Origin of the sequence: Rapidithrix thailandica (assembly GCF_039710355.1) — a bacterium.
Classification (GTDB): domain Bacteria; phylum Bacteroidota; class Bacteroidia; order Cytophagales; family Flammeovirgaceae; genus Rapidithrix; species Rapidithrix thailandica.
Map to the genome: position 1 here is coordinate 57,672 of NZ_JBDKWZ010000021.1, position 57,671 is coordinate 115,342.

Here is a 57,671-nt window from a genome sequence, read left to right on the forward strand (position 1 = left end):
TGGAAATGGCCATTGCCTTTGAAGGAGTGGAATATTTAGAAACTTTAAAACAAGAGCTTTCCAAACAAGAGACTTATGATTTTGAAAAAAAATATGGGATTGATCAAAATGCATTGGCTTTGATTAAAAAGATTGTAGAGAGCTATGAACTCTAAATGGAAAGCAAGCTCCTTTGATCTAAGATCCTACTCCCCATTTCATTATAAAGAAAAACTCAAGTTACCATCCGGCTCATGTTCATTTCCCTTAAAAAGGGTAAAAACTATCTTCCGAACAGTTTTTACCCCCTAATAAAGCTTTTTATACGCCTCCGCTTCCATGGTATTTCCTCACCTTTGAACCGAGTAACTTCCGGTGGGTGATTGAGTGAAACGGTGAATAAGTGAGTATAAACCCAACCTCAATCATTAAAAATATTTCTAACCTCTGATTGACCGGCAACTATTAATGGCCCGTATTTTCAGTAAAAAACGATTGGTCACCTATTCACTATTTCACTCATTTCTCAAATAGCCAAAACGGCACACTGCAACTCACACCTTGATTCCTCCCCTTGCATGCCCTTGCTTAGCGGTTTTCCATACTGGAAATCCACCTGTTTTCCACCCCCCAGTCCGGATTGGGGCTGGCGGATGTGGTGATCAGCAACTCCCCTCCTTCTGCTATTTCTTCATGACTTAGCCAATTGCGATTTAAAGGCTTTCCCTTCCAGATAGCTTTCCGAATATAGGCATGTGCCGGGTCATAGTTTTCCACCCGGATGGTAAATATATTGCCCTTTGGCCAGCGAATACTCACGTGCTCCAGTAAGGGGGCATGCAGGTAATACACCGCTTCTCCTACACATGCAGGGAACAAGCCTGTAGAAGCCCATACATACCAACTGGACATGGTTCCGGCATCATCGTCCATCGTCCGGATATACGCCTCCGGCTGGTTTTTATAGATCTTCCCGATATACGATTCCGTTCCCCGGCTATTGTTATTGAAGTAATGTTGAACCATGGTGTCCACCGCAATCCGGTGAATAATCTCCTGGGACTTCCAGGGTTGGGAAGTTCCCTGATACATGCCCGGTACTTGCAGGTCCGGCTGATTGGCGTGATTGTAATAGTCCCCGTCAAAAAATTCATCCAGCTGAGAGAGAAAAACATCTTCCCCCCCGGCCAGTTCAATCAATCCTTTTTGGTCGAATGGAACAAACCATCGATACTGCCAAACGGTGCCTTGGTACATGCCTCTGGCTCCCATCCGGTCTACATCCTCCCGGCGGACATCTTGGAACTCACTTCGCCAGGTCTCTTGATAAGCCATTGCTTTTTGGCTGTATTCTTTTGCCAAAGCGTGCTTGCCCGTTGCCGTCAGAATTTCAGCCAAGGCCCAGGCATCATAAGCCGATTCCAAGGCTTTATCGGGATGAGCAAGCTCCAAAGCGTCTACTTCATGAATCAAGGAATCTATGATGGGATCAAAATTTATTTTATATCCTTTTCGATAAGCATCCAACAAAACGACTATGGCATGTTCTGTCCTGACAGTGGGAGCAGGAGACTTTTCCGAAGCAAAATCTTTTTTCCCGTAAGGATATAAATTAGCAATAGAAGTCGCCATATCTTGAAAGTAATCAGGGTACATCAAAGACAATAAGGGAAGTTGAGTCCGGTAATTATCCCAAATCGCCCAACCATGGTAAAGAGTCTGTGATGACTGTTGTATACTCCCGTCAATGGCCTTGTAATAGCCATCCTCTTCCGAAATCCGGTAAGGTGACTGAAGAGCCCTGTACAATAAAGAATAGAATAACTTGACTCTTTCTTCCTCTCCTTCTACCTCCACCTGACCTAACAGTGTATTCCACACTTTTGCACTTTCGGTTTTTGATTCTTCAAAGGAGGTTTTGCGAAGGGCTGCTTTGGCATACTCCACATTTACCGAAGAAAAAGCGATATGCACTCCCACTTCTTGCTCCTGGGAATTAACCGTAGCAACCAAACGATGCGAAGACACTTCCTTCCATTGTACGGAAGTATCAAATTCCAAATAGTAATACAAGCGGTATTGCCCTGCTCCACAAGTTGTACGGGCCTCTATCCAGCCGCTCAAGGATTTTTCTCCGAGGTGGTGCTCTTCCTTCCGGAAACGATTGACAATGGAGTGACTCAAGTCGATATAAAACCCCTTTTCCCCTTGTGGGAATGCATACCGGTGTGCTCCATACCTGTCAACCACGGCAAATTCCGCGGAGATTTGATTGGTAAAACGCACACTATAATATCCGGGATAAGCCTTCTCTTCCTTTTTTATCAGCCGGGTAGATTCCCAATCACTCCCTAAAAACGGTTTGACTAAAAGATTTCCACCACTTCCTTGACACCCAACCCCTTCCAAACGGTTATGTGTAAATCCTAAAAACTCCTTGGCCTTGTATTCATAACCGGTATGGGTAGAAGGATAGGTATGTGGTCCTATACTCAACATGCTAAACGGGTACGAAGCGGCCGGAGATAACTGACCGTTGTCTCCGGATGAGCCAAGAAATACATTCACATATTCGGAAGGTGTGTGTATGTTTTTATGGCCTTTATGATCGTGCAATGGCCTTTGACACGATAAGGCAATGATGAGGATCAAATACAAATAACGAATACGCATAATGTTCGGATTAAGGGTCTAAAGGTTCGTAGGGATTCTGATGAAAACTTTCTACTATCGGCAGAAACTCAATGGTGGTAGGAGAAATCCTTTCCAATAATTTTCCGGGAAGGTAGCCCAGCTCTTCGATACAACGATCCTGAAATTTCTGAGACCCCACATAATCGCTGTGCCGGTAATTGGTCGTCACCAAGCTGGGTTTTTCCTCCGGTACTCCATAAGCATACAACAGTCTCGAAGCGTTCCGAAGGTTCGTAGTGGTATGCCGGGCGTGCGGTTCGATCAAAATATGTTTTTCCTGAATTCCGTACTTCTCCATCAACTCCTTTTTCATTTCAATGGCTTCACATACCGGTGTACGATAGGGATGTACATGCCCTCCGGAAACTATCAGTAATGGAGCCAAACCTTCCTGAAACTGCCGGGCGGCAATCCGCAAGTTCAACTTTCCGTTAGGAGTAAGCCTGACACCATACATTTCCGAACCAGCTCCCAGTACTACAATAGACGCATAAGGATAATCTTTCCAGTGAATAGACGGAATAAAATCCACGGCAGCTTTGTTTTCCAAAATCTCCATCGGCTCATAACGGGCAGCCTCATCCCGATGGTTGAGGTATAAGAGCGAAACAGCAAAATCCAAAGGACCGTCAAAAAACAACTCACTTTTTTCGGCTTGGGCAAGCACTTCTCTCGCCCACATATGAAGCGTATTTTTATAGGTGTTGTTCTCCACATTATAAGTCACCGAATCAATGGCGGGGTATAAGGGTTTTGCCCCGTTTCCATATACTTGGATACTGTGATTGATCCCCTTCGCACACAATTCCCAAGCTTTATTCAAGATTTCTCCTTCCGGCAAAGAGGCCCATACTTGGTAAGTTCCGGAAGGTTGAAGGTGCTGTTGAAACAATTTTTTCAAAGTGCTTTCCTTTTTTGATAAACCCTTCAAGTGTTCACCGATTTGACGGATTTCCTCATCCGACCATAAAAAAGCATTGACCACACCCGCCCGGTCTTGTGCACCGCTTTCTATAGCCTTTTTAATCGTTTCCAGTTTTTCCTTTCGAAACTCAAGCAATACCTTGTCTTCGGTCAACAAGGTTTTGACTTCCGGGATTTTTTGAAAAAGCGTCAACAAGTAAAAATTCTTGTCTTGCACCAAAGAAGAGGATTGCCGTTTTTTATATCCGGGATCGTACTGTTTTGACATACTTTGCCCCCACGCATTGGAAGTAAAAAGGCACAAAACAGCAAGCCCAACCATTAGTTTATTCATTGTGCTTGAATTATAGAATTGAAAAGATTAAACCCTTTGAGGAGAAATAATAAACTCAAGTGATTGAATGGTATGTTTTTCTGTATTTTAATGAAAACAATTCACCATTTCACTCATTCTCTAAAATTCTCAAGGAACACAACTGGTGTTCATCAATGAGTATTTTCTCAGATTCCGTAAGGTTATTTGAAAAAACTGCCAGGCAAAGCTGCCTGACAGTAAACAAGTAGATAAACAGATGAAATTTTCAATGGTCAATCCACCGGTCTCATCCGGTCTCCGGACTAATACCCTTCTCTTTGCGTCACCTTGTCTCTCCCCACCACATCGATATACTTCTGAGGAACAGGAAAATACTCATTGACCCCTTCTTGAAAATATGCATTAGTGAGATGAGACCGTTTTGTTTTTTCCGCTTCAATGTATTTGTTCATCACTTCAGCCGCATTTCCCCAGCGAACCAAATCAAAGAAGCGGTGTCCTTCCATGGCCAACTCCAGTCTACGCTCCATATGAACCGCCTTACGAGCCTGCGCAAGATCTGCCCATGGGTTTGTATAAAGTTCAATATTGTAATTCGCAGCAGGAGCCGAATTGTCCAAACTCATTACATACTGGCTGTCATGGGCCCGTTGGCGCACTTGGTTTACCAACTCTCTGGCTTCCTCCAACTGATTCAGCTCCACCAACGCCTCCGCTTTCCACAACAGCAAATCCGCATACCGGATGATATAGTAGTTCAAGGCACTGATATAAGGCCAGGTTTGAATTTGCAAAGAAGATTTCGCCGATACAATTCTCTTTTTCGGACCAAAGGGGCCATAGGTAGACAAATCGCGCGCCCAAGAAGCTTCGTATTCTACATCCAAGTCGAGATAGGGAATGCCCGGACGCCCTACCGTATGATCCAAACGGGGATCTATAAAATCGCTATCCTCCACATCCACATTATCATAAACCGGCAAGCCGTTGGCACTGGTTTTATAGGCATTGATCAGGTTTTGAGAAGGGCGGTGAAAACCGTATTGAGAATAATAAGGCCCTCCGGGTGCTGCCAGCCGGTCACCGATTCCCCCGTTGTAATTGTTAGGCGCTCCGTCATTTACGGTGTGTTGTACGGCAAAAATGACTTCTTTACTATTGTCATTTTCCGGAAGGAAAACATCTCTGAAGTCCGGCAACAATTCGTATTTCTGACTGGAAATCACTTCATTGGCAGCAGCCAACGCCTCAGTCCATTTTTCCTGAAATATATAACACTTGGTCAAATAGGCTTTGGCGGTGATCTTATTTGGTCTTCCTACGTCTGTTTGGTCCATAGGTAAATTTTCATAAGCCGTTTGGAAATTCTGCTCGATTTTTTCCCATAACTGTTCCGAACTGTATTCCGTATTGGAGACGTAATAGTCTTCAATCAAAGTCGCTGACTCATCGATATACGGTACCTGGAAGTAGATTTTTTTCAATTCGAAATAATAATGCCCTCTCAAAAAATTCAACTCTCCCCTACGCACCTTTTTCAATTCCGCATCGAACTCTTCCGAAGCATTCAGCAATTGAATGGCTACGTTTACCCGTTTCACTCCTTCGTAAAGAGCGGCCCACTTGCGTTCCACATCGATGATGGTAGGGTTGATGTTAAAGATTTCCATCAGGTGGATCTGGTTTTGGTCTCCGGTACCCCCTCCACCTTTGTAAGCATCGTCAGACATTACATCGCCAAAACTCCAGTTAGAGGCAGGAGAATTATAGGCATTGCTGGCTCCGTCAATCTGTCCGTTTAACACGCTGTAGGCGGCAATGATGGCCCCTTCCACATTCTCAGGATCGGTCATATTTTCCGGTGCGATTTCACCATATGGTGTTTCGTCCAAGAAGCTGTCGGAGCAAGCCGAGGTTAACAACACCAATGCAAGAAATATATATTTTAATCTGTTTTTCATTTTTATTGACTCATTAGAAATTCCTATCAAACATTTGATCATTTGACTCCTTAAGAGCAACTTAAAAATTCAGGTTAAGCCCCAAAGTAAAAGTCCGGGACGGAGGATAAATTCCCCGGTCTACACCGATATCCAGATTCCGGTTTCTGGAAGAGTAATTTTGCAAACCGATTTCCGGAGTCATTCCTCCGTAATTGGTAATGGTAAAGACGTTGTTAACTTGCCCGAATACTCTAAGGTCCATGCCTTTCATTTTATCACTAGGGAAAGTATAACCCAACTGTACATTGTACAACTTGAAATACGATCCCTTTTCAACATAATAAGAGGATACTCTGATATTATTGTTAGGGTCGTCCAGTGTGAGGCGGGGAATTTCCGCATTCGGATTGTCCGGAGTCCAGGCATTCATTACATCTTCACTTTTGTTATAAGCCGCCTGGTTAAAAAACTCGGTTTTGTACTTTGTCAGGTTATAAATATCATTTCCGAAGGAAGCGTTGAACAACATGGCCAGATCAAAACCTTTATAATAGAAGTTCATATTAAAACCCAAGATCAAATCGGGGTGCGGAGAGCCAATATAGGTGCGGTCTGCGTCATCCAGATCGCCATCGCCATCCACATCTTTGAAACGCAAATCACCCGGCTGGGCATTCGGCTGTATACCATGTGCATCCACTTCTTCCTGGGATTTAAAAATTCCCATGGCCTCATAGCCGTAAAACGAACCGATCGGTTGTCCGACGGCCGTCCGGGAAATTTCCTGGTCAAAGTTAACACTGTGCAACGATGAACTCGGAATCCCCAGGTAAGATACGCTGTGTAATTCGGTCAATTCGTTTTTATAGGCCGTCAGGTTTACGCCTAGGTTATAATTGAGGGCACTGACATTTCCCTTGTATTTTAAGGCAAGTTCCAACCCGCTGTTTTTCATTTTTCCACCATTGATCCAGGTTCCGTCATTGGTACCTCCATAGGTCAGCGGAATAGGCGAATAGATCAGAATATCGTCTGTAATTTTATTGAAGTACTCGGCTGTCATTTGCAACTTATCGTCAAAAAAACCAAAGTCTAGTCCGATGCTGGTCTGGCTGGTCACCTCCCATTTCAAGTTGGGATTGGCGACCCGGGTTTGCACCAAGCCATTTCCTATAGCCTCTTGCGCCCCGTCAATGGCATAGTTTGAATAGGTGGCGTTATTTTGATAACTGAATAAGGTAGAATACGCAGGCACCTGTTGGTTGCCGGTTTGCCCCCAACTCATGCGCAACTTCAAGGAATTGAAAGCACGTCCAAAGTCAAAGAAAGGTTCTTCGCTGATTCTCCAACCTACAGAGAAGGCAGGGAATGTCCCCCATTTGTTATTGTTCAAGCGAGTGGTTCCGTCTCTACGGAGGGTCGCCGAAAATAAATATTTATCGTTAAAGCTGTAATTCAGTTTTCCAAAGTAGGATAACAAAGACCATTCGTTGGCACTGCCCGAGTTCAACTGATTATCCGTACCATAGGACAAGTAACGGAAGTTGGGATCTTCGTAAAGGAAAGATTGTCTGGAGGCCGAAAAGCCTTCGTAATAATACTGTATGGCTTCCTGGCCTAACAACACATCAAAACTATGCTTCCCGAAATCCCGCTGATAGTTCAAGGTATTCGACCAAGTTAATTGATAGTTGAATGAGTTGTTGGTACCCAAGCTGTTGACGTTCCGGGAAACCAAAATTTCATCAAATTTCGGTGAAAAGCCCCGGTAATTGTAGTTTTGGAAATCTATTCCAATATTCGTTTTGAACGAAAAGTACTTGAGGTCAAGTTCGGCAAAGGCATTTCCCAGGATACGGATATTCTTCTTCACATTGTCCTTTCCACGGTGCAAACTTCCCAAAGGATTCGCCAAATCGTTCAGAGGATTTCCCCCAAAATTTCCTTCTGAGTCTCTCACCGGAACGATGGACGGGAATTGAAAGGCATCGTATACAATACTACCCAAAGAAGTGTTTATCCCTACATCGGTTGTCCGCGAAAAAGTAGCGGAAAAGTTCTCCCCAACATTGATCAGGTTCTTGATTTTGTAACTGGAATTAAAACGGGCAGTATACCTTTCAAACCCCGTATATTTAATAATTCCTTCCTGATTGTAATACCCTAAAGTTAAGGCATGCCTTCCTTTTTCATTGCCTTTGGATACGGATAAGTTGTACGATTGCACAGCCGCCGGTTCAAAGATTTCCTGTACCCAATCCACATCGGCACTTGGGAGGGTTTGTTCCTCATTCAACCATTGAGGAACAACGGCTTGGTTCGGGTCATCACCATACACATCGCTGGAAGGAGTTCCCCCATCGTTTTTTACAGCTTGCCACAACATGTCACCATATTGCCGGGCCGAAAGCATTTTAGGCAAGTTAAAAGCCTTTTGAATTCCTCCGTAAGCGTTGAATGAAATAGTACTTTCTTCTCCCGAACCTTGTTTGGTGGTGATCACGACCACTCCGTTTGCCGCTCTCGATCCGTAAATAGAAGCCGCTGCGGCATCTTTCAATACTTGGATGGATTCGATATCGGCGGGATTGACCGTATTTAAACCTCCCGACACAGGGACCCCGTCTATGACATAAAGCGGATCATTGTTATTGATGGTGCCATAGCCTCTGATCCTCACCGTCACGTTTCCTCCCGGAGCATTATCGGTCAGCACCTGTACACCGGCCATCCGGCCGTCCAGCATTTTGTCGATACTGGCCGTTGGCAACGATTTTACTTCCTCCGGATTGATGGTTGCCACAGAACCGGTAATGTCTTTTTTCTCTTGTATATCGTATCCCATCACTACCAGTTCTTCCAATTGTGTAGCATCCGGCTGTAAAGCTACTTCCACCCGGGATTTGCCGGAAATATTTATTTCGGAGGTCACATAGCCCATATACGAAATGGCCAGCATTTGGTAAGTATCCGGAAAAGAGAGCTTAAATTCTCCGTTGAAATCGGTAATGGTACCCATGGTTGTCCCCACCACTACCACAGAGGCCCCCGGAAGCGGTTCTCCGGATTCTTCATCGGTTACTTTTCCGGAAACGGTGATATCTTTTACCAGCTCCTCACTCACTTCTACACGTTGTTGTGGCTCTTCCAAGCGGTCAATTACATAAATGTTTTGATTGATCCTTTTGAAATTGAAAGCGGTCTGTTGAGCGATGTTTTCCAAAACGGTTTTCAAGCTCCCATTTTGAATATGCAGGTCTACCAAACCGGCACTTTGATTGACTTTGGCATTATAGGCAAACTGAAAATCGGTTTTCAGTTCTATTTCGGAAAGGACTTCGGTCAATCGCACCTGACGGAGGTTGATCGAAATCCTCACTTCTTCAAGACTCTGACTTGAGGAGGGGCTTGCTACCAGGAGTTGAATAGCGGCCACCTGAATGAAAAATACATATAATAATTGCCTTGACACAACCAGAAATAGGTTTTGTAAGTGATGTTTCATACTTTTATAAAATTATAGTTTATGATCGCTTTGGCCCAAGCCTGATCTCTTGGGCGAAGTAATAAGTCCGGAACTGCTGCAACAGCTCTGGACTTTTTTTATTCCTTACCCGGTAAGGAATAAATATGCAGGTTCGGATTTACCGTTTTTTCATAGGCAAAAAGTTTTGAGTAAACAGTTTTCGAAGAGCATCATCTATGAGCTAGTTCTCTAGTTTTTACATCCTTTTCCCGTAATGACCACCTTCCTGTCATTGACAAATTTGTAATTAAAATCGACCAATAATTTTAAGCCATTCAACACATTCTTCAAGTTTTCATCTTTATAATTGGCCCGTACCAGGCACTTGCTCGCCAAAGTGTTGTTCATGGAAATCTCTACATTGTACCACCGTTCCAAAGTTTTCATCACTTCTGACAAGGGTACCATTTCAAAATACAAGGCATTGTTTTTCCAAGCCAAGTAAGGCGTCAGATCTACTTCTGTTACCGCAATCGAATGGTCGGTAAGTAGAAACTTCCCTTGTTGGTTGGGAACCAACACTACGTCTTCCACTTCCGAAGCCTCTTCTTGCTCCAAAACCTTCTTTTTTGCGGCCACTTTTACTTTCCCGGTAGCCACTGTCACCTCTACCCTGTCAGACGGAAATGCCTGGATATTAAAGGAAGTCCCCAACACGGTAGTCATCAAGCCGTTTGATTCCACTACAAAGGGTTTTTGAGGGTTGCGTGCCACATCAAAAAAGGCTTCTCCTTTTAATAAGATCTCCCTGGCCGTATCTGCAAATACTGCCGGGTAAGTAATGGAACTTTCCGCATTGAGCATCACCACCGAACCATCGGCCAAAGTAATGCTTAAGCGTTGGCCTTTGTCGGTTGACTTGGTGAGGTACTTTACCTCTGATTTTTCAGGTTCCTTTTGCGCAGGTTGAACGGTAAGCCAAACCAATGCCCCTAACAAAAACAATGAAGCGGCAATACGGGTAAACTGCCGGAACCCCGGCTTCAAGCGTTTTACAGGAGCAGATGTTTTTTTTCTGATTTGTGTCAGAAGAAATTGAGTACTCTCCTCGTCCAACTGGGCCCCTTGTTTTTTTTCCCATTCTTTTCTCATCAAACCCTCCAACTCTTCATCGCTCCCGTACTTCTCCATCAAATAATAAAGCTCTTGCAGCTCTTCCCGGGTACAGCCTTGCTTCTGTAGCTTTGACGTTAAATATTTTTTTCTTGTAAATGTCATATCAAATAAGACAAGTCAGGCCAAGCAGTAACCTTCAGCATTTATCTTGTTTTTATTCTAATACTTTTAAGTGCAGGGATGGGGTGAAGTCAATAATCAAAAAAACCGGAAATTAACGGTTCATTAATATTGCGATAACAATAAGGAGAAAGTCCGTCATGGGAGCGATATGGGTTCGAAGCGTTTTCAGCGCCAGGCGTAAGTGCGTTTTGACGGAATTGACAGAAATGCCCATTTTATCTGCGATTTCCTGATGGGAAAGCTGTTTGTACCGGCTTAATTTATACACATTTCTCTGTTGGGGGGAGAGTTCATCCACTACTTTCTCTTCTATTTTCTTGATTTCCAGAAAGGTCAGATTTTCCTCTATCGTATTCTCACTGAACTCAGCGGCCTGAAACGGATGGTTCATTTCAAACTCTCGGCTATAACGGGCCTGGTGATCTTTGATCTGGTTTTTAGCGATGGTATACAGGTAGGCACTTAGAGATTTATCCGCATCAATCCGTTCCCGTTTTTCCCACAGCCGGACAAAAGTTTCCTGAACAATTTCTTTACTTAACTCTTCGGAAGCCAAGAGTTTCAAGCAATATCCATAGAGTTTATCTTTAAACAGATAGTAGACCTGTTCAAAAGCTTTCGTATCTCCCTTACTGAGCTTTTTAGCAAGTTTTTGTTGCGATATGTAAAGAGGACTTTTGATAAGTGTATTGTTTTTTCACCATCAAAGAAAAAGAATTACACAGGTTTAAGCAATCCTGAATCATCAATTAATTGTTAAGCTTGGAGATCCATAGACGTAAAACACCAACAAGCTTCAGTTACTATTTAGCCACCTTACTTATTGAGCCGTTTGTATTACCTATAGCCATACAAAGGCTTGATGACGGTTCTAATTCCCTTGCCGGAATTTGAAATTGATTGGCAAAATATTGATTTAAATGAAATTTTCCTAAATTTTCAATAGAAGTTCTAATCAGTCACCTGGTTTTTCAAACCGATATACCTGCCCTTTGTGAGGGCTTGACCTTGCAAATAAAATTCACCCTTTTAAATATCTTCTGTGCACCACATTTCTTATCAGCGGTTTTTATTACTTTTGGAGAATGCTACTTCGAATGCCAATAAACACAAAATAATTTTCACAACAACCGTGAAAAATCCGTCTTTTTACTCACCTATTCAATAAGGACTTCCTTCAATCAAGAATTGAATTTGAATCCTTTTTCCTATTTGCCAGAAAAAAGAGCTGAAATTCAACTATCAAAATGTTATAAAAAAATGTAAATGTATAAGTAATTATGAGAATCCTTTTTTTGTTATTCCTTTCACTATTTTTATTCCGATGTTCTCCGCAAGGACAACAAAACACTACAGCGATGTTCGGAGCAGAAGACCTACGACTTCATTGGGAATTGAAAACCAACCTGGCTGACGGAGGAAAACACGAGGCTGTTTTATCCATTCAGAACAATAGCAAACAGACTCTGGGTAAAGATTGGGAATTGTACTGGAGTATGATGCCCCGTGAGATTTTACCGGAATCCATTCAAGGCCCGGTAAAAATTGAGTGGATCAATGGAGATTACTATAAGATGACTCCTACCGAGCAATTTTCTTTACCGGCAGGTGAAGAAGTAAAAATCTCTTACCAAGGGAGAGGGCCAGTCATCAAAAACTCGGATGCCCCTAATGGTTTTTATTTTGTTTTCTTCGATGAAAACGGTGAGGCTTCTCAACCGGTGATTGTCAATAACTACGACTTCACTCCTTTTACCAAACCGGAGCAAATCCACCGCTCAGCCAATGATCAAATTGCCATCCCTACCGCTCAATTGCGGTATGAGGAAAACGAATACCTAAGCCTACTTCCTCAAGACCAACTACAGCCTATCATTCCTACCCCGGCTTCATTCAAACAAACGGGTGGTGAAATTTCGTTAACAAATGCCTTTATCATCCAGCATGCCGATGGGTTGGCCTCCGAAGCACAGTTGCTAGCCAAAGAACTGGGGCAATTAGTAGGCAGCCCTATCAAGGTAGAACAAGGGGAAAAACCCGCAGCGGATAGAATTACCTTGCAGGTAAAACCTGCCAAAAATGCCGAAGCGTATCAATTGACCGTATCGAAAGCGCAGGGGGTGGTTATTAACGGAAGCTCTGCCACAGGGGTGTTTTACGGAACACGAAGTTTGCTATCGTTGTTACCAACGGATGCTTACGAAAAACCGAAAAATGAACTTCCGGTCAAAGAAGTGGTTATTCACGATCAGCCGGCTTTCGGATACAGAGGTGTTCACTTGGATGTTGCCCGGAATTTCACACCCAAAGCAACCGTAAAGAAAATGATCGATGCAATGGCTTTCTACAAACTGAACAAGCTATTGTTTCACCTGACAGAAGACGAAGGATGGCGTTTGGAAATTGAAGAGCTTCCTGAGCTGACGGAATTCGGTTCACTCAGAGGACACTCACCCAATGACCAACAATTTTTGCAACCTGCATACGGATCGGGCCCTGACCCTCATGCCCCCAATACCGTAGGAAGTGGTTACTATACCCGGGAAGACTACAAAGAGATCTTACAATATGCTCAGGAACGCCATGTAGAGGTCATTCCGGAAATCAACGTACCCGGGCATTCCAGAGCCGCCATAAAATCCATGGAATACCGTTACCGGAAACTGATGGAACAGGGTAAAGAGGCAGAAGCAGAAGAATACCGACTTGCCGATCCGAATGACTCTTCGGAATACCGTTCTGCCCAATGGTTTACCGACAATATTATTTGTGTATGTAAGCCTTCCGCATTAAAGTTTTACGAAACGGTAATCAATGACCTTGTGGAAATGCATGAAGAGGCCGGAGTTCCTTTGAAAATGTTGCATACCGGAGGGGATGAAGTTGCCAGAGGCGCTTGGGCAGGTTCTCCGATTTGTCAGGAGTTTTTGAAATCGCACCCGGAAATTGACAACCCTCAAAACTTACAACGGTATTTCTTCCGTCAAATCACCGAGATGGTACAAGCCAAAGGCATAGAAGTGGGAGGATGGGAAGAAATAGCCATGAACTTTCACGAAGACGGCACATGGACTCCTAACAATGAATTTGCCAAAGCCAATGTGGTTCCCTATATCTGGAATAGTATCTGGCCGTTCCAGGACTTAAGTTATCGCCTGGCTAATGCCGGTTACCCTGTAGTGTTATGTAATGTCACCAATTTTTATTTTGACTTAGCCTACGATAAAGACCCGGAAGAAAGCGGGCTCTATTGGGGCGGCATGGTCAATACCCGTAGCGGCTATGAATTTGCTCCGTACGATCTCTTCAAAACCACTTTGATGAACGGCAACGGAAAGAAATACAACCCCGAAGAAGATTTCAAAGATATGGAAAGGTTGAAGCCGGAAGCCCGTCAAAACATCCTGGGTATTCAGGCACAACTTTGGGCGGAAACCATTAAAGGGGAAAAAATGCTGGAATATTATTATTTGCCGAAGCTTTTTGGTTTATCTGAAAGAGCATGGGCCGGACAAGCCGAATGGGCGAACATTGAAAATACCACCGAACGAAGAAAAGCCGTAGACAAAGAGTGGAACCGGTTTGCCAACAGCATTTCACAGAAGGAATTTGTTCGTTTAAGCCATATGAATGACGGGTACAATTACCGCATTGCCTTGCCCGGAGCGGTGATAAAAGACGGAAAGCTCCATGCTAATATTGCTTACCCCGGTTTGGAAATCCGCTACACAACGGACGGTTCGGAACCCACCGCAACCTCACCTTTGTATGAAGGGCCTATAGAGGTTAACAAACAAGTCATTAAGCTCAAGGCTTTTAATTCCACAGGCCGCTCCAGCCGTACTTCCGTACTGAAAAGAGACGATAAGGAATTTGAAGCTTTATCCAAAATGAAAAAGTAAAACGCTAGTACATAAGTGAATACTACTTACAGGTTACGCCCTTGCATTAGCAGGATGGTGTGACCTGTTTTTTTTGCCCTTCTTTTTATACCTCTATTTGATAAGTATTTTTTTGGAAGATCAAATGATAGACGTATATAAAGCCTGTGATTTATTAGTTTTGCAGATACTCAAAAGCACAACAGCATGAACCGTATTGACCGACTCACCGCGCTAATGGTGTATCTGCAAAGCACCCGTTGGCGAACGATCGAAGAAGTTTCCGAGCGTTTTGACATTAGCAAACGGACGGCCTTCCGCGACCTAAAAGCACTGCAAGAAGGGGGAATCCCCATCCTATCCGAACCCGGAAAAGGCTATACCATTATGCAGGGGTATCACCTTCCTCCGGTAATGCTCTCCAAAGAAGAAGCGGCTTCTTTACTGACAGGAGAAAAACTGGTAAAGAAGTGGGGAGACTCTTCCTTACAACAACACTATCAAACGGCCATGGAAAAAATCAGGTCAGTATTGCGAAGCCGGGAAAAAGACTTTGTAGAAACACTGGATCACCAAATGGACTTTTCACATTACCTTCCCGCTATGAATGTATTGAACCAAAAGTCGTATTTTACTACCTTACAAGAGGCTATTTTTAACCGGGAAGTGATTCGGATTGACTACTATTCTCCTTTGACAGAACAAAGTACCACACGGAGTGTTGAACCTCTGGGATTATTGCATATAGGCAATTACTGGCAATTGGCCGCCTGGTGTAGACTGAGAGAGGGGTACCGGGCTTTTCGGTTAGACCGGATGAAAGCCATCTACCTTACGGGAAAACAATTTCCCGAAGAGTCCGGACACTCCTTACAAGCCTTTCAACAGAAAAAGTCTGATGCCCACCAGCCGACCCATTCCGTGGTACGGTTTACCAAAACGGCCAGCCGGTATATCACCGAGAACAAGCATTTTATGCGCTGGGTAAAAGAAGAGGAACAGGATGAGTTTGTGGATATGACTTTTGAAACCGTTTTCCCGGGTGATTATTTTGCCCGTTGGTTATTGAGCTTTAGCAACCAGGTGGAAGTCATTTCCCCTGATAGTTTGCGACAGCGTGTTAGGGAATTGGCACAAGAAGTATATGAGCAACATTGTACAGAATAATTACAGAACCTCTCACTCCCAAACCTTCCAGGTTTCGAAAACCTGGAAGGTTTCAACAGCTCTCCTCCCCCCTCCTTAATGAAAAGCTTCACGCTTGGGCAAAGTATCCAAAAAGAAATTGAACCAGAATTTCAGGTTCTCATTTTCCGACACGTCCAAATACCGGAAAATCTCATAGGCAAACTGGATCATAGCCGTACCGCTTGCCGTGATCAGGTTGTCCGCTTGCACCGCAGGTTTTTCCAAATAAAAAGTATCTCCTTTGTACTCCGGAGCAACTGACTTCATATACCCCAAATGGTTACTGGTATGGGGTACAGTTTCCAAGTATCCTTGTTGGGCCAAGAATATCGTAGCACCACAGATGGCGGCCACACCTTTGTTCGTCTGTAACATTCGGTCTACCAAAGGTTTGATTTCCAAATTCCCTCCTTTCTCCCAATCGTTCCCTCCCGGCAAGATCAATAAATCTATGTCTTTATCAGTAACTTGAGCCAGTGAAGTATCCGGCACTACCGTTAAATTCCCTAAAGTTGTGACTGGTTTCCCGTCAACAGACACCGTTTTCACTTCTACATCCGTAAACAAATGCAAGCCGGGCATCACCAACGCACTCTCCCAATCAGAAAACCCTTCAAAAATAAATACATAGCAGGTTCTTGTCTTAGCAGTTTTCATTTTAGCTCAAAAATTAAGTGGAAGATTATTTTCGAACAAATATTGGACTCCTGAATGACAGCCTTATGTCAGTACATAAAAGTTTTTTTTCGATGGAGAAGTGTAAACCTTCCAGGTTTCGAAAACCTGGAAGGTTTTTTCAAATGTTCACACCTGTACCCAAGCTTCCCGGTTAAACGTTTGATGTTCTTCCAAACCCACATACCCCAACTGGTTGGTCAGCATCCGTGTACCGTTGATTTCAAATTTGGGAACATTCCGGTGACTATGCCCATAAATCCAAACATCGGCAGATGAAGCTTCGATCAAAGAGGTAAGGTCTACACAAAAACCTTCGTTCAACGGGCTATTTCGAAATTCTTCCACGTTACAAAAATGACTGGGCAAATGGTGAGTGATGACCACCTGTTTTTTTGTTTCTTTATTTTTGAGGGCATTTTTAAGAAATAACAATGCGTGGTCATGCAGGTAATTATAAGTGTCCAGGCTCAGAAGCTTTCCTCTGAATTGAATTCTTTGAAAGTCAAGCAAACCTCTCAATACCTCCCAGGGTTCCTTTTGTATTCTGGACCATAAGGTGGTAAAAATCAAATGGGTATCCTCTATCACCAATTCTTTATTGTTCACCAAATGCACATTGTGCCGCAACGCAATGTCCATTTCCCCTTCTGAATTTTCGACATTATACCCCGAATAGTACTCGTGATTTCCCGGAATTAAAAAAACCTGCTCAAAAGCATGAGAGAGCACATCAAAATAAGGATGTTTGTCAAAATCCCGGCCCAGATGGTATGTATCCCCTGCGATGATCAAGAGGTCGGCTTTCGGAACCAAAGGGTTTTGATCCAGCCAGGTCCGGTTATCCGGAAATTCCAAATGCAAGTCAGAGCAGTATTGAATTTTCATGGTCTTGAGCGTTTGAGGTTGACACGCTCAATTTACAATATATCCGAATAACATGGAAGAAGGCATCGCCTGAGAGGGTGGAGTATTTTCAACCTAATACAAACAAATACTTCATTTGCTTATACATGAAAGCCCAAGGGCTGTCAATAGAGCCCCCCGCCTCTTTTACCGAAGTGATATAAATTTTTAAATGATTATTATCACAGTCAACTCAACTGTCCATCCATTTGTCCGTTCCTCCACAAAGCCAACTTGCATCGTATCCCAGTTCTTTTAAAAACCGGGCCCCCTCTGCTGACCGTCCCCCTCCCTTATTGCAAACCGTTACGTATTGATATCCCTTATCCAATCGTTCCTTTCTATCCTTCAGCTCCGGTAATTCGATGTTCAATGCACTGGGAATATGTGCCTTTGCAAACTCTTCATTATTTCTAACATCAATAATTCGAATTTTTCTTTGGGCTTGAAGAGCTTGTTTCACTTCGTGTACTTCAATACAATTTTTGGTTAATTTAACCGGTTCCGGCATACGGAATTTTATGATTAAAGACGAGAGGATGGTCAAACCGCCAATGAGTAAAATAGCATACTCGACCCCGAAGACATCAGCCGTTATGCCCGAAATCACCGCTCCAAAAGCATACCCCAAATCTCTCCAAAGCCTGAACACCCCGATGCTTTCTGCCCGTTGTGCCGGATTTGTTACCTGTGCAATCGTGGAGAGAAATGTCGGATAGACCAGTGCTGTTCCAAATCCTAACAAGGCAGAAAGGCCTACCCACAATAAAAAGTGATTGCTATAGGGAATGACCAAGATAGCCAAACCCTGCAAAAGCATTCCCCAAAACAACATGCCTTTTTTAGAGTAATGATCAGACATTTTACCGGTAAAAAGCTGCCCGATTCCCCAAACTGCCGGATAAATCGCTGTAATGAGGCCAATGCTTTCAGTAGTATGATGCAGCGAAATAAGAACCATGGGAAGCAAACCCCAAATCATCCCGTCATTGAGGTTGTTTACTAAGCCGGCTTGTGTCACCGCACTCAGTGTCCGGTTTTGAAAGGTCGTTTCTACAAATACATTCTTTAACGGACCGGTGTCGTTGCGGGAACTTTCCTTATGTACAAATACGCGAGTATCTTTTACCCAAAACAAGGTTAATAATAAACCCATTAAAGATATAAAAATGCCTATATAAAACGGATAAGGGGTAATCCCATATTGATCGGCCACATAACCGGTCAGGAATGCCACCAGGCCTACGGCAAAATACCCGGCAAACTCATTCAGTCCCATGGCAAAACCTCTGTCCTTTTTACCTACCAAGTCTATTTTCATCACTACGGTGCTGCTCCAAGTCAGTCCTTGGCTCAGCCCTAAGAGTACATTGGCCAAAATCACCCAATTCCAACTAGGGGCATGCATCAACATGAACGGAACGGGAATTGCCATAAACCAACCCAATAGCAGTAGATTCTTTCGTCCAAATTGGTTCGCCAACCGGCCGGTATAATAGTTCGCAAAAGCTTTACTTAGGCCAAAAGCGGTGATAAAAGATAAAATAGCAGTTTTGGAAGCCACCCCGAATTCAAGCTCTGCGAATTGCGGAAAAATAGTCCGCTCCATTCCAATCATCCCACCGACAAAGGCATTGACAATTACCAAAAGGGTAAATTGTTGCCAGTTTTCTTTCAATCCGAGTTTTACATTTTCCATGGTCACCCACTCATAGTTTAAGGCCACAAAGTTCTTTATTTTCCAGTTGCCTTTGTGTAACTATTGTTACAATGACACAGAGAGAGGATTTTTACTTGGAACGTTTGTTTGGATTGCGCTTAAAAAATGCATACGCTTCTTGAAACGGCAACACCCACTCCGGAGTAAAATCCAGAAAATTATGATAATCGGCCTCTTGATCGTCATAGGCTAAAAAATACCAAAATTGCGCTTCCTCAAATCTTGAATAGTTTTTAGAAGGCTGGTATTCTTTATCATAGAAAATTTGATGGTAAGTGGGAATCTTCTTATAGGACAAATACAACTTTTTAAAACTGATTCTAAGGTTTCCGGAAAGGGTATCTTTATCACATATGGCCGTATAAAATCCCGCATCCAGGATTGTATTTGCCGAACGAATCACCACACTGTCGGAAGTGTAGTCATTCATTTGATAAAGTGGAAGTGCTAAATAATGATAAGGACCTTTGGCGATAGGCTCGCGAAAAATCCCTTTTTCCTGAAAGTATTTTTCTTCTCCGTAATGCAGGTGCAGAGAGTCAAAGTGATGGGAAACATATTTTTGCAGCGGCATCAAGCTCTCCGGTATTTTTAGATAAGAGTCATTGATTTGTTTTCTCTCAGCATAGACTCGTTCGAAACGGATACGTTTATAAATGAAATTACCGGCATAACCACAAAACACCGCCACCACCAGGACAAACAATGTTCTTTTAATTTTCTTCTTCATTTAAACGTATGGTTAAGTTTTCCGAGTATAACTCGCCAGTAAACGTATAATTCAGCCTTATTTTAGTAATAAATGGCTTATAATCTCTTAAATGTTGGAGAATATACCATGCTGTAAACTCTTCATGTTTTCTAATAAACTTTTTAAGGATATCAGGAGAATCCAAGCCATAATGGTCTAAAATCTCTAATTGGATTTTCCCTTGATAGGCATCGCCATCCAAATCAAATTCGTTTAGATAAATATTAAAAGCTTGTGTACCATCAATTGTAATTCCCAAACCTCCAAACTTATCTGGATAAGACAGGCTATTGAGGTCTTGTAAGTTCAATCCTAACATATCTGGCTTCTCTTCAATTTCATTCCTCACATACTGAGTAATCATGTCATCAACTTTTAATGCGTTACTAATACCAGTATTTCTTCTAATAGCATCTGATAAAATGGGAGCAAGGCCAGAAATAAAATTTTCTGTTGAATTATGAGATGCAATTGCCTTATTTAGCCTTGGATCTTCAAAGAAATTTATCGTTTTTGTATTATTTTGGAAAAAATCAATCATATCATGTAAACAGTCATCTAAATCACCCATAGCCCAATCATCCGCATCGTTTTTGAATATATCAAATAACTTATCATCTGAGTGTACATTATACTTTTCAATCTGTTTCATGGCATATTCTACTATATTATCTCGCTCTTCTATTTTATCTTCATCATTTCCTACAGTTATACCATATGCTTCTTCATATGCTTGATTTAAACGAGTAAGCATTTTTATCCGATCAGCAGGTAATTGAAAACCTAAGTTAGTAATATCTTCCTTTGTTACGTCAGAACCTTGGGAATCTTTAACCACTCCTGCTCTTCTCATAGAACGTGCAATGGCCATGGGAAAAACAACTAGTTCAGTTTGTATACTTACTCCCTTGGAAGGGCTATTACAGTAAGCATAGATTCTTACCCTCTCACATTTCCTTGGAGTATATTTGTAACAAATATCATCACCCTCAATATATGCCTCAGATTGAGGCAAGTCATTCAACTCCCCACAATCATCTATTTCTACACTCCATTTTACTTTTTTAAGTTTTTCTATCAGGGTTACATCCTGAGAAAATTTAGTTGCTTTAAACACATAGGTTTTTCCGGAAAACATTTCTTCTACTAACTCTCCACCTTCAGTAAAAGGCCCTTCCATTTTTTTTACTAAAAATTCAACTATTCTGAGCTTAGTTGTTTTTAATTGTGGGTGATTAGGTTGGCCCGAAGGATACACTGTAGCAACAATTTCTTTAGTGTCTTCATCAATATATACTCTGTATTTATTACCACTTCCTATTTTTTCAACTTTTAGATTTCCCATAACTCTTGCTTCTTCAAATGGTTTATAGTAATTAGAGTGTATAATAAGTTATACAACTATTACTCATAATAGTAAGTATTTTAATAAAATTTAAATTGCATTATTTTTATAATTCCCACCAAACTAACTACAAATAATTACAATCCAATCATTTTATTTGTTTTTTATTATGTAATTTTAGGTATATAATTAAACAAATCCCCTTGTAATAACCTTTAATTTACTCTTCCTACCTAGTGAAGCCACACCTTACTCCTCCAAACATCAAGGTTTATTTCAATTAAAACATTTCCTATAACGTCCCAGCCTAAGAGCTGGGCATTTATGGTTTGATTTTTATAATTTTATGCTTTCACACAGCAAGCTTTGATCACCATGAACACTAGCCAATCGTTAACGGACTTTTACAAACAGGTCTCCTTTAAAGATCCAAATGTCAACCTCCAAGCACAACAAGCCAATGAATGGGGGCATTTTAATGTGTATAGGAGGAGTGATTTCAGCAGTTCTTGCACCCACTACAAACCTTATAACCGAAGGGACTTTTTTAAAATCTCTCTTGTCATTGGCACCGGGACGTTATATTATGCAGACAAAGGCATTGACATTTCTCAAAATGCTTTGTTATTTTCCAACCCTAACATCCCCTATGCCTGGGAAGCCCGGTCAGAAGTACAGGAAGGATACTTTTGCCTTTTTACCGAAGGCTTTGTCAATACGGACTACCAAAGTGAAAACTTGTATTATTCCCCCTTGTTCAGAGTGGGTGGAAACCCGGTCTTTTTTGTAGACGAGGCACAAACCGAACGGATAAGCGGACTATTTGAAGAAATGCTCAAAGAAATCGCTTCGGATTATCGATATAAATTTGACTTGATCCGCAACTATATGAACCTCATACTGCATGAAGCCTTAAAAATGCAACCGGCCGATTCTTTTTTCCAACATCATGATGCCGCCTCCCGCATTACTTCGCTGTTTCTGGAATTATTGGAACGGCAGTTTCCCGTGTCTTTTGAGCATTCCTTACAACTGAAAAGTGCCAATGACTATGCCTTTCGCTTGTCTGTGCATACCAACCACTTGAACAGGGCAATAAAAAAAGTTACGGGCAAAACCACTACCGGGCATATTACGGCAAGATTGCTACAAGAGGCCAAAGCATTGTTACAACATACGGACTGGAACATTGCCGATATTGCCTATTGCCTCGGCTTTGAAAGCCCGGCATATTTCAATAATTTTTTCAAAAAGCAAATGAGCATCACCCCCAAACGGTTTAGAGGGTAGTTGATGCAATTCTCTAATAGGAAAGTAGATCACGAAACAAATCCACTTTAGTAACCGCCAAGGTTTCACCCGGTATTTCGTTGACTAACCGTTCTCAATTTCTATTTGCTTACAACCTCCCCATCCTCCTGTTTGAATTTTATAATTTTTGGTTTGAATAGCGAAACTCGCTTCGGCAGCAGCCTGATACCTTTGTAGATAATAATGAAGTGAATTAAACTTTTTCTTTTTCCTAAAAAATGTTTCAAAAACGCCTCCTCTGTGTTACTTTTTTCAACAATAGTTTTGGCTATTCTTTTCAAAAAGTGCCTTGATGAGCCGATTTTGATTCCATTTCCGGTCAAAAACCATACGTTTAAACCACTTCAATTTTAAAAAACCTAAAAACTTAATTATGAACTACAGAAAACTCGGAAAAACCAACCAACAAATATCCGCTATCGGCTTGGGCTGTATGGGAATGAGCTTTGCCTACGGTCCAAGGGATGACCAACAGTCAATAGCCACCTTGGAACATGCCTTGGACTTGGGGGTCAACTTTTGGGACACGGCCGATATGTATGGCAAAGGGCACAATGAAGAACTGGTCGGGAAGGTATTACAACAACATCGCGACAAAGTATTCCTGGCGACCAAATTTGGTTTTCGTTACGAAGAGGGATTTGATCCGAAAGATATGAAAACCTACAAAACCTATTTTGACGGTCGTCCGGAATATGTAAAGCAAGCCTGTGAAGCCAGCTTAAAACGATTGGGCATCGATACCATAGACTTGTATTACAGCCATAGAGTGGACCCCAACGTTCCGGTTGAGGAAACCGTAGGCGCCATGGCCGAACTGGTAAAAGAGGGAAAGGTCCGTTATCTCGGTCTCTCTGAGGCTTCGGTAGAATCACTCAAAAAGGCATATGCGGTACATCCCATCTCGGCATTGCAATCCGAATACTCACTGTTTACCCGAGATATTGAAAAAGCAATTCTACCGGTTTGCCAAAAGTTGGGGATTTCGTTGGTTCCTTATAGTCCCTTAGGCCGGGGAATGCTTACCGGAGCGATAAAAGAAGTTCCTAAAGAGGAAGATGATTTTCGCAAAACGCTCCCCCGCTTTCAAGAAGAGAGTTTTCTTCACAATAAAAAGTTAGTGGATAAACTGGAGGAAATTGCCCAACAAAAAAATTGCACTCCGGCACAACTGGCCTTGGCCTGGTTGCTGGCAAAAGGAGAAAATATTCTTCCGATACCCGGCACAAAAAAGATCAAGTATTTGGAAGAAAATGCAGGGGCGGCTGATATTACACTTTCTACCGAAGATATGGACAGTATTACGGCTCTCTCCGATACGATCAAAGTGCATGGCGAACGCTATTCGGAAGGGGCCATGAAACTGGTGAATAATTAATTTCAACCGGAGTAAGGAGACTCAACAGGCAGCCTTTCAAAACCCAACAAAAAGGCTTGCAGTCGAAAATGCTCAACTGCAAGCCTTTGACCTTTTAGTTTATTTATCTCTTAACTTTTACACCTGACTTAATCCGCCATCCACTTCCAACTCCACCCCATTGACAAAGGAAGCATCTTCGGAAACCAAAAATAACACCGCTTTGGCTACTTCTTCCGCAGAACCAAACCTGCCCAAGGGGACTTGCTGTGCCATTTGTTGCCCCATGGCATCCAGCTCTTCTTCCGACCTGCCCATTTTAGTATAAATCGGGGTTTCGATAGGACCCGGAGCGACACTTACCGTCCGTATTTTCTTGTCGAGCAATTCGTTGGCAAGCACTCTGGAAAGCGATCTTAAAGCCGCCTTGGTAGCCGTATACACACCTGAGCCCGGAAACCCTTTCTGGTGTACGATAGACGTGTTGCTTACGATCACGGCCTCTTCATTTAAATAAGGGATGGCCTCTTTGATGGTGAAAAACGGAGCTTTTACATTAATGGTAAAATGTTCATCAAAATGCGCTTCGGTGATTTCAGCCATGGGGGCAAATTTGGCGATTCCCGCATTCAAAAAGAGGATATCGATTTTACCATATCTCTCCACCGTCTTCCGGATAGCCAATTTGGAAGCTTCCAAATCCCTTGAGTCGGCCAGAAATGCCGACACCTCTCCTTCTATGGAATGTACCGCTTCTTCAAGGGCTTCCTGCCTACGGCCTGTAATCACCACACGGGCACCTTCTTGTGCAAAAAGTTGGGCGGTGGCCAAGCCAATTCCACTGTTTCCACCGGTAATAAAAGCGACTTTGTTTTTTAATTTGTTCATGATTTTTTCTTGTTGGATACTGTATAAAATAATTATGTGAATTGAAAGGGATCTCCTTGGTTTAAGCCTTTATGAATTCATACATTTAAATATATCTATATTTTAATTTAAAAAAGAACCCCGTTCTTAACCGGGACCTCCTAAAACTTTCTGTGTGTCTTATGTCTTACTTGCCATATGGAATTACAAGTATAAATAAAATATTTAAATATTTGAATGTATCTATTAATATTTTTCGTATCCTCCAAAAGATCCACTAAATTCGAGGATGGAAAAGGCAACCCAAAACACCTCCCTCATGGACAACAATTTTGCAAAAAAACTCTACGACCCCGGTACTTTTAGAGAGCAAGGACATCAAATGGTTAACCTACTGGCGGATTATCTGGAAAAGGTAAGTCAGCAAAAAGATGGCATTCCTGTAACTCAATGGAAGTTTCCTAACCAACAATTGACGTATTGGCAAGAAGCCCTGCAAAACCCCAAACTAAATTTACCGGATTTTTTCCAACAAGTGCTTGATCAATCCATCCATTTGCATCATCCCAAATACATTGGGCATCAAGTCTCTCCGGTGGCACCTCTAGCCGCATTAACCTCGTTGGTTTCCAGCTTTTTGAACAATGGCATGGCGGTTTATGAAATGGGCGCTACCGCTACGGCCATGGAGCGGTTGGTCATACAAGAATTAAGCAAAGTATTGGGCTTTGATGAGCAGGCAGATGGTTTCTTAACCTCCGGAGGCACCTTGGCGACTTTGACCGCACTGCTCGCTGCCAGACAGAAAGTAAGCCAAGGCAATATCTGGGAAAAAGGCTTGCGCCAAAAACTTGCGGTAATGGTTTCCGAAGAAGCTCATTACTGTATAGACCGGGCTTGCCGGATCATGGGTTTTGGTGCTGAGGGGGTGATAAAGATCCCAGTCAATGCACAATTTCAGATGGATACTTCCTTACTGGAGGAGTATTACCAACAAGCTCAGGCCAATGGGTTTGAAGTAATAGCCATCGTGGGTTCTGCCTGTTCGACTTCCACCGGATCTTATGATAATTTAGAAGCAATAGGCCGGTTTTGTCAAGGCAAACCATTGTGGTTTCATATAGACGGGGCTCATGGTGGCGCTGTAGCATACTCTTCCCGATATGCTTCTTTGTTAAAAGGAGTCACTCAAGCCGACTCCATCATCATCGATTATCATAAAATGCTGCTGACTCCTGCATTGGCAACGGCTGTTGTCTTCAGAGAAGGAAAAGATTCTTATTCTGCATTCGCTCAAAAAGCTCAATACCTTTATGAACAAGACGAACAGGAATGGCATGAACTTGGGAAGCGCACCTTCGAATGCACCAAATATATGATGGGGTTCAAAGTGTATACTTTGCTGCGCACCTATGGCCCGGAACTCTTTGAAGCCAATATCGACTACTTGTATCAGTTAACACAACGCTTTGCCCGACTTATCGAAAGTCGTCAAGACCTGGAGTTAGCGCTCCGGCCTCAAGCCAATATTATTTGTTTCCGATACACATCAGCAAAAAAATCCACCGAAGAACTAAATACCATTAACCGGAACTTGAGAAGGCAACTCTTAGAGAAAGGAGAATTTTATATTGTCCAAACACAATTGAAGGGGCTTGTGTACTTACGGGCTACTCTTATGAATCCGTTAACTACGGAATTGGAATTAACACAACTGTTGGATACCATCGGAAAGCTACTCAAAGCCGAAATGTTATCAACTAAGTAGACGCTTTAAAAAAGGGATAAAAGCAGGGTAAAATATCTTTATACCGATTGCTCTTTTTATCCCCTTTCGCGTTGGTTTACTTTATCGCCTTGGACCTTATGCATCTTTATTTTCCTCTCTCCAATACTTGATGGGAGGCTTTCCGGTAGCCGGTAATCCGGATTCCTTCCTGTTGTGGTTCTACAATGGCATAACTGTTATTTTCCTTTCCTTCTCCATCCACCACAGCCAAAAAAGTGGAATAGTGAATCCCCTGGATTTCCGCATGTTTTTCTTTATGGATATGTCCTTGAAATACAGCTTGTACCTTGCCGGAAGCTTCTAAAACCGCCCGCACAGCCGCTGCATTTTTCACGGTATAATTTCCTTCTTCTTGCAACAGTTGATGGCAAAATACAATGACAGGAAACTTCGTTTTGCTCAGATCTTTTTGCAGCCAATCCAATTGTTCTTGTGGGATATTGGCATCCGTCCAATCATAATTACCGTGATCATATGCTTTTCCTTCACTGGTAAAATTGGCATCCAGTACCACGAAGTGCCAGTGTTTATGGTCAAAGGAATAATAGGTTTTTTCTTTGGGGATTCCCGAATTTTTAATATTTCCCTGAAATTGGGATTTGGAAATACTGTCCATATCATGATTTCCCAACACATGAAAGCGCTTGCCTTTAAATTGCGCAAACACCTTTTCCAGCGCTTGCAGATAGTGAATGGTTTGTTGCTCTTGAGGGTCTTTTGCCTGATCTTTGAAATCGCCCAAATGGATCAAAAAATCTACATTCTGCTCATTCATCAATCCCACACATTCTTGAAGTTTGGTTTTTGATTCGCGATAGTACCTTTTGCCTTGAGGCTCCCGGTCGGCATAGTGGGTATCTGTGACCACGCCAAAACGCAATGCTTTTTTCATCTCTTTGCCAAAGGATGGGAACGTGCCCAATGCCGTAGCACCTGCCGTCAAAGCGCTTGTTTTTAAAAATTTCCTACGGGTAATTGTCCAGTTTTTCACAATGCTTTTGATATTTTTTTAAGGAATAATTATTAACAATAAGGCGTGATTAGCCGCAAAGGCTTACTTCTTCATTGAGGACAAAAAACAAGCTAATTGCCCACTGGCGAAACTCAAATTCCTTTCCGTAAAGCTCAATGCATCTTCCAGCGTACATGGCCCCGGCACAATACTGAATACAGCATCAAAGTACTGATTCAATGCAATAGTCTGTTCAACACTTCCGGCAAGGGCTACTACTTTTTTCTCAAACTGCTTTGCCCGTCGGGCAACTCCCACAGGCGTTTTACCTTTCAGGGATTGCCTGTCCAGGCTGCCTTCTCCGGTAATGACCCAGTCCACTTGTTGCACTATGGTATCAAAGGCAAAAGCGTCCAATACCAGATCGATCCCATTGCTTAAGGTGGCCTCCAGGCAAGCTACAAAGCCAGCCGCTATGCCCCCGGCAGCCCCTCCACCCGGTAGCTTGGTAATATCTTTTCCTGTTGCTTTTTCAAGCAATTCCGCCCAATGGCTTAAGCCCTCTTCCAACATTTCCACCTGTTTGTTTGTAGCGCCTTTTTGCGGGGCAAATACTTTGGCAGCGCCTTGTTCGCCAATCAAGGGATTGGAGACATCACAAGCAATCTCAAGCGAAATTTCTTTCAACCTTGGGTCCAGCCCTTGTAAATCCACTTGTTGCACTTCAGACAAGTTGACCTCATAAGGGTTTACCACCACTCCTTTTTGGTTCAGAAAACGAACACCCAATGCCTGTAAGGCCCCTACTCCACCATCTACCGTTGCACTCCCCCCTATGCCCAACAGAATTTTTTTTGCGCCTTTATTTAAGGCTTCCACAAGCAACTGGCCTGTTCCAAAACTAGAGGCTTTTAAAGGGTTCAACGCATCGGGGCTGAGCAAATGAAGCCCCGATGCTTCGGCCATTTCGATGACTGCCAGTTCTCCCTTACACCAACCCCATTTCGCCCTTACCTCATGCCCTAAAGGATCTCTCACTCTGGCAAATAGCTCCTCACCGGACAATGTATGCAGTAATACTTCTACAAAATCATTTCCTCCGTCCGAAACGGGTAACTCGATAATTTCCAAGGACGGGTCTTTGTACAACAACCCTTTGGCAATCGCCGTTGAAGCCTGCTTCGCGGAAACACTTCCTTTAAAAGCTCCGGGTGCCACAAGAATCTTCGTCATTGGCTTGTCGTTCTATTTCATAAACTACGTTATGCCCTCCTTACCCCCGGGCTTCGTTATCAATTTTCTCAATTAACAAATCCGAATAGGAACGGGCAATTAAGTCCTCTTCTTTAATGTCCAACAAAGTTTTATAGCGTTTACACTGCTCGGTTAATTTTTCTTTGTTCAGGCTTCCTTCTTTATCAATTGCTTCGATTTCCACAAAATTCCCGAGATCCTTTACCTCATCCAGATGAAACTTTACATTTTCAATAAAAAAGATTTTTCGCTCTTTCTCCACCACTACTTTTACACCCACTGTTTTTTTAAGAATTACTTTTAACTGGGCAATATCAGCGGGTTTATATAAATCCACCACTGAATCTTTGGGACCTTTTAGGTCATTGCGATCGTAACTGATCAGCGCATTTTCAATATTTCCTTCCCGTAGTTTCAGGCGAAAATTACTGGCATCAAAATACGTGTCTGTTTGGTGATCCGTACCTTTTAACACCGCTCCTTCCTTCATCAGGATGTCTTCGGCTTTCGCCAAATCTTCATATTTAGCTTTAATCTCTACATTTAAGTGTGTCATAACAGGAAGTTTATTGTTGGTGAATCAGTTAAATTTGGACGCGTATAAATTTACTTCCAAATCCTTAAGTTCTTTTTAAAAATGCGGATATTTTTAAGGAAACAGTGTGTTCCGGCACCTTTCTCACCCAAATTCTTTTCCATTAGCAAGGAGAGTTCCTTCTATAGTTGCGAAAGATTGTATTCAAAATCAAAAAATCGCTTTTGGATTCCACCTTTCCCCTTTATATAATTGTTAAGAAATAACAATAAGCAGTAAAGAAGATGAGAGTTCATCCCAATGGAAAAAGGGATTTGGAGGTGCTTCCAGGAGAGAGAGCCGCTCGAAAAAAGTTTACGAAAAGAATATTCTAAAAAGATAACTAACAACATATCAATGAATCGATTCAACCACCGGCAGCAAATGCCAATGATCACTTGTTTACTTTTCTTTTTATGCTGGGGAATGCTTTTGCCAGGATATGCTCAAAAAAAACCGGCAAGCCAGGATAAAGGGAAATATGAAGGAGAAACCCGCTATGGAGTGATTAAACACGGACAAGGGAAGTACGTATGGCCCGATGGCAGTATATACGTAGGCAAATGGCGCAATGACGTGATGCATGGCTATGGCACCTTGGAGTTTTATGACGGGAGCAGTTATTCGGGAGAGTGGCATAACGGGTTTATGGAAGGGGAAGGTACTTACAAGTGGCCTAACGGAGATACTTATACGGGGGGATTCCGCAATGGAAAAAAGAGTGGCTATGGCAAGCTATCCAAAGTAAACGGAGAAAAACACGAAGGCCAGTGGCTCGGGGATATGTGTAATGGTCAAGGTACACATACCTACCCTAACGGAGATCGCTATATAGGCGATTGGAAAAATAATATGCGGCAAGGAAAGGGGATCATGATCTACCGGAATGGTGATGTGGAACAAGGCTCTTGGGTAAAAAACGAGCATGTGCCCTGCTATTGCAGTAAAAAGGTAGTGACTGTAGAAGAAGCCTATCAATCCTCCGATGCGGTCTTTGTAGGCGTGGTTAGCAAAGTGACCCCCATGGAATCGTATGATGTGGTGGAATTTGAGGTAACTTCCTATTGGAAGGGAAAACTCTTTCCGGAAAGAAGAATCTATCTCAGGGCAGGTACCAGCTCTTGTGATCATGTGTACTTTGAAGGCGAATCGTTCTTAGTATATGCTAAAATGGAAACCGAATCGCTGTACTATACCGATAAGTGTACCCGTACGGCCCGCTTGTCCAAAGTGGTATACGACCTGAAAACCTTGGAAGAGATTGTGCCCTGTAAGTCCACCGCCAATGACAAAAACTTAACCTATTATAAAAACAGTGACCCTGTGTGCGGATGCGATGGGAAGACCTACGAAAATGCCTATCATGCCCAGAAAAACGGCATACAGTTTTGGAGGGCAGGAAAGTGTAACGAATTAAATGAATAAGTTCAGCTTAGTTGTGCTACGGGGTCCCAAATGTTTCATTAAAACTGCATGTACAATTGGTTTTTCACAAAGAGTATGATTAAATTCTACCTTTACTACCATAGAATTTTCACCTAGCACTCAAAATTGTTCAAACCTTGGAGCCAGTATTAAACGCCCATCGCCTCACAAAAACCTACCGGACAGGTAGTGAGTCGGTGGTTGTGCTTCAAGATGTATCCTTCCACGTTTACCCCGGGGAATCTGTGGCCATCATAGGTGCTTCGGGCAGTGGTAAAACCACCTTGCTAAATCTGCTTGCCGGGCTGGACCTTCCCGATCAAGGAGAAATATTCCTGGGTCCGACTCAACTGAATCAATTAACTGAAAATGACCGGGCATATATGCGAAACCGATATATTGGCCTGGTGTATCAGGATTACCAGTTGCTTCCGCATTATACAGCCTTGGAAAACGTTTTATTCCCCTTGGAAATCCTTCGGCAAACCTCCGGCAAAAAGGAAAAAGCCCAAGCCTTGTTATCCAAAATGGGATTATCAGAACGGTATTATCATTACCCAAGTATGCTTTCCGGAGGAGAGCAACAAAGGGTAGCCATCGCCCGCTCCATAGTTACCCAACCCTTGATCTTGCTGGCTGATGAACCTACAGGTAACCTGCACCGGGAAGCTTCTGATGAAATCACTACACTTCTTTTCGAAATGAATAAAACTCTGGCAACCCCTATGGTCATTGTCACTCATCAAATGGACTTGGCCATGCAATGTGACCGGGTGTATCAAATGGCTAGGGGAAAACTAACACCGTATATTGAAAAAACCTTAAAACCGTCTTAAACAATTGAATAAGTTGAGTCCTATACCGCGCCCTTCGACCAACCTGTTCAAAGACCGGTGGATTTGGCGGTTTATGTGGAGAGATATGCGGACTCAACCGGAGCGGGTTGCGTTATTGTTATTATCGATTATTTTAGGAATAGCCGCTTTAGTAGCCATTACCTCCTTCAATGAAAATTTAAAATCGGATTTGGAAAACCAAGCTAAAGCGTTGCTTGCCGCAGACTTGGTTTTGTACAGCAGCCAACCTTTCGAAAGTGCAGAAGTAGCCCTCCCCGATTCATTTGCCAACCCCAGTGCCTTGGATGCCCGCTTGCCGTCCATGGTCCAGTTTCCCAATACTTCTCAAAGCCGGTTGGCTCAAGTGATCGGAATAGAAGGCCCCTACCCCTTTTATGGAAATTTTGAGACCTATCCTCCACAAGCATTGGCCTCTTTTCGTTTGGGTAGAGGCGCATTAGTCGATGAAAACCTGGCGATTCAATACAATTTGCTCATCAATGATTCTATCAAAGTCGGACAGTTGATGCTTCCCGTAGTCGGTTATGTTACGAAAGTACCCGGTAATATCAACTTAATTACCTCATTGGCTCCGTCCGTGTATATTCCCTACCGGCAATTAAAAAATACGGCCTTGATCCAAAGGGGAAGTAATGTTACCTACCGGCAATTTTTCCGGTGCATTGGGGAAGAGGATGATCAAGACCTTCTGGCAAAACTCAAGCCTTATATCCGCAAGTACGGGTACAGTTTTGAAACTTTGGACTATCGAAAAAAAAACCTCTCCGAAGCATTTGATCACCTGTACCGATATATGAACCTGCTCAGCTACCTTTCCTTGGTGTTGGGCAGTATTGGAATAGCCTGTAGCATATTGTTATATACCAAAGAAAAACGCAAAAGGGTGGCACTGGCCCGGAGCATAGGAGCCAGTAGCCAGGCGATGTATTGGGTGTATTTGCTTCAGTTAGTTTTCCTTGCCCTTGTGGGTAGCCTGATGGGAATAGCCATGGGAAATGTATTACAATTGCTTATCCCACTGGTACTGAATGAATTCATCCCTGTACGGCTACATTTTTCAATTTCATTGCAAGCTACCTTGAGCGGGTTGACTTATGGCTTGTTGCTTACTTTATTGATCGGCTCGATTCCCTTGTTACAAATGCGGAGCATCCCGGCCTTGTCCATGCTAAAGGCCCCCAAACTTACGAATTCCTGGCAGGTCAAAATCCGCAATTTTTTCCTGATTGCATTGATTCTTCTATGCATGGTAGGCATTGCCATCCGCCATGCAAACGATCCGGAGCTGGGTTTGCTATTTTTCGGAGGGGTAATGGCCTGTATTCTTTTCCTTTGGTGCCTGGCAATTCTGTTGTTAGTAGGAGCGTCACTCTTGGCCAAACGGTTAAAATTCGAGTGGAAACAAGCCTTTTCAAACCTGCATCGCCCCAATAACCAAACCGTAGTGTTAGTGGTGATCATCGGTATGTGTGCATTTTTAGTCGGGACGATGAGTTTGGTAAAAAGCAGTTTATTACGACAGGTACAAATTGCCGGCAAACACAACCGGGTAAATTTGGTTTTGGTCGATGTACAACCCGACCAAAAAGAGGCCGTATTACGGCAAGTGGCAAATTATCAACTCAATACCCGGGAAGTCATTCCGGTCATCAATACCAGGATTAAAAGTATTCAAAACCTTTCCATAGATGCATACAGCGACTCTACGGGAGTTCCCAATTGGGCCTTATATATTGATTATCCGGTCACTTACCGCAGCGAATTATCCGAAGGGGAAGTCATCGTAAGCGGTGAGTTCCCCAAAAGCCAAAATGACTCCGTATTTGTCTCTGTGGACCAGCAATTGGCCGAAAAACTACAATTGCATTTGGGAGATCCCATCCGGTTCAGTATTCATGGAATAGACCTGGAAACCTACGTAGGCAGCATCCGGAAAGTCAACCGGCTCAAGTTACAAGCTAATTTTGTGTTTATTTTTCCCGAAGGCATCCTGGAAAAGTCCCCTAAATTTTATGCGATTTTAATTGATTCGCCCACGAAACTAAAGACAGCAAGTTTTCAAAACCTGATTTCTGAGCTTTTCCCGAACATTTCATCCATAGACCTGAATATTCTGCTGCGTTCTTTAAATGAAGTCATTGACAAGGTGGCATTTGTCATTCATTTTATGACCTTTCTCTTTCTATGTATTGGGATCGTTATCTTAATCAGTAGTATTTCCAATAGTAAATACCTCCGCATTCAGGAAACAGTGTTATTACGCACTTTGGGGCTGGTCCGGAAGCAACTTTTTACAATCAATTTAATTGAATTCGGCTATTTGGGTTTTTTCTCTGTTTGTACGGGCTTTTCTTTGGCCTTTTTGGTCAGTGAAGTATTGTTAAATTACTTATTTGAGATGCCGGTCCGGCCAAATTACCTGGAGCTGACTTTATTTTCTTTAGGGATTGGCCTGCTCATTATCATGATTGGTTGGTGGAATTACCGGAATATACTACGGGTTTCTCCTATGCAAATACTCAGGAAAGTGCAATAAAAAACAAACACAAACCGGGTTAACTTTTGTTTGTGCTTGTTTTAAATTTCCATCAAAAGGAATACTCTCCATACGCCTCAATCTAACCGCTCCCAATGTTCTTCTACTTTCCGGTTTTTAAAGTTTTCCAAATTGAGCACTCCCGACAACTGACAATATTCTTTATCCAAAATACAGTCAAATACAAGTTGCTCCCCCACCCAGGTAGAGTCCCAGCTGTAAAACTCCACATTGCAAAATAGTTGTCCGCTGCTCAAAAAATAAGTGCCGCCACCAGCTCCTGCGAAATGTTGATTTTCGACATCGTAAATCGAAATCACATAATAATTATCCGTAAAGATTTCGATCACGGTAGAGAGTGGTTCAATCATTTTGCCATTGCGATTCAGCATAGAGACATTGAGCCAAGCTCCCATCATCGGATGGTCCTGAGAACCGGCTTCCATTTTTTGAAAAGTACATTGTTGATTGGCATCCCCCCCTCCATTCATCCAAATGCACAATTTATTCCGTTTGTCTTGGTCCAAGAGGACTTTGAATGCATGAATGGCACCAAAATTATTTTCGTTCTCCGAATCGTATTCAGTATAAAAGGAAATACTTTCTTTTTCAAAGGAGTAACTGCCTCCTTTCGCCGAATAGAATTGACGATCGCGTGGGTTGAACCGGACAAAAGTCCAATGTTTTTTAGAAAAGATGAGCAAACTGGTGTGAGAACTAAAATCCTCCGGGACATTTTCGATAAACCGGATAAACGGATTGCCTGATACCAAACGCCAAGTGCCGGATAAGTTACTCACCTCCTCACTTATTTGTTTGTTTTCCGAGGTCAAAAAATCGCTTTTTCTTTCTCCTTTGGTACATGCCGTAAAAGTAACCACCCATACCACCATGATAGTTAGAAGTCTGTTCATTGTTCTTGAAAATTTAGTTTCAAAATGGCCAATTTCAGTTAGTCCATTGAGACGTTTATTCAGTTGGTGAGGCAGGATTATAAGGTCGGTTATAGTCTACGTGATTACTTGAACTTAGTTAGGAATTTATGTTCAAATTTGAAGTTTCCTACTTAGAAGGAACAAATAAATCGAGTAAAAGTCAATAAAAAAGCCTAGTATTTTGGGTCGCACATTGTTAAATATCCATTCCCCTTTTATGGCTTGTAATCCTTTATGACTTCGCCTGTAAATAGTCACCTTGTCACATTTAATATTTGTTCGAAATCACCCGGTTCTTACCTCAACAGTCTTCTGTCAAAGTTCCGTAAGGGTTGAGTCTCTTTCTTGAATTCGCCCCGTTTCCACCCCCACCTACTTCCCAGGTTAGAAGCATACAAGAGGCCTCAAATTCTTTTATTTCAAACTATTCTGAAACTTCGTTAATTACAAAATTAAATATCCGGTTTACCATAGCCTCCACCCCCGGGAGTTTCCATGACAATGACGTCCCCAGGATACATCATACATTGATCCACACCGTTCAATGATTGGACGGCTCCCCCCTTACGTACCACCCATTGCCTGCCAGGTCTTGCTTCTTCTCCCCCATGTATGCCGAACGGTTTTTGCACCCGGTGTTGTGCAAGGATTGTCAATTCGGAAGTTTCCAAAAAGCGGATTTTACGTATGAGTCCTTTCCCTCCCCGAAACTGTCCTTTTCCTCCGGAATCCTGCCGGATGGAAAACTCTTCCAACCGGACGGGATAGCGTTTTTCCAAAACCTCCGGATCCGTAATGCGCGTATTGGTCATATGATGATGAACCGCATTGGCCCCATGAACCCCCCGGCCGGCTCCGGTCCCTCCCGCAATGGTTTCATAATATCCATAGGAGGCATTGCCAAATGCCAAATTGTTCATGGTTCCTTGGCTGGAAGCAGCTATCCCCAGGGCCTTGATTAAGGTATCGACCAACCGTTGACTGGTCTCCGTATTTCCACCTACCACTGCCGGGCATTCCTCCGGATTGTCTGAAAAGCCGGGGTTAAGAAGCCCCTCAGGGATGATGATTTTTACCCGTTTTAACAAGCCTTCGTTGAGCGGAACCGGTTTTTGCACTAACAATCGCAAGAAATAAATTACTACGCTGTTGACAATCGCCGGGGTAGCGTTGAAATTTCCTGGATGCACCGGGCCCGTGCCCGAAAAATCTATCGAGAGGATATTGTTCTTTTCAAATTGCAGTTTTACTTGAAGAGGTGTACCGTCATCTAAATACTCTATTGCTTCAAAAGATTGATTTAAGAAAGGGTGAATAGCTTCTGCCACCCACTCCGCGGCATGTGCTTTTAACCGCTTCATATACATTTTCACCTGATGCTTTGAGTGCTTTTCACAGAGGCGCTGTAAAGCCTGCACACCGGCATTTAAAGAGGCCAAGCCTCCACTTAAGTCGGCCAGGTTTTCATCCGAAGACCGGGATGGATAAGGGCCTTCTTCCAACATTTGACGAATTGCTTTCCAATGAATACTATTTTTTTTCACCAGGTAACGAGGGGAAATTACCACCCCCTCTTCGGCCAGATTTTGTGCATCGGGAGGCATAGACCCGGGCCGTTTACCTCCTAATTCCGCATGGTGTGCCCGGTTCGCTACATAGCCGATTAATTGTTGTTGAAAATATACCGGACTGATTAATGTGATATCGGGTAAATGAGAACCCCCAAACCCAGGGTGATTGGTAATAACCACATCTCCTTCATTCATTGGGAATAACGCTTTTACCTTCCGCACACAAACGCCTAAGCTGCCCAAATGCACGGGGATATGTGGTGCATTGACTACCAATTCGCCATTTCTGTCCAGCAAAGCGCAAGAAAAGTCCATACGTTCCTTTACATTGACCGAAAACGCAGTCCGTTCCAATACGGCTCCCATTTCTTCGGCAATCGCTTTAAACCGATGTGTAAAGAGTTCCAGGTTTACGGCTTCAATGCCGGAGGACATTTCCGAAGCAGGAACTTCACTTTTAATTTTCCGTATCAAGGCATCCCCTTGTGTTGTTATTTCCAATGCCCAACCGGGTTCTACTACGAGGGTGCTGGTCGAGGTTGTAACAATAGCCGGCCCCTGAATTTCTTTTTTGGGTACAAGCTTTTCCCAAGGATAAACCGGGGTAGAGTACCAGGTTCCGTTAAAATATGCTTGTTGATATTCACCAGGAACTATCGGACCTTCCACGTCTCTCAATTCTTTTTCCGGAGGTGCTACCGGATCATTCTCCAATACAGAAGCCACAAGCTTTACAGACTCCACTTCAATTTCCCGGTTTTCCAGCCAGTGCCCATATAATTTTTGATAAGCCTCCCGAAATGAATAAAGAATTGCAGATCTCTTTTGGTATTTGATTTCCACACAATGTTCTTGTCCAGCAAATCTCAAGTAAAGGTATACAAACCTTACCCTCATATGCTTCTCGGAATACCCCTCGCTTTTCAATTGAGTATAAGCCTCCATTTGAAGTTGCTGCAAGATACCGTCCAGTTGACCTATCATAACTCGCAAAGGTGCTAACACTTGGCGTATAGCAAAGCGTTCTACAATGGCCTTTCCTATACCATAGGCACTTAACAAACCTGCATCATACGGGATCAATACCGTATCCATATGCAAGAGTCCGGCAATTGCACAGGCATGTTGCCCTCCGGCACCACCAAAACCCAAAAGGGCAAAATCTCTAGGATCATGGCCTTTTCTGACAGAAATTTCGCGAACCGCTTCAGCCATCTTTTCATTGGCAATGGCCAAAAACCCAGAGAGGATTTCCTCTCCAACAAGCGGCTTTCCGGCTTGAACAGAGACTTGTCTTACTACATTTTTCAGTTTTTGCCGGGCTTGTTCTCTATGTACCGGAATGCCAAAATTATCCGGGATTAAACGGCCCAAAAGCAAGTTAACATCTGTAACGGTCAGGGGGCCTCCCGCTCCATAACAAGCCGGTCCCGGAAATGCCCCCGCACTTTCCGGTCCCACATTCAACTTAAACCCATCAAAAGAACAGATAGAACCTCCTCCTGCCGCAACTGTCTCAATGGCCAAGGCAGGACTCAACAACGTGGCATCACCCACTTTTAACTCATACCGGTAGTCAAAGTCCTCGTCTATCTTGGATACATCAGTGCTGGTTCCTCCCATATCCAAAGTCAGTACCCGGTTATACCCCATTCGGCGGGTAACATCCCTTGCTCCCACCACCCCACCCGCCGGACCGCTCAACAAGCTGTCTTTCGGGTGATACATTCCGGCAGCGACCAAACCACCTGCACTTGTCATAACTTTGAGAGAGCCCTGAGGAATATTTTCTGATACTTCGGAAAGGTATTTTTCCATTACTGTCGATAAATAGGCATTTACCACAGCTGTCTGCGCCCGGGGAACAATTTTAATATTGGGGGCCAATTCGTAAGAGGCTGACACATATTTCCAACCGGACCGGACCAGCATCCGTTTTAATTTTTGTTCGTGAAGAGGATTGACATAACTATGCATCAGAGCAATGGCAATCACCTCACAACCGGAACTCTTGAGGGCCTCAAAGGTCTCGAAAAGGGTACTTTCCTGTAAGTCTTGTAGTACGGTGCCATCTGCTCCGATCCGCTCCTCCACTTCTACCACATAGGAATAAAGCAAGGGGGCTTTCTCTACCGAAAGGGAAAATAAGTCCGGCCTCTGTTGGTTTCCTATTTCCAATACATCTTGAAACCCTTTTGTCACGAGCAGTCCCACTTTGGCCCCCTTTCTTTCCAGTAGTGCATTGGTTCCTTTGGTAGAACCGAGACGCATTTCCAGGGGAGGCAGAGGTTCTTGTAAACCGCATTGTGTAATCATCCGTGCGGCCATAACCGGTGCTTCTTCCCCGGCCGTCACTTCAAACTCAACCGGAAAATCCTCCTCAAGGTCCAATGCCTTACTTAATTCCAATGTTTGACGCTTGTGATCAACATGCAAGACTATTATTCTCTCCGCATTTTCCCTCCCCAAATAGTTAAAAGTATACCCGGCCAAAATATCTTTTTCAATTGGCCAGTTTGCCTGTATCCGATACGTTTTGTCCCCCACTCTGGCTAAAAGTCTTCCTCTTAAGGAAGAGGAGCTCAATAGTTTAACGCGTTTCAAATACCCTTCCGGGGAGAAGGCCAATGCATCGGTAAACGTCCCTCCCGTATCCACCCATATTTTCCATTTTTTCTGTACCATAGGTTTGAATAAACGTTTGTAAACCGAAGCAATCTACACAAGGTTAACGGTCTCTGTTTTTCTGTTTTTAAGGTAAACAAAAGGCCGGTACCTATCAAGGTTTTACATATCCCAATTCCTTGACTGTTAAAATAAGAGCCTATTTAAACATGTACCCAAATGGCTTGTTTAATAAATAGCGTAATTATTTTCTTTGCAGACTACGGCTTGTTGTGTTTTACCTATATTAGAGCATGTTTAAATTTCATCCTTTGGTGGTAAAACGGATTTTAAACATACTCTTAAGTAGCGAAAACACAGAATGACTTACAAAAAGTAATCTACCATTACTTAAACTAAAAACAACCACTAATGAAAACCATAATACACCGCGCTGAAACCCGGGGATATGCTGATTTGGAATGGAAAAAATCGTATTACACCTTTAGTTGTGAAGGATACTTTCAACCTGAGCGGATAGACTTCGGAAATTTAAGGATTTTAAACGAAGAGCTTATCGAACCTACGACCGGCTATCCGGCACAACCCCATGATAATATTGAAATTATTTCTTTTCCACTTCAAGGAAGCCTCTATCACCAAAACACACAAGGAACCACTGATATACTGCAACCAGGAGAAATACAAGTGCTCTCCACTGGAAAGGGGATCATTCATTCAGAACAAAACCCTTCCGAAAAGGAAAGACTACAATTACTCCAGCTCTGGATCTTTCCTAAACAAAAGGATTACTTGCCGGATTACAAAAAGCAACAATTCCATTACGAAGAAAAGGCAGGAAAGATTTGCACCATGATTTGCCCCGAACCATCCGGAAAGGAACTAAAGATCAATCAGAATGCCTATATCAGCACCAGTATCTTAAGAAAAGGTGACATCTTACCCTATTTGATCCATAGTCCCGGGCAAGGCACCTATGTATTTGTGCTTTCCGGTAAGATACATATTGCCGGCATGTGGATGGACTCAAAAGACGGGATGGGCATTTGGGAGACGGAGGTTTTTGAAGTAAAAGCCGTTTCAGAAGAAGCCGAGATTCTTTTGATTGAAGTACCTATGGAGTTGGCCCAGTATTAATACGAGAGCCACTGGTGACCATACCGGGCATTTAGCTCAACAGTCTTTTTCCTCAAAAAGCCCGCTGTTTCAACAACGGGCTTTTTGATTTTTGAAGAAGTGTATATCTGTATTAGAAGGTGATTTCTTTTCCTAAATAAAAGTCCATTACCTTTAATTTAAACATAAAATCGTATTTGGACCAGATCAAATCTGACTGAGCGTTGTTGAGTTGATTTTGCGAAATAATGTAATCGGTGACATTATCCATCCCTGATTTGTAGCGTTGCTCCGTTACCCTGAACTGCTCCTGCAAGGCTTCCAGTTGCCTTTTGTTGGAGGCATAAGTTTTGGCAGCTGCCCGGGCATTGTAATACGCTTGCTCAATATTTTTACGCAAAGTATTCCGCTCTATCTGTGAATTCAGTTTGGCCGTTTCGTATTGCACTTTGGAGCGGGCTACCGAATAGTTCACCTGGTTTTTCTGATAGATAGGAATGCTCAAGTTTAGCCCTACATACTGACGGAAAGCCTTATCGAGTTGGGTAAAGAAATCCGCATCCCTGTATACAGAAACTTCGTTGACTTCGCGGATAACCGGCCATACCGCACCACCTGTATAACTAGGGTCTACGAATCCTACTGGCATGGACATGGGCTCGGGGAGGGTTTCAAACCCATCCGGCACCTGTTTTAAAGCACTGGAATAAGAAGAGCTTAGCCCCCCTTGCAAGGATAAGGTAGGATAGTAATCGGCTTTGCTGATTTGCACACTCAACTCAGCACTTTGCACTTTTAAATCAGCACTTTTAATTTCCGGCTGGAGTGACAAAGCCGTATGATAGACCTCCTCAATATTTTGCACCATCAAAGATGCATCCGGCTCCGGAATTTCCGGAATGATCACCTCAAACTCCTGTTGTTCGGTCAGTTGCAAGCGCTGCTTCAAGTTCAGATAAGATAAAGAAAGTTTGTTTTCGGCGTTCACCATTTGTAATTCATTCGTAGCCAATTGCGAACGCAAATCGTACAAATCCGCTTCGGGAAGGGCTCCCGCTTGCACCAGTTTTTCGGTTCTTTCCAGTTGCGACTGTGTCGTTTCGACAGTTCGCTTAGCATTTTCCAAGTTTTCCCGGTCAATCAGGATTTGTAAATAGTCGGAAACCAAAAACAACTTCAAATCATTTTCTGACTTTTGGACATCGTATTGGCTAGCTTGCAAGTCTATATGACTTTGCTTGACAGAACTGTTAATTTTATTTCCGTTAAACAACACCATATTGGCACTAATCCCAAAGGAACTAGTCCGGGTGCCTTCCGTTACGGGCACGTTGGTAAAAGGGTCGATATTCCGTCCCCAACCCCAATTGTAAGAAGCAGAAGCTCCTACACTGGGCAATCGCTGATGCCTGGAATATTTGATCGCTTCCTGGCTTTGATTTACCGATAAGCGGCTCATTTTCACCTCTAAGTTATTATCCATTGCATATTGGATACAGCGTTCGATAGACCAATGTTTTTCATCTTGAGCCGTCAAGGGATTGGTAAAACAACTTATCATGAAGATAAGCCAGGTAAGTTGATGTCGTAACATATCCGAAGTTTATTGTATGGTATTGGAAACTATATCTGTCATTACAAAATCCTAAAACACTACTGATTACACTACTTTTCCGGCCACTGTCTGGTTTGCTCGATTAAGCGTACACAATTCAGCAAAAAACAGACTTCTTTCAATAAAGTAACAGATTCCTGTATATTTAAACTAAGGATATTTTATCAGAGGCAAATAATTGATGTAAGCAGTATCAGAGGGGCTATTCCTTCCGGGAAAAGGAACCGAAGGCAGGTATAAAAGATATGAGCAAAGGCTTGGTTTTCTGCTCATATCCGAAGCAAGATCACTACAAAGAATACTTATTTATTGGTCGATATCCGGAATATAATTCACATCTTTAATCCATGGGAGGCTTTTAAGGTACTCTAAGGTAATCGGCCGAACCCCGGAATCCATTTCAATAAACTGGCAAGCCAATTGATGTTTTCCTTTCCGGGATACAATCATATTGGCGATGTTGCATTCATCGTGTGCGATGATACTGGAAATAAATGAAATACTTCCTTTTTTATCTTCCGCCAAAATAATCATGGTATGCAAGTTGGCACTAAAATTCGAAGGGAAGCCATTTACTTCCGTAATGCTAATGACCCCTCCTCCCCGGCTAACTCCGGTAAGGTCTACCATTTGTCCTTCCCTCTCCAAATGAAGTTTTACGGTATTCGGATGCATGGTAGAAGCGTTTCCCACTGACTTAAAAGTAAATTCCAGGTGATTTTTCTCTGCGTGATCAAAGGAATTTTTGATACGGGTATCATCGGTTTTAAAGTTTAATAAACCGGCAATAACCGCCCGGTCGCTGCCATGTCCTTCATAAGTTCGGGCAAAGGAGTTGTAGAAGGTAATATCAGCTTTTTCAGGAGTTCCTCCTAAAATTTTATAGGCGACTCTGCCAATACGCACTACTCCTGCCGTGTGTGAGCTGGAAGGCCCGATCATCACCGGACCGATCATATCAAAGATGCTACTTTTTTCTGCCATGGTTTTGATATTATAGGTTGTTTATTGTTGAAGTGAATTAAACTTTTTCTTTTCCTGAAAAATGTTTCAAAAAGGCCTCCTCTGTCTTACTTTTTTCAACAATAGCTTTGGCTATGCTCTTCAAAAAGTGCCTTGATGAGCCGATTTGGATTCCATCTTCGGTCAAAAACTATACGTTTACACCACTTCGTGGTCTGAGACTTCGAAATAACTGAAAAAAACAGTAAACAGGAATCAACATCATTGATTATTTTCCAAAAAATCCTTAAATTTTAAAGAGTATTCACCAAATATTACAACAATGAAAAAGCATCCTTATAAAATAAAAGTGTATTATAATAACAATTCGGATTTGGGAAAAAAGACCATTGCCTATGCAAAGTCTATCTCAAATTACGTGACTGGCATTAATTATTGTAGTGATTCTTTTACTACAACCATTTGGAGAGACTTACTAAACCGGATGCAATTGACCCCGAAAGAACTTTTGGACAAAGCCAACCCCAAATATCAAGCGACCCTTCGCGGGCATGAGTTTGACGATGAAGGTTGGTTAAACATCATGATGAAAAATCCGGATTTAATCAAAGCCCCCATTGTTGTGTATGGTGATCAGGTAAAGCTTTGTTTAAAGCCTTCCGATATTCTCAAAATGTAAATGCTCAACCCCGGAATAACACAGACGAATCTCCATAACTCAAAAACCGATAATCCTTTTTCAAGGCTTCCTCATAAATCTTTTTCCAATCATCTCCCACAAAAGCGGCTATCAGCAAAATTAATGTAGACGCTGGCAAATGAAAATTAGTAATTAACACTTCACACACTCGAAATTGATACCCCGGGTATATAAAAATTCCCGTATGCCCAATCAGTTGAGTACACTGTTGATGATCCATGTATTCCAGTACGGCTTTCATAGCCTGGGCTGCAGAGGGCAATTCACCCCAATCGGGGTTGTAAGGATCGTTTTTGGCTATATCAAAACTGGCATTGCCATTATTTTTCAAGAGCTTTACACCAAACCAATAGGTGCTTTCCAAGGTTCTCAGGGAAGTTGTCCCCACTGCAACAACCCGTTTATTTTCTTCTACTAAAGGCAATAAATTTTCCCTACGCAGAACTACCTGCTCCACATGCATATCATGTTGTGCTACTTCTTCCGTTTTGATAGGCTGAAAAGTACCCGCCCCTACATGCAGGGTAAGCTCTTGTAGTTGTACTCCTTTTTGTTGCAGTTGTTCCAGTACCTTACCAGTAAAATGGAGACCGGCAGTAGGTGCTGCCACGGCTCCTTCCTTTTTACCGTATACGGTTTGGTAGGTGGTTAGATCCGCTTGTTCGGATTCGCGGTGAAGGTAAGGGGGCAAAGGTGTTTCACCCAGGTGATTGATAATATCCAAGAAGCTAATAGCCTCTTCTTCCCAGGTAAATTTTACAATTTTCTTGTTCCGGTCGACCAAAAAGGCAGAAAATTGAATTAGCCGATTGTTTATTTGTAGTGTTGTATGTAAGGATTCACCCTTCCATTTTTTCAGGTTTCCCACAACGCATTGCCACTCCGTAGATTTTTTGGCCTGCATGGCTTCTTCCATCACCTTAGAGGGATGCATAGGGTTTAACAAAAATATTTCGATCAGAGCACCCGTACTTTTTCTGAAATGCATCCTAGCCGGAATCACTTTTGTATTATTGAAATACAAAACATCCCCTTCTTCCAATATTTCCGGAAGGTGATGGAATACACGGTGTTCCATTTCACCTTGGCGATACAGTAACAGTTTAGACGCATCGCGATTAGCCATTGGGTATTTGGCTATTTTTTCTTCCGGAAGGTGATAAGTAAAATCTTTGAGTTTTAATTCTTGCATGTGTTCCGGTTTATAATTCTAACTTTGCGCAAAAATAAACCTGATCTACGAAAAACGAGTATTTGTTGAATCAAACCTAAAGCCTTACATGTATAAATTATTTATTAGACCTATACTCTTCCAGATTGATCCTGAAAAAGTACACCATTGGGTGTTTCGCAGTTTAAAATTCTTTTTTTCGATTCCCGGAGTTCGCTTTTTTGTAAAAAAGAAATACCAGGTAAAAGCCCCGGAACTGACAACAGAAATATGCGGCTTGAAATTTCCATCTCCGGTGGGGCTCGCTGCGGGCCTAGATAAAAATGCACAATTGATTAACATTTTACCGGCCTTTGGTTTCGGTTTTATCGAAATCGGAACGGTTACTCCCAAACCTCAAGAAGGGAACCCTAAACCCCGTTTATTCCGCTTGAAAAGTGACAGTGCTTTGATTAACAGAATGGGGTTTAATAATGATGGGGTTGATAAAATATTGAAACGGCTTAAAAAGCGTAGAAGTAATATTATTATTGGCGGGAATATAGGAAAGAACAAAGTTACTCCTAATGAAGAAGCCGTAAATGATTACCTCACTTGTTTTGAAGCACTGTACGATCATGTGGACTTCTTTACCGTGAATGTCAGCTCCCCGAATACCCCTAACCTCCGAGCATTACAAGATAAAGAACCGCTTTCACACTTACTATTCACCTTGCAAAAGGTAAATCATACGAAGGCAAACCCCAAACCTATCTTTTTAAAAATAGCTCCGGATTTAACTCATACACAACTGGATGAGATCATCGAGATTGTAGAAGAAACACAAATTGCCGGTGTAATTGCCACCAATACGACCATCAACCGCCATGCATTAAAAACCTCCAAGACAACCTTGGACAAAATAGGCAACGGTGGCTTAAGCGGCAAACCTCTAAACAGCAGATCCACAGAAGTCATCCGGTATATTCATAAGAAATCCGAGGGCAAGGTTAAAATCATCGGAGTCGGAGGAATCCACTCTGCCGAAGACGCCATTGAAAAGTTATTGGCAGGTGCTTCCTTGGTGCAAATCTACACCGGTTTTATTTACGAAGGCCCTGATTTGGTAAAGGAAATCAATAAAGCAGTCTTAAGATCTCAAAAAAAGTTTATATAATTAATTTCTTCCTTTGCTGTTCAGAGATATACAAGAAAGCCCCCGATTATTCAATCGGGGGCTTTCTTGTATATTATTATAGTGCGTTTAAGCGAGACGTTTAGTAATTCGTATACAAAGTAACGTCTGCGAAGATATGACCACTCTCGTTTTGAGCGTCATCCTTAAATTTCACAAACAATCGTTTCAAGCCCTCCCCCTCTGATAAGTTCCACTCTTTAGTGAGTGCATAAGGTTCCCAGATTGCTCCTTCAAATTTAGGATTATTGGATATCATCATATAATTCGCATTCCTCGCTTTGATGGTCAATGTCACTCGCGGATCATCCGTACTCGTCTTACCATCGTTAATTTTCATATACTGAGGAATAGGAGGCTCCGTATCCAGGCGGATCTTAGAAGTAGCCACAGAGGATTCATTACCGGCTATATCCCTAAATTTTACATATACGGCTTTTTCACCATCTCTTCCGGTTAATGTCCACGCCAGTGATTCGCGATAAGGCTCCCACTTAGCAGGAGGTCTGAAAAAGTGACTGTTACTTACCATCATTTCAACAGCTCCCTCTGCTTTCACTTCCAATTTTACCCGGTTAGATTTGTTATTAGTGAAACTTGCTCCATTGTCAATTACGATGTCTTCACCTACCGGCTCTTGCCTGTCCAATATGATATTTGCTACGATGGGAGTAGTTTCATTCTCTGCTTCATCTCTAAATTTCACATATACTTTCTTATCGCCATCTTCATCATCCAACATCCAGTTTTGATAGAAATAATCATACTTGATCCAATCTGCGCCATCAAAAGTGCTATTGTTAGAAATCATCATTTCTTTTGCTTCCTGGGCATAGAGTTTCAAATTTACATACCCATTCACATTGGTACAGTACTTTGCTCCACCATTAACTGTAATCCGCCCTTCTTTTGGTGCTTGTCTATCCACACCAATCCTTGCAATTGCAATACGTGATTCGTTCCCTATTTTATCTCTAAATTTAGCATACACTGTTTTCAAGCCATCCGGTCCATAGAGCACCCAATCTTTTGTTTCATTGAAGGGTTCCCATTTTGCATCTTTAAAATCCATCCGGTTACTGATCATCATTTCTGTCACGGATTCCGCATACAAACTCAACAAAACCTTTTTATTTGCATTATTGGTAATGCCTTCCCCTTCGTTAATTTTAATGGAACCTTCTTTTGGAGGACTTCGATCCAATTTGATATCATCAAACACAGGTTCACTGATATTTCCCGCTTCATCTTTAAAACGTACAAACACCTTTTTATCTCCATCATCCCCTCCTAAAGTCCAGTTAAAGTTCAGGTTCGAATAGCCTCTCCAACGAGAATGGCTAAAATCTTCCGAATTACTGATCTGCATTAATTTAGCATCTTCAGCTCTTACTTTAACCAATACAACTTTATCAGGGTGGTTGGTCATTTCCTCACCCTTATTTACTACTATAGATGTTGCAAACGGAGGTTTTCTATCCAAAATCACATTATCAATAACAGGCTCTGATTCGTTTCCGGCTGCATCGTTATATTTCACCAAAACACTTTTAAGTCCGTCCTCATCACTTAATACCCATGGTTTTGTCGTTTGATAAGGCTCCCACTCCGCATCGGCAAAAGTCGCATCATTGCTGACCTTCATCAAAGTTGCCCCTCTACAAAATAACTGAAGCATCACTTTCCTTTCTTGGTCAGTACAGAACTCCGCATTGTTGTTGATAGAAATTTTCCCGCCTACAGGAGCTTGTGTATCAATAATAATTTTATCAAAGGCTACTTCAGATATATTCCCAGCTTTATCTCTAAACTTAATAAATACACTTCTATCTCCATCGTTATTACCTCCTAATTCCCAGTTTTTCTTAACAGGTTGGTACACCTCCCACTGAGCCCCATAAAAAGTACTAATATTACTGATCATCATATAATCAGCGTCCTCAGCTTTAATTACCAAATCGACAATTTTAGCATCATTGCTCAATAAAGTAGCTCCCATAATACTATCATAAACCGCATCCGGTGAACTAATACGGATAAAGGGTCTTTTAGGAGGAGTTCTATCCAATACGATTTTATCATTAAAAACCTTTGATTCGTTAGAAGCATGATCCCGGTACTTGATATACACGGTTTTAGTACCATCCTGTGGATCAAGTAGCCAGTTGGGCACTACGGGTGAATAAGGTCGCCAATCATTTTTAAACTCTTCGGTATTACTTATGACCATATGTGTAGCACCTTTGGCAATCATTTTCAACTGCACATCTTGTTGATTCGTATACCGGCTACCATTATTAATTACGATCATCCCTAAAGAAGGGGGTTTGGTGTCCAAAATCACCCGGCCGGAAACTACTACGGATTCATTTCCGACTGCGTCCCGGAATTTCGCATAAATAACTTTTTCACCATCACCACCTATCAATTCCCATTCAATTTCTTCTTTATAAGGCACCCAACCTTCTCCGCCTCTAATGATCATTTCATGTGCCCCCTCAGCCAAAAGGCGAATTCTCACTTTCTTGCTATTGATGATTCGCTGTCCGTCTGCCACAATCATTTTGCAGCGAGTCGGAGGAATCATGTCCAAAACAATTCTTGAAGAGATCGTCTCTGTCGTATTTCCGGCAAGATCCTTATATTGAACAAACACTTCTTTTGTTCCGTCAGCCCCGGTTAATCTCCAACCGGTAACTTTCTCGCGGAAGGGCACCCACTTTGCTCCCAAAAAGTCTCCACGGTTTGAAATGCGCATTGCATGCGCTTCTTGGGCATGCAATTCCAAAACCACCGTACGGGATTTGTTATTTGTATATTGTATTCCACCGTTAATCAAAATAGAAGGTTCAAGAGGGGGTGTTCTGTCAAGTTCGATTTCCGCAGATACTACTTCAGATACATTTCCACCACCATCCCGGAATTTGGCGTATACGACTTTTCTACCATCTTCACCTGCCAACCTCCAGTTTTGCCTCCGGGTGCTATAAGGCTCCCAACGTCTTCCCACAAAACTTCCATCATTACTAATCATCATATGAGTAGCACCGTTCGCAGAAATATTCAGGTTTACAACTTTTTCAGGGTTATTGGTAATGGTGGCACCGTCATTCACAGAAATGGCTCCGGTGATGCCTGTTTGTGCTGAAAGGTTGGTAGCTGAAAAAATGATAAATAAAAAAAGTAACCTAATCTTCATAGTCACTGGAAGTTTTACACTTTACTCTCCGACCTTGATTGCGGTAATTGCTCGGGGTCTGAGTTTGCTCTTATTTCTTAAATAGATTAATGAACGTTAGTTTTCTTTATTGTTGCTTTAAACCTATAGTGATATTTAATCTTCATATACTCTTATTCATCACTAAGGGTCACTAGGCAATTATTCCTTTCGTCGGAATAGTGTTTATCATTGGATTAACGCAAAAACTACCCATATCCATATGTTGACGGATAAGGTTAGGCGAAATTATGATCTACTTAGGCCAAAATATGGTTTTAAACGACAAGTACTTAAGAAGTTACTTCCATAAGTTTTTTTTAGCTTTTGCAAAGCGGCATTTTCAAAAACTCACCAGCACAAACAATAAAAAACAATTCAATAATCTGTATTTTTCACTATTTACAATTTTTATAGATGAATTTTAATTCTACATATTGATTTTTTGCAAAAAATTGTATTTTTGAGGTTAAATTTTAACCTGTATTAAAAAGAATCGTATGACTAAAGTAAAACTAGAGTACATTTGGCTGGACGGCTGTAAGCCAGAACCTCACTTAAGAAGTAAAACAAAAATTCTGGACGCAACAGAATTTGCCGGAGAATTAGAGAAAGCCCCTATGTGGTCTTTTGACGGAAGCTCCACACAACAAGCCGAAGGACATACTTCCGATTGCCTACTCAAACCCGTAAGTATATACCCCGATTCAGGAAGGAAAAATGCTTGGTTAGTTATGTGCGAGGTCCTCAACCCGGATGGAACACCTCACATCACTAATACCAGAGCATTAATCAATGACCCGGACAATTATTGGTTCGGATACGAACAAGAATACACCTTAGTAAAAGAAGGAAGACCGTTAGGATTTCCTCAAAATGGCTATCCCGCCCCACAAGGCATGTATTATTGCTCGGTAGGCGATGATTACATCGAAGGCAGACATATCGTAGAAGAACACCTGGACCTGTGCCTGGATGCCGGACTAAACATCACCGGCATTAATGCTGAGGTAATGTTAGGACAATGGGAATTTCAATGCTTTGGCAAAGGTGCTAAACAAGCCGCTGACGACACATGGATCGCCCGGTACCTATTATATAGGATTGCAGAAAAATACGATGTTCATGTAGAGTTTGCTCCAAAACCCGTAAAAGGAGATTGGAACGGCTCTGGCATGCATGCCAACTTTTCAAACAAGAAAATGCGGGAAGACGGAAGCGAAAATTACTTCCTGGCCATTTGCGAAGCCTTAAAGAAAAAACACAATGAACATATTGAGGTTTACGGCTCAAACAACCATGAACGCTTAACCGGCCTTCACGAAACACAACATATCAGTACCTTTAGCTATGGAGTAAGTGATCGGGGAGCGTCTATACGAATTCCGATTCCAACGGTAGAAAGCGGATACAAATCTGGCTATTTAGAAGACAGAAGACCTGCTTCAAATGCCGACCCTTACAAAGTAGCGGCCAAACTGACCTCTACTATTATCGAAGCCGGACTGTAATTTTTTTTTACACACTCATTCAAGCTGTTCTCAATCAAAGAACAGCTTTTTCTTTTTATTCTAACCAAAATTCAACTTGAAATTTCCAATATTTATTTTTTTCTAACTTTTTTAGTATTAATTTCACCCTGAATTAAGAAAAAGTGTATCCTTTATTAAAAACTAACTCAATACATGGCAAAGCTTAGATTCAACGCACTTGAATTAGTGCAAGAAAGACAAAAAATTGAAGTAACTGCTCCCTCCGACAAAGTGTCTGATTACTTTGGTGAAAATGCATTTGGCTTGGATCAAATGCGCGCATCACTTTCTCAGGACGTTTTTAACAACCTAAAACATTGCATTGACAAAGGCAAAAAAATAGATGAGCCCACCGCTGATGCCATTGCTGCTGCTGTAAAAACCTGGGCCATTGCCAAAGGAGCCACCCACTATACTCACTGGTTCCAACCGCTTACCGGTGGAACAGCTGAAAAACACGATTCTTTCTACGACATGCATGCCCGTTTGGAAAAATTCAAAGGCGGTGCATTAGTCCAACAAGAGCCTGACGCCTCCTCATTCCCTCACGGAGGCATCCGTAGCACCTTTGAGGCAAGAGGGTATACCGCCTGGGACCCTAGTTCTCCAATGTTCCTAATCGGCAGTACCCTTTGTATTCCTACGATCTTTGTCTCTTATACAGGCGAAGCACTGGATTACAAGGCACCTTTATTGAAAGCCGTACAAGCCATCGACAGGGCCGCCACCAAGGTATGTAAATTATTCGATCGCAACATCACAAAGGTAACCCCTTCTTTAGGATGCGAACAGGAATACTTTGTGATTGACCATGCGTTGTACTCAACCCGTCCGGATTTAGTTATGTGCGGTCGCAGTGTCTTTGGCCACCAGCCTCCTAGAGGCCAACAGCTTGATGATCACTACTTTGGATCAATCCCTCCAAGGATATTTGACTTCATGCGGGACTTCGAAATCGAATGTCACCGATTAGGCATCCCGGTAAGCACTCGTCACAATGAGGTAGCCCCTTCACAATTTGAAGTTGCTCCTGTATTTGAAGAAATCAACGTTGCCACAGACCACAACCAATTATTGATGGATGTGATGAACAAAGTGGCTGAAAAACATAATCTAAAGGTCCTTTTTCACGAAAAACCATTCGCTGGACTTAATGGCAGCGGAAAACACTGCAACTGGTCTTTGGTGACCAATACGGGAATCAACCTGTTACAACCAAGCAGCAGCGCAAGAGAAAACCTGATCTTCTTAACTTTCTTCGTAAACACCCTAAAAGCAGTTTACGATCATGCCGATTTATTAAGAGCCAGCATCGCTTCAGCCGGTAATGATTACCGCTTAGGAGCCAATGAAGCACCTCCTGCTATTATTTCCGCATTCATCGGTACACAACTTAGTGCCGTATTGAATGAATTGGAGCATAGTGGAAACGTATCCGTGGAAAAAGGTGACAATATGTATATGAAGTTAGGAATCGACAAAATTCCTGAAATCATCCTTGACAACACTGACCGTAACCGCACATCTCCATTTGCCTTCACCGGCAACAAATTCGAATTCAGAGCAGTAGGTTCCGATGCCAACGTTGCCGGTCCAATGACCGTATTGAACATCGCAGTAGCCGATCAATTGAACCAATTCAACAAAGAAGTTGAAAAAGAACTCGATAAAGGCACTGAAAGAAGAATGGCCATTGTTAACATTCTCAGAAAATACATCAAAGAATCGAAAAGCATTTTGTTTGATGGAGATGGCTACTCGGATGATTGGGTAAAAGAAGCGGAGAAAAGAGGTCTTTCTAATGTAAAAGACACCCCGCGAGCACTGGATTTTACCATTTCCGAAAAGACTATCAAACTTTACGAAAAGAGCAATGTATGCACAGAACGTGAATTGAGAGCCCGGCATGAAACCCTTCTTGAAAACTACATCATGAAGGTTCAGATCGAATCCAGAATCATGGGTGACTTGGCATTAAATCATGTCATTCCGATCGCTATTGCCTATCAGAATAAATTGATCGAAAATGCGAACGGCTTAAAAGGCTTGGGTATCGACAATTCTGCAGTGGTTAAAACCATCAACGATATCTCTCAACATATCGAATCTATCAAAAACAATGTTCGCCAAATGATCGAAGAGAGAAAACGCGTGAACAAAATTGAGGATATTCGCGACAAAGCCATCGCTTACTGTGACGATGTAAAAGAAACGTATTTTGACAAAATACGCTACTCTGTAGACAAACTGGAGCTGTTTGTAGACAGTGAAGCATGGCCATTGCCAAAATACAGAGAAATGTTATTCTTAAGATAATTCAGTTCTCAACCACAATACTACCAACGGAGGCCTCGATTCGAAGCCTCCGTTTTTTTATAACACTCCCAACCACACCGTTATCACCTCAATGCCATGACCCTAAAAAGCCAACCGGATAATAAAAAACACAAAGGCGAACCGGCATTACATCCACTCGCCTTTCTCAGAGCGCTTAGTATTTCAACACTTAAATATGATTATCTGCCCGCTCCCGGATTTCTATCTCCAACTTTGTATACCAATCTTTCCCATACTTTCTGATCAAGGCATCTTTCACAAATTTATACACAGGCACTTTCAAGGACTTTCCCAAATCACAAGCAGCACTACAAATCGACCAACGATCATAGTTTAAAGCCTCATACTGATCGTATTGTGTAACCCTGACCGGATACAAATGACATGATACCGGCTTGTGAAAAGAAATTTTCCCATCGTTATACGCTTCTTCAATCCCACATTTCAAAACACCTTTTTCATCGTAAATCGCATAAGCACACTCCTTTCCTTCAATCGTAGGCGTAGAGTAATCCCCTTCATAGTCCTTAATATACGCCCCTTGTTTTTCAAGTTCTTGCCTCCCTTTTTCAGTCAAATACGGCTTTACCTGTTCTTGAATCTCTTCCATGACAGGCAATTCCTCCTCCGTTAGCGGAGCTCCTAAATCCCCCTCAACACAACATGCACCCTTACATTTGCTTAAATCGCATACAAACTGCTCCTCAGCAATGTCATCACTCAAAATGGTGTTTCCTAAAACAATCATTATCAACCTTAAATATATTAATAAAACAAACCGCAATCAGGAGTATACCCGCTTTTAAAACAAGCCATTACTTTTGACTTTTATTCCCCACTAAAAAAAACAACAAAGAAAAGTCAGCCCCTCCTTCCCCACTCGTATTCATAACAATAATTTTTTACCCTTCGCCCTGATGTCCATCATTTTTTTTTATAAGTTTATAAAGTAGATTTGGTTAAATGATTTACAAAAATACTATCTGAATATGGAAATCAAGAAAATTCTCGTACCTACCGACTTTTCCGAGGAATCGATGAACGCATTAGATGTAGCGGCCGGCATTGCCAAAAAGACGAATGCTGAAATATCATTATTACACGTCATTGATGTACCCGTAGTCGGACACTCGGATTATGTAGACATTTTTGGTCAGGGAGAAACCAGTGATGACCCTGAGCTCTACAAGCCTTACATGCACAAACTCATAGAAGTAACCCGTGATAAACTGGAAGGGGTTAAAAAGAAATACCAAGGGGTGAATATCACCGAACATGTGGAGTTTGATCGCCTTCAACGGCATATCGCAGAGTTTGTCATAAAGGATGAAACCGACCTGATCGTTATGGGCTCTAAAGGCGTAAGTGGTATTGAGGAAATTCTGGTAGGCTCCAATACAGAACGAGTCATCCGTTTGGCCAAAGCCCCCGTATTGACTGTCAAACAAAAAATAAAACCCTTTGAATTAAAAAATATCGTATTCGCCTCTTTATTTGAAAAAGTCCATACCAAAACCATTGAACTCATCCGCTATATCCAAACAACTTTTGGGGCTACTTTGCATTTTGTCAAAGTCATCACACCCAACAACTTTGAAACCACCAGTGATACCCACCAACTCATTCAAAAATTTGCACAAACGCACAAATTTGACAACTATACTGTCAACTCTTATAATTTTTATTCCGAAGAGGAAGGAATTCGCTCGTTTTCCAATGATTTAAATGCCGATTTAATCATGATGACCACTCACGGACGAACAGGCATAGGCCACTTATTATTAGGAAGCATTGCAGAAGAGGTCGCCAACCATGCTACTCGCCCGATCATCACGTTTAATCAGCATTTCAAATAAATCCACAGTTCTTGCCGGAGGTATTTTTCACACACATCAAACCTATAAAAAACCTGGCAACGGCCAATACCAGGTTTTTTATTCACACACAAACTACTTTATTAATACCCTCCATCAACCGTCATAAAAACTACACTGATCAAAATCATCCTGTCTACCAGATACAAGTTATTGCACAAACACCCGAAAACCAGCAATTTTACCTTATCAAAAGGATCAGGCTTCCAACAGAGCAACAGACTCCTAATTCAAATTATCTAAATGATTTTCATTGCCAACATTAACAGTTTCTAAATTATGAAAAACATACTAATCCCCATAGACCTGTCCAACACTTCTGTTAGTGCGATTGACTTCGGTTATACTTTACTAAAAAAAGCAAAAAGTCAATTAACCTTTCTACATACCTATCAATTATTCAACCCCTTGATTGACGGCACTTACAGCGTTTCTCCTTCCGTTGCCGATCGAGAGAATGAATTAATCAAAGACATGCGGGATTTTGTGGAAAAAATTATTCCGCCTCAAGATTTAAGTACTTGCACCTTTATCACCGACATTGGCATTCCTGAGGATAGCATCCTATATCAAATCAAACAAACCGCTCCTGATTTGGTCATTATGGGAACCGAAGGCGCTTCCGGGTTAAAAAAATTAGTAGGCAGCAATACTGCCAATGTCATGCTGCACTCTAAAGTACCGATCCTTAGCATCCCCAACCCCAATCCACTACCCAATTCGCAACTCAAAATTGCATTGGCATCCGACTATCATCAACTGGAAAACTACAAGGTACTTGACAGCATTAAAGCCCTGGGAGAAATATTTAATACCGAAATTCATATTTTGAATATAGAGAATGAAAAGAACAAAAGCCTGGAAGCTAAAGAAATTAAAGCCGCTATAGAACAAGAGTTCCACCCCTTGTCAATTTCATTCCATACGATCATCAACCCCGAAGTACTTACCGGACTAATGATATACTGCCAAAGTCATAAAATCGATATTCTGGGCATTGTTCATAGAAAGCACAGCTTCTTAGAAAAGCTATTTAATAGCAGCATTGCCAAAACGGCCATTCAGGAAAGCAAACAATGCATTCTGACCTTACATGAGTCCTCTTAAAACAACACTTTCACTCTCAAGGCAAATCAAAAAGCACCGGAAGAGGAAATTCCTCCGGTGCTTTGACATATACCCTCGATACCCATTTTACTCTTCCTCTGACTGCTCTTCGTACCCCTCCTTACCAATTTCATTCTCTTCTTCCGCAAAGTCTTTTGGCACCGGCAATTCCTTCAAATCATTGATTCCGAAATACTCTAAAAAGCTGGCCGAAGTACCATATAACAAAGGGCGTCCGATAGCTTCCGACTTTCCTTTGATTTCCACCAATTCCTTTTCCAAAAGTTTCTTTACCGCATAATCACAATTCACCCCCCGGATTTGCTCTAATTCGGTTTTCGTAATGGGCTGCCGGTACGCAATAATCGCCAAGGTTTCCAAAGCCGATTTCGACAAGCGCTTTTTAGAATTTTGCTTAAGTAAGATGCCTATACTGGCCTGGTAAGCAGGTTTGGTCATAAACTGGTACCCGGAACCGGCATTGACAATTTCAAAAGCAAAATTTTCTTGTTCATAATTAACTTTCAAGCTTGAAACAGCCTTTTCTATATCCCCTACAAGGACTTCCGCTTCAAACATTTCAGAAAGGCATGCCTGTATTTCTGAAATTCTAATAGGGGTGGGACTACAAAAGATCAAGGCTTCTACATGCCGTTGCAAAAAATCAATTCCCATACAAACTAATCATTTATCATTTCAGGCAAAGATATTTCATACAACAAAAAACCGGCAAGAAAGCTTGCCGGCTCAAAATTTACTAAATTCATCTAAATTACATTCGACTTTTTTTCGCCTCAATGGAATGCTGTGTATGAGGCACTGCTCTGAGGCGTTCTTTAGAGATCAAATTCCCCGTATCAATACAAATACCGTACGTTCCGTTTTTGATCCTAATCAAAGCATTTTCAAGCTGAGTAATATACTTTCGGGTCCGGGCTGCAAGCTGGTTTAATTGCTCCCGTTCTAAAGCATCTGCGCCATCCTCAAGGGTTTTCAAACCGTTATGATTGCTATCATATCCGCTTTGACTGCGTAATATAGATTCTTTGAGATGCTCTAAGTCAGCTTTTGCCTTATTAAGCTTTTCGTTAATTAGCTTCTCAAATTCGAGAAGTTCTTCCGGTGAATACCGTAACTGTCCAGTAGCCATATGCAAACAAAAGGTTTGGTGGAAATCTCATCAACAAAGTGATTTCAATATCACTAACTTGACCGTGGTTTTTGTCAGGTAACAAATATAAAGAATCAACATAAGCTTAGAAGTATTTTATTGTATTTTTTTACTCTTTAATAAGTTACCTAATGTTACTTAATTTAACCATATACGGATCTCAGCATACTTCTTAATAAAGGAAGCTTCGGAAGGAAATATTAGTTCACCCGGGAAAAAGTTCCCTAGAAAAATTGTTGAAGAAATATTGGGGAGATCAAAAAAAATCTCATAATTTTTCAGAGTGATAAAATTACTGACTCATGAAATATTGTAAATCCATCATTGAAGCTATTGGGAACACTCCCATGGTAAAGCTTAACCATGTAACACAAGGAATCAAAGGGACCGTACTCGCAAAAGTAGAGTACTTCAATCCCGGCCATTCTATGAAAGACCGTATGGCTTTAAAAATGATTGAAGACGCGGAAAAGGACGGAAGCTTAAAACCGGGAGGTACTATCATTGAAGGCACTTCAGGAAATACCGGTATGGGCTTGGCTTTGGTTGCCATT

At 42.2% G+C, this 57,671-nt stretch carries 41 protein-coding genes (2 of these 41 cut by a window edge); 17 read left to right on the forward strand and 24 right to left on the reverse strand.

The genetic code is table 11. The features are described 5' to 3' along the window. Positions 1–155: the 3' end of a hypothetical protein gene (locus AAG747_RS25510; RefSeq protein ID WP_346824085.1), read on the forward strand. 523 nt of this gene lie to the left of the window's left edge; only the last 155 of its 678 coding nucleotides appear in the window; its start codon lies off the left edge, out of view; its stop codon occupies positions 153–155. Between the two features lie 412 nt (positions 156–567). Here the strand turns inward: AAG747_RS25510 and AAG747_RS25515 are convergent, their stop codons facing one another. The 6 genes from AAG747_RS25515 to AAG747_RS25540 form a co-directional block, all read right to left on the reverse strand. Next, complete coding sequence (locus AAG747_RS25515; protein WP_346824086.1) at positions 568–2,652, reverse strand: glycoside hydrolase domain-containing protein; 2,085 nt, start codon at positions 2,650–2,652, stop codon at positions 568–570. A gap of 10 nt (positions 2,653–2,662) precedes the next feature. Further along, complete coding sequence (locus tag AAG747_RS25520) at positions 2,663–3,931, reverse strand: YdcF family protein (RefSeq protein ID WP_346824087.1); 1,269 nt, start codon at positions 3,929–3,931, stop codon at positions 2,663–2,665. Between the two features lie 284 nt (positions 3,932–4,215). Next, on the reverse strand, positions 4,216–5,874 hold the full coding sequence (locus AAG747_RS25525) for a RagB/SusD family nutrient uptake outer membrane protein (RefSeq protein WP_346824088.1): 1,659 nt from the start codon (positions 5,872–5,874) through the stop codon (positions 4,216–4,218). Between the two features lie 61 nt (positions 5,875–5,935). After that, on the reverse strand, positions 5,936–9,361 hold the full coding sequence (locus AAG747_RS25530; protein WP_346824089.1) for a SusC/RagA family TonB-linked outer membrane protein: 3,426 nt from the start codon (positions 9,359–9,361) through the stop codon (positions 5,936–5,938). Positions 9,362–9,571: 210 nt separating this feature from the next. After that, positions 9,572–10,600 (reverse strand): FecR family protein, encoded by a 1,029-nt coding sequence (locus AAG747_RS25535; RefSeq protein WP_346824090.1) that lies wholly within the window; start codon positions 10,598–10,600, stop codon positions 9,572–9,574. Positions 10,601–10,712: 112 nt separating this feature from the next. Beyond that, positions 10,713–11,303: an RNA polymerase sigma factor gene (locus AAG747_RS25540; protein WP_346824141.1), complete on the reverse strand. Its 591-nt coding sequence runs from the start codon at positions 11,301–11,303 to the stop codon at positions 10,713–10,715. Between the two features lie 676 nt (positions 11,304–11,979). On the opposite strand from AAG747_RS25540, the gene AAG747_RS25545 reads away from it, so the two are divergent. Together AAG747_RS25545 and AAG747_RS25550 are read left to right on the forward strand one after the other, a co-directional pair. Beyond that, on the forward strand, positions 11,980–14,523 hold the full coding sequence (locus AAG747_RS25545) for a family 20 glycosylhydrolase (RefSeq protein ID WP_346824091.1): 2,544 nt from the start codon (positions 11,980–11,982) through the stop codon (positions 14,521–14,523). A 186-nt stretch (positions 14,524–14,709) separates the two neighbouring features. Then, positions 14,710–15,669 (forward strand): helix-turn-helix transcriptional regulator, encoded by a 960-nt coding sequence (locus tag AAG747_RS25550; RefSeq protein ID WP_346824092.1) that lies wholly within the window; start codon positions 14,710–14,712, stop codon positions 15,667–15,669. 75 nt (positions 15,670–15,744) lie between these two features. On the opposite strand, the gene AAG747_RS25555 is transcribed toward AAG747_RS25550, so the two are convergent. The 5 genes from AAG747_RS25555 to AAG747_RS25580 form a co-directional block, all read right to left on the reverse strand. Next, complete coding sequence (locus AAG747_RS25555) at positions 15,745–16,347, reverse strand: type 1 glutamine amidotransferase family protein (RefSeq protein ID WP_346824093.1); 603 nt, start codon at positions 16,345–16,347, stop codon at positions 15,745–15,747. 147 nt (positions 16,348–16,494) lie between these two features. Further along, the gene (locus AAG747_RS25560; RefSeq protein ID WP_346824094.1) at positions 16,495–17,253 is read right to left on the reverse strand and encodes a metallophosphoesterase; all 759 of its coding nucleotides are present in this window, start codon (positions 17,251–17,253) and stop codon (positions 16,495–16,497) included. Positions 17,254–17,464: 211 nt separating this feature from the next. Continuing rightward, positions 17,465–18,970: an MFS transporter gene (locus AAG747_RS25570; protein ID WP_488168904.1), complete on the reverse strand. Its 1,506-nt coding sequence runs from the start codon at positions 18,968–18,970 to the stop codon at positions 17,465–17,467. A gap of 91 nt (positions 18,971–19,061) precedes the next feature. Beyond that, a complete protein-coding gene (locus AAG747_RS25575; protein ID WP_346824095.1) occupies positions 19,062–19,721 on the reverse strand; it encodes a hypothetical protein in 660 nt (219 codons plus the stop codon). Beyond that, positions 19,705–21,087, reverse strand: a complete 1,383-nt coding sequence (locus AAG747_RS25580; RefSeq protein ID WP_346824096.1) for a DUF3289 family protein — start codon at positions 21,085–21,087, stop codon at positions 19,705–19,707. Before AAG747_RS25580 ends, AAG747_RS25575 begins: the two co-directional genes overlap by 17 nt. A 375-nt stretch (positions 21,088–21,462) precedes the next feature. Here AAG747_RS25580 and AAG747_RS25585 point away from each other — a divergent pair, with 375 nt between their 5' ends. Beyond that, positions 21,463–22,377 (forward strand): helix-turn-helix domain-containing protein, encoded by a 915-nt coding sequence (locus tag AAG747_RS25585; RefSeq protein WP_346824097.1) that lies wholly within the window; start codon positions 21,463–21,465, stop codon positions 22,375–22,377. 394 nt (positions 22,378–22,771) lie between these two features. After that, entirely contained in the window at positions 22,772–23,776 is a 1,005-nt protein-coding gene (locus AAG747_RS25590) for an aldo/keto reductase (protein WP_346824098.1), read from the forward strand. Between the two features lie 117 nt (positions 23,777–23,893). Here the strand turns inward: AAG747_RS25590 and AAG747_RS25595 are convergent, their stop codons facing one another. After that, complete coding sequence (locus AAG747_RS25595) at positions 23,894–24,643, reverse strand: glucose 1-dehydrogenase (RefSeq protein ID WP_346824099.1); 750 nt, start codon at positions 24,641–24,643, stop codon at positions 23,894–23,896. Positions 24,644–24,941: 298 nt separating this feature from the next. On the opposite strand from AAG747_RS25595, the gene AAG747_RS25600 reads away from it, so the two are divergent. Further along, a complete protein-coding gene (locus AAG747_RS25600; protein ID WP_346824100.1) occupies positions 24,942–26,390 on the forward strand; it encodes a pyridoxal phosphate-dependent decarboxylase family protein in 1,449 nt (482 codons plus the stop codon). A 106-nt stretch (positions 26,391–26,496) separates the two neighbouring features. Here the strand turns inward: AAG747_RS25600 and AAG747_RS25605 are convergent, their stop codons facing one another. The 3 genes from AAG747_RS25605 to AAG747_RS25615 form a co-directional block, all read right to left on the reverse strand. Next, entirely contained in the window at positions 26,497–27,402 is a 906-nt protein-coding gene (locus AAG747_RS25605; protein ID WP_346824101.1) for a metallophosphoesterase, read from the reverse strand. A 63-nt stretch (positions 27,403–27,465) separates the two neighbouring features. Then, entirely contained in the window at positions 27,466–28,596 is a 1,131-nt protein-coding gene (locus AAG747_RS25610; protein WP_346824102.1) for a glycerate kinase, read from the reverse strand. A 40-nt stretch (positions 28,597–28,636) separates the two neighbouring features. After that, positions 28,637–29,173: a class IV adenylate cyclase gene (locus AAG747_RS25615; protein WP_346824103.1), complete on the reverse strand. Its 537-nt coding sequence runs from the start codon at positions 29,171–29,173 to the stop codon at positions 28,637–28,639. Positions 29,174–29,548: 375 nt separating this feature from the next. Here AAG747_RS25615 and AAG747_RS25620 point away from each other — a divergent pair, with 375 nt between their 5' ends. The 3 genes from AAG747_RS25620 (at position 29,549) to AAG747_RS25630 (ending at position 34,009) form a co-directional block, all read left to right on the forward strand. After that, complete coding sequence (locus AAG747_RS25620) at positions 29,549–30,616, forward strand: hypothetical protein (protein WP_346824104.1); 1,068 nt, start codon at positions 29,549–29,551, stop codon at positions 30,614–30,616. A 137-nt stretch (positions 30,617–30,753) separates the two neighbouring features. Then, positions 30,754–31,452, forward strand: coding sequence for an ABC transporter ATP-binding protein (locus AAG747_RS25625; protein ID WP_346824105.1), 699 nt, complete (start codon positions 30,754–30,756; stop codon positions 31,450–31,452). A 13-nt stretch (positions 31,453–31,465) separates the two neighbouring features. Continuing rightward, complete coding sequence (locus tag AAG747_RS25630) at positions 31,466–34,009, forward strand: ABC transporter permease (RefSeq protein WP_346824106.1); 2,544 nt, start codon at positions 31,466–31,468, stop codon at positions 34,007–34,009. Positions 34,010–34,086: 77 nt separating this feature from the next. Here the strand turns inward: AAG747_RS25630 and AAG747_RS25635 are convergent, their stop codons facing one another. Together AAG747_RS25635 and AAG747_RS25640 are read right to left on the reverse strand one after the other, a co-directional pair. Continuing rightward, complete coding sequence (locus tag AAG747_RS25635) at positions 34,087–34,923, reverse strand: hypothetical protein (RefSeq protein WP_346824107.1); 837 nt, start codon at positions 34,921–34,923, stop codon at positions 34,087–34,089. 473 nt (positions 34,924–35,396) lie between these two features. Beyond that, a complete protein-coding gene (locus AAG747_RS25640) occupies positions 35,397–39,200 on the reverse strand; it encodes a hydantoinase B/oxoprolinase family protein (RefSeq protein ID WP_346824108.1) in 3,804 nt (1,267 codons plus the stop codon). Positions 39,201–39,551: 351 nt separating this feature from the next. On the opposite strand from AAG747_RS25640, the gene AAG747_RS25645 reads away from it, so the two are divergent. Then, positions 39,552–40,277, forward strand: a complete 726-nt coding sequence (locus AAG747_RS25645; protein WP_346824109.1) for a pirin family protein — start codon at positions 39,552–39,554, stop codon at positions 40,275–40,277. A gap of 112 nt (positions 40,278–40,389) precedes the next feature. Here AAG747_RS25645 and AAG747_RS25650 read toward each other — a convergent pair whose 3' ends face one another. Then, positions 40,390–41,817: a TolC family protein gene (locus tag AAG747_RS25650; protein WP_346824110.1), complete on the reverse strand. Its 1,428-nt coding sequence runs from the start codon at positions 41,815–41,817 to the stop codon at positions 40,390–40,392. 360 nt (positions 41,818–42,177) lie between these two features. Then, on the reverse strand, positions 42,178–42,855 hold the full coding sequence (gene sdaAB / locus AAG747_RS25655) for an L-serine ammonia-lyase, iron-sulfur-dependent subunit beta (protein ID WP_346824111.1): 678 nt from the start codon (positions 42,853–42,855) through the stop codon (positions 42,178–42,180). 301 nt (positions 42,856–43,156) lie between these two features. On the opposite strand from sdaAB, the gene AAG747_RS25660 reads away from it, so the two are divergent. Further along, the gene (locus AAG747_RS25660) at positions 43,157–43,513 is read left to right on the forward strand and encodes an arsenate reductase family protein (RefSeq protein WP_346824112.1); all 357 of its coding nucleotides are present in this window, start codon (positions 43,157–43,159) and stop codon (positions 43,511–43,513) included. A 4-nt stretch (positions 43,514–43,517) separates the two neighbouring features. On the opposite strand, the gene AAG747_RS25665 is transcribed toward AAG747_RS25660, so the two are convergent. Beyond that, positions 43,518–44,726 (reverse strand): S-adenosylmethionine:tRNA ribosyltransferase-isomerase, encoded by a 1,209-nt coding sequence (locus AAG747_RS25665; protein WP_346824113.1) that lies wholly within the window; start codon positions 44,724–44,726, stop codon positions 43,518–43,520. An 88-nt stretch (positions 44,727–44,814) separates the two neighbouring features. On the opposite strand from AAG747_RS25665, the gene AAG747_RS25670 reads away from it, so the two are divergent. Then, on the forward strand, positions 44,815–45,861 hold the full coding sequence (locus AAG747_RS25670) for a quinone-dependent dihydroorotate dehydrogenase (RefSeq protein WP_346824114.1): 1,047 nt from the start codon (positions 44,815–44,817) through the stop codon (positions 45,859–45,861). Positions 45,862–45,961: 100 nt separating this feature from the next. Here the strand turns inward: AAG747_RS25670 and AAG747_RS25675 are convergent, their stop codons facing one another. After that, complete coding sequence (locus tag AAG747_RS25675) at positions 45,962–49,078, reverse strand: hypothetical protein (RefSeq protein WP_346824115.1); 3,117 nt, start codon at positions 49,076–49,078, stop codon at positions 45,962–45,964. A 518-nt stretch (positions 49,079–49,596) separates the two neighbouring features. On the opposite strand from AAG747_RS25675, the gene AAG747_RS25680 reads away from it, so the two are divergent. Together AAG747_RS25680 and AAG747_RS25685 are read left to right on the forward strand one after the other, a co-directional pair. Then, a complete protein-coding gene (locus AAG747_RS25680; RefSeq protein WP_346824116.1) occupies positions 49,597–50,607 on the forward strand; it encodes a glutamine synthetase beta-grasp domain-containing protein in 1,011 nt (336 codons plus the stop codon). A gap of 174 nt (positions 50,608–50,781) precedes the next feature. Further along, positions 50,782–52,944 (forward strand): glutamine synthetase III family protein, encoded by a 2,163-nt coding sequence (locus tag AAG747_RS25685; protein ID WP_346824117.1) that lies wholly within the window; start codon positions 50,782–50,784, stop codon positions 52,942–52,944. A 190-nt stretch (positions 52,945–53,134) separates the two neighbouring features. Here AAG747_RS25685 and AAG747_RS25690 read toward each other — a convergent pair whose 3' ends face one another. Next, positions 53,135–53,713, reverse strand: a complete 579-nt coding sequence (locus AAG747_RS25690; protein ID WP_346824118.1) for a DUF3109 family protein — start codon at positions 53,711–53,713, stop codon at positions 53,135–53,137. Positions 53,714–53,954: 241 nt separating this feature from the next. On the opposite strand from AAG747_RS25690, the gene AAG747_RS25695 reads away from it, so the two are divergent. Continuing rightward, positions 53,955–54,821 (forward strand): universal stress protein, encoded by an 867-nt coding sequence (locus tag AAG747_RS25695; protein ID WP_346824119.1) that lies wholly within the window; start codon positions 53,955–53,957, stop codon positions 54,819–54,821. 297 nt (positions 54,822–55,118) lie between these two features. After that, a complete protein-coding gene (locus tag AAG747_RS25700) occupies positions 55,119–55,946 on the forward strand; it encodes a universal stress protein (protein ID WP_346824120.1) in 828 nt (275 codons plus the stop codon). 87 nt (positions 55,947–56,033) lie between these two features. Here the strand turns inward: AAG747_RS25700 and scpB are convergent, their stop codons facing one another. Both scpB and AAG747_RS25710 read right to left on the reverse strand, forming a co-directional pair. Continuing rightward, complete coding sequence (scpB, locus tag AAG747_RS25705) at positions 56,034–56,615, reverse strand: SMC-Scp complex subunit ScpB (RefSeq protein WP_346824143.1); 582 nt, start codon at positions 56,613–56,615, stop codon at positions 56,034–56,036. A gap of 103 nt (positions 56,616–56,718) precedes the next feature. Further along, entirely contained in the window at positions 56,719–57,096 is a 378-nt protein-coding gene (locus AAG747_RS25710; protein ID WP_346824121.1) for a TraR/DksA family transcriptional regulator, read from the reverse strand. 323 nt (positions 57,097–57,419) lie between these two features. Here AAG747_RS25710 and AAG747_RS25715 point away from each other — a divergent pair, with 323 nt between their 5' ends. Further along, positions 57,420–57,671, forward strand: partial view of a pyridoxal-phosphate dependent enzyme gene (locus tag AAG747_RS25715; RefSeq protein WP_346824122.1) — the 5' end (the start) only. 1,122 nt of this gene lie beyond the right edge of the window; the window shows 252 of its 1,374 coding nt (coding positions 1–252); the start codon lies at positions 57,420–57,422; the stop codon falls past the right edge of the window.

Excerpts from the sequence above, each read along its gene's own strand:
- AAG747_RS25515 (WP_346824086.1), bottom strand. The coding sequence starts at position 2,652 with ATGCGTATTCGTTATTTGTATTTGATCCTCATCATTGCCTTATCGTGT.
- AAG747_RS25520 (WP_346824087.1), bottom strand. The coding sequence starts at position 3,931 with ATGAATAAACTAATGGTTGGGCTTGCTGTTTTGTGCCTTTTTACTTCC.
- AAG747_RS25525 (WP_346824088.1), bottom strand. The coding sequence starts at position 5,874 with ATGAAAAACAGATTAAAATATATATTTCTTGCATTGGTGTTGTTAACC.
- AAG747_RS25530 (WP_346824089.1), bottom strand. The coding sequence starts at position 9,361 with ATGAAACATCACTTACAAAACCTATTTCTGGTTGTGTCAAGGCAATTA.
- AAG747_RS25535 (WP_346824090.1), bottom strand. The coding sequence starts at position 10,600 with ATGACATTTACAAGAAAAAAATATTTAACGTCAAAGCTACAGAAGCAA.
- AAG747_RS25545 (WP_346824091.1), top strand. The coding sequence starts at position 11,980 with ATGTTCGGAGCAGAAGACCTACGACTTCATTGGGAATTGAAAACCAAC.
- AAG747_RS25550 (WP_346824092.1), top strand. The coding sequence starts at position 14,710 with ATGAACCGTATTGACCGACTCACCGCGCTAATGGTGTATCTGCAAAGC.
- AAG747_RS25555 (WP_346824093.1), bottom strand. The coding sequence starts at position 16,347 with ATGAAAACTGCTAAGACAAGAACCTGCTATGTATTTATTTTTGAAGGG.
- AAG747_RS25560 (WP_346824094.1), bottom strand. The coding sequence starts at position 17,253 with ATGAAAATTCAATACTGCTCTGACTTGCATTTGGAATTTCCGGATAAC.
- AAG747_RS25570 (WP_488168904.1), bottom strand. The coding sequence starts at position 18,970 with ATGGAAAATGTAAAACTCGGATTGAAAGAAAACTGGCAACAATTTACC.
- AAG747_RS25575 (WP_346824095.1), bottom strand. The coding sequence starts at position 19,721 with ATGAAGAAGAAAATTAAAAGAACATTGTTTGTCCTGGTGGTGGCGGTG.
- AAG747_RS25580 (WP_346824096.1), bottom strand. The coding sequence starts at position 21,087 with ATGGGAAATCTAAAAGTTGAAAAAATAGGAAGTGGTAATAAATACAGA.
- AAG747_RS25585 (WP_346824097.1), top strand. The coding sequence starts at position 21,463 with ATGAACACTAGCCAATCGTTAACGGACTTTTACAAACAGGTCTCCTTT.
- AAG747_RS25590 (WP_346824098.1), top strand. The coding sequence starts at position 22,772 with ATGAACTACAGAAAACTCGGAAAAACCAACCAACAAATATCCGCTATC.
- AAG747_RS25595 (WP_346824099.1), bottom strand. The coding sequence starts at position 24,643 with ATGAACAAATTAAAAAACAAAGTCGCTTTTATTACCGGTGGAAACAGT.
- AAG747_RS25600 (WP_346824100.1), top strand. The coding sequence starts at position 24,942 with ATGGACAACAATTTTGCAAAAAAACTCTACGACCCCGGTACTTTTAGA.
- AAG747_RS25610 (WP_346824102.1), bottom strand. The coding sequence starts at position 28,596 with ATGACGAAGATTCTTGTGGCACCCGGAGCTTTTAAAGGAAGTGTTTCC.
- AAG747_RS25615 (WP_346824103.1), bottom strand. The coding sequence starts at position 29,173 with ATGACACACTTAAATGTAGAGATTAAAGCTAAATATGAAGATTTGGCG.
- AAG747_RS25620 (WP_346824104.1), top strand. The coding sequence starts at position 29,549 with ATGAATCGATTCAACCACCGGCAGCAAATGCCAATGATCACTTGTTTA.
- AAG747_RS25635 (WP_346824107.1), bottom strand. The coding sequence starts at position 34,923 with ATGAACAGACTTCTAACTATCATGGTGGTATGGGTGGTTACTTTTACG.
- AAG747_RS25640 (WP_346824108.1), bottom strand. The coding sequence starts at position 39,200 with ATGGTACAGAAAAAATGGAAAATATGGGTGGATACGGGAGGGACGTTT.
- AAG747_RS25645 (WP_346824109.1), top strand. The coding sequence starts at position 39,552 with ATGAAAACCATAATACACCGCGCTGAAACCCGGGGATATGCTGATTTG.
- AAG747_RS25650 (WP_346824110.1), bottom strand. The coding sequence starts at position 41,817 with ATGATAAGTTGTTTTACCAATCCCTTGACGGCTCAAGATGAAAAACAT.
- sdaAB (WP_346824111.1), bottom strand. The coding sequence starts at position 42,855 with ATGGCAGAAAAAAGTAGCATCTTTGATATGATCGGTCCGGTGATGATC.
- AAG747_RS25660 (WP_346824112.1), top strand. The coding sequence starts at position 43,157 with ATGAAAAAGCATCCTTATAAAATAAAAGTGTATTATAATAACAATTCG.
- AAG747_RS25665 (WP_346824113.1), bottom strand. The coding sequence starts at position 44,726 with ATGCAAGAATTAAAACTCAAAGATTTTACTTATCACCTTCCGGAAGAA.
- AAG747_RS25670 (WP_346824114.1), top strand. The coding sequence starts at position 44,815 with ATGTATAAATTATTTATTAGACCTATACTCTTCCAGATTGATCCTGAA.
- AAG747_RS25675 (WP_346824115.1), bottom strand. The coding sequence starts at position 49,078 with ATGAAGATTAGGTTACTTTTTTTATTTATCATTTTTTCAGCTACCAAC.
- AAG747_RS25680 (WP_346824116.1), top strand. The coding sequence starts at position 49,597 with ATGACTAAAGTAAAACTAGAGTACATTTGGCTGGACGGCTGTAAGCCA.
- AAG747_RS25685 (WP_346824117.1), top strand. The coding sequence starts at position 50,782 with ATGGCAAAGCTTAGATTCAACGCACTTGAATTAGTGCAAGAAAGACAA.
- AAG747_RS25690 (WP_346824118.1), bottom strand. The coding sequence starts at position 53,713 with ATGATTGTTTTAGGAAACACCATTTTGAGTGATGACATTGCTGAGGAG.
- AAG747_RS25695 (WP_346824119.1), top strand. The coding sequence starts at position 53,955 with ATGGAAATCAAGAAAATTCTCGTACCTACCGACTTTTCCGAGGAATCG.
- AAG747_RS25700 (WP_346824120.1), top strand. The coding sequence starts at position 55,119 with ATGAAAAACATACTAATCCCCATAGACCTGTCCAACACTTCTGTTAGT.
- AAG747_RS25710 (WP_346824121.1), bottom strand. The coding sequence starts at position 57,096 with ATGGCTACTGGACAGTTACGGTATTCACCGGAAGAACTTCTCGAATTT.